Source organism: Streptomonospora wellingtoniae (genome assembly GCF_031845375.1).
Lineage (GTDB): Bacteria > Actinomycetota > Actinomycetes > Streptosporangiales > Streptosporangiaceae > Streptomonospora > Streptomonospora wellingtoniae.
In genome coordinates this window covers 56,974-111,231 of record NZ_JAVREK010000020.1, presented here as the reverse complement: position 1 = coordinate 111,231, position 54,258 = coordinate 56,974, and the positions used below count along the sequence as shown (strand labels likewise).

61 protein-coding genes, 1 tRNA gene and 1 pseudogene (1 of these 63 only partly in view) are annotated in these 54,258 nt (G+C 71.2%); 35 read left to right on the top strand and 28 right to left on the bottom strand.

The genetic code is table 11. The annotated features are described in order from the left end of the window. Window positions 1-86: 86 nt before the first annotated feature. The 3 genes from RM446_RS18115 to RM446_RS18105 all read left to right on the top strand — a co-directional run bounded on the left by RM446_RS18115 (window position 87) and on the right by RM446_RS18105 (window position 3,315). The gene (locus RM446_RS18115; protein ID WP_311546536.1) at window positions 87-1,337 is read left to right on the top strand and encodes a TadA family conjugal transfer-associated ATPase; all 1,251 of its coding nucleotides are present in this window, start codon (window positions 87-89) and stop codon (window positions 1,335-1,337) included. Between the two features lie 357 nt (window positions 1,338-1,694). Beyond that, window positions 1,695-2,552: a type II secretion system F family protein gene (locus tag RM446_RS18110; protein ID WP_311546522.1), complete on the top strand. Its 858-nt coding sequence runs from the start codon at window positions 1,695-1,697 to the stop codon at window positions 2,550-2,552. A 7-nt stretch (window positions 2,553-2,559) separates the two neighbouring features. Then, window positions 2,560-3,315, top strand: coding sequence for a type II secretion system F family protein (locus RM446_RS18105; protein WP_311546521.1), 756 nt, complete (start codon window positions 2,560-2,562; stop codon window positions 3,313-3,315). Window positions 3,316-3,489: 174 nt separating this feature from the next. Here RM446_RS18105 and RM446_RS18100 read toward each other — a convergent pair whose 3' ends face one another. The 4 genes from RM446_RS18100 to RM446_RS18085 form a co-directional block, all read right to left on the bottom strand. Next, complete coding sequence (locus RM446_RS18100) at window positions 3,490-3,900, bottom strand: Rv3654c family TadE-like protein (protein WP_311546520.1); 411 nt, start codon at window positions 3,898-3,900, stop codon at window positions 3,490-3,492. Window positions 3,901-3,977: 77 nt separating this feature from the next. Then, on the bottom strand, window positions 3,978-4,538 hold the full coding sequence (locus RM446_RS18095; protein WP_311546519.1) for a TadE family type IV pilus minor pilin: 561 nt from the start codon (window positions 4,536-4,538) through the stop codon (window positions 3,978-3,980). Continuing rightward, a complete protein-coding gene (locus tag RM446_RS18090) occupies window positions 4,516-4,743 on the bottom strand; it encodes a DUF4244 domain-containing protein (RefSeq protein WP_398695418.1) in 228 nt (75 codons plus the stop codon). Before RM446_RS18090 ends, RM446_RS18095 begins: the two co-directional genes overlap by 23 nt. A 446-nt stretch (window positions 4,744-5,189) precedes the next feature. Continuing rightward, on the bottom strand, window positions 5,190-7,550 hold the full coding sequence (locus tag RM446_RS18085) for a DEAD/DEAH box helicase (RefSeq protein WP_311546518.1): 2,361 nt from the start codon (window positions 7,548-7,550) through the stop codon (window positions 5,190-5,192). 300 nt (window positions 7,551-7,850) lie between these two features. Here RM446_RS18085 and RM446_RS18080 point away from each other — a divergent pair, with 300 nt between their 5' ends. Next, window positions 7,851-8,198, top strand: a complete 348-nt coding sequence (locus RM446_RS18080; RefSeq protein WP_311546517.1) for an STAS domain-containing protein — start codon at window positions 7,851-7,853, stop codon at window positions 8,196-8,198. A gap of 19 nt (window positions 8,199-8,217) precedes the next feature. Further along, window positions 8,218-8,766: an ATP-binding protein gene (locus tag RM446_RS18075; protein WP_311546516.1), complete on the top strand. Its 549-nt coding sequence runs from the start codon at window positions 8,218-8,220 to the stop codon at window positions 8,764-8,766. Window positions 8,767-9,153: 387 nt separating this feature from the next. Here RM446_RS18075 and RM446_RS18070 read toward each other — a convergent pair whose 3' ends face one another. From RM446_RS18070 to nth, 3 genes are all read right to left on the bottom strand, one after another. Continuing rightward, window positions 9,154-10,344, bottom strand: coding sequence for a MarP family serine protease (locus tag RM446_RS18070; RefSeq protein ID WP_311546534.1), 1,191 nt, complete (start codon window positions 10,342-10,344; stop codon window positions 9,154-9,156). 18 nt (window positions 10,345-10,362) lie between these two features. Further along, window positions 10,363-10,995 (bottom strand): NUDIX hydrolase, encoded by a 633-nt coding sequence (locus tag RM446_RS18065; RefSeq protein WP_311546533.1) that lies wholly within the window; start codon window positions 10,993-10,995, stop codon window positions 10,363-10,365. Window positions 10,996-11,172: 177 nt separating this feature from the next. Beyond that, window positions 11,173-11,847, bottom strand: coding sequence for an endonuclease III (gene nth / locus RM446_RS18060; protein ID WP_311546515.1), 675 nt, complete (start codon window positions 11,845-11,847; stop codon window positions 11,173-11,175). A gap of 370 nt (window positions 11,848-12,217) precedes the next feature. Here nth and RM446_RS18055 point away from each other — a divergent pair, with 370 nt between their 5' ends. After that, window positions 12,218-12,904 (top strand): Crp/Fnr family transcriptional regulator, encoded by a 687-nt coding sequence (locus RM446_RS18055; protein WP_311546514.1) that lies wholly within the window; start codon window positions 12,218-12,220, stop codon window positions 12,902-12,904. A 197-nt stretch (window positions 12,905-13,101) separates the two neighbouring features. On the opposite strand, the gene RM446_RS18050 is transcribed toward RM446_RS18055, so the two are convergent. The 4 genes from RM446_RS18050 to RM446_RS18035 all read right to left on the bottom strand — a co-directional run bounded on the left by RM446_RS18050 (window position 13,102) and on the right by RM446_RS18035 (window position 15,464). Next, window positions 13,102-13,908 (bottom strand): MBL fold metallo-hydrolase, encoded by an 807-nt coding sequence (locus tag RM446_RS18050; protein WP_311546513.1) that lies wholly within the window; start codon window positions 13,906-13,908, stop codon window positions 13,102-13,104. Between the two features lie 61 nt (window positions 13,909-13,969). Beyond that, window positions 13,970-14,773 carry an NUDIX hydrolase gene (locus RM446_RS18045; protein WP_311546512.1) on the bottom strand — a complete coding sequence of 268 codons (804 nt, stop codon included), beginning with the start codon at window positions 14,771-14,773 and terminating at the stop codon, window positions 13,970-13,972. A 56-nt stretch (window positions 14,774-14,829) separates the two neighbouring features. After that, a complete protein-coding gene (locus RM446_RS18040; protein ID WP_311546511.1) occupies window positions 14,830-15,291 on the bottom strand; it encodes a RidA family protein in 462 nt (153 codons plus the stop codon). Then, window positions 15,291-15,464 carry a DUF4177 domain-containing protein gene (locus RM446_RS18035; RefSeq protein WP_131096593.1) on the bottom strand — a complete coding sequence of 58 codons (174 nt, stop codon included), beginning with the start codon at window positions 15,462-15,464 and terminating at the stop codon, window positions 15,291-15,293. Before RM446_RS18035 ends, RM446_RS18040 begins: the two co-directional genes overlap by 1 nt. 123 nt (window positions 15,465-15,587) lie before the next feature. Between RM446_RS18035 and RM446_RS18030 the strand changes: the two genes are divergently transcribed. Then, the gene (locus RM446_RS18030) at window positions 15,588-16,607 is read left to right on the top strand and encodes an ArsA-related P-loop ATPase (protein WP_311546510.1); all 1,020 of its coding nucleotides are present in this window, start codon (window positions 15,588-15,590) and stop codon (window positions 16,605-16,607) included. Then, on the top strand, window positions 16,604-17,770 hold the full coding sequence (locus RM446_RS18025; RefSeq protein WP_311546509.1) for an ArsA family ATPase: 1,167 nt from the start codon (window positions 16,604-16,606) through the stop codon (window positions 17,768-17,770). Before RM446_RS18030 ends, RM446_RS18025 begins: the two co-directional genes overlap by 4 nt. Before the next feature lie 252 nt (window positions 17,771-18,022). Here RM446_RS18025 and RM446_RS18020 read toward each other — a convergent pair whose 3' ends face one another. After that, window positions 18,023-18,355 (bottom strand): WhiB family transcriptional regulator, encoded by a 333-nt coding sequence (locus tag RM446_RS18020; protein ID WP_311546532.1) that lies wholly within the window; start codon window positions 18,353-18,355, stop codon window positions 18,023-18,025. Between the two features lie 450 nt (window positions 18,356-18,805). Between RM446_RS18020 and RM446_RS18015 the strand changes: the two genes are divergently transcribed. Next, a complete protein-coding gene (locus RM446_RS18015; protein WP_311546531.1) occupies window positions 18,806-21,184 on the top strand; it encodes a penicillin-binding protein in 2,379 nt (792 codons plus the stop codon). A gap of 112 nt (window positions 21,185-21,296) precedes the next feature. Here RM446_RS18015 and RM446_RS18010 read toward each other — a convergent pair whose 3' ends face one another. Further along, a complete protein-coding gene (locus RM446_RS18010) occupies window positions 21,297-21,752 on the bottom strand; it encodes a GatB/YqeY domain-containing protein (protein WP_311546508.1) in 456 nt (151 codons plus the stop codon). A 289-nt stretch (window positions 21,753-22,041) separates the two neighbouring features. On the opposite strand from RM446_RS18010, the gene RM446_RS18005 reads away from it, so the two are divergent. Together RM446_RS18005 and RM446_RS18000 are read left to right on the top strand one after the other, a co-directional pair. After that, window positions 22,042-22,959 carry a metallophosphoesterase gene (locus tag RM446_RS18005; RefSeq protein ID WP_311546507.1) on the top strand — a complete coding sequence of 306 codons (918 nt, stop codon included), beginning with the start codon at window positions 22,042-22,044 and terminating at the stop codon, window positions 22,957-22,959. A 112-nt stretch (window positions 22,960-23,071) separates the two neighbouring features. Then, complete coding sequence (locus tag RM446_RS18000; protein ID WP_311546506.1) at window positions 23,072-23,794, top strand: helix-turn-helix domain-containing protein; 723 nt, start codon at window positions 23,072-23,074, stop codon at window positions 23,792-23,794. A gap of 84 nt (window positions 23,795-23,878) precedes the next feature. Here RM446_RS18000 and RM446_RS17995 read toward each other — a convergent pair whose 3' ends face one another. From RM446_RS17995 to RM446_RS17975, 5 genes are all read right to left on the bottom strand, one after another. Then, window positions 23,879-24,268, bottom strand: a complete 390-nt coding sequence (locus RM446_RS17995) for a VOC family protein (protein ID WP_311546505.1) — start codon at window positions 24,266-24,268, stop codon at window positions 23,879-23,881. Between the two features lie 56 nt (window positions 24,269-24,324). Continuing rightward, entirely contained in the window at window positions 24,325-24,972 is a 648-nt protein-coding gene (locus RM446_RS17990; protein ID WP_311546504.1) for a TetR/AcrR family transcriptional regulator, read from the bottom strand. After that, window positions 24,972-25,985, bottom strand: a complete 1,014-nt coding sequence (locus tag RM446_RS17985; RefSeq protein ID WP_311546503.1) for an NAD(P)H-binding protein — start codon at window positions 25,983-25,985, stop codon at window positions 24,972-24,974. The genes RM446_RS17990 and RM446_RS17985 overlap by 1 nt, the downstream gene beginning before the upstream one ends. Window positions 25,986-26,010: 25 nt before the next feature. After that, window positions 26,011-26,847, bottom strand: coding sequence for a class I SAM-dependent methyltransferase (locus tag RM446_RS17980; protein ID WP_311546502.1), 837 nt, complete (start codon window positions 26,845-26,847; stop codon window positions 26,011-26,013). 197 nt (window positions 26,848-27,044) lie between these two features. After that, complete coding sequence (locus RM446_RS17975) at window positions 27,045-27,557, bottom strand: DoxX family protein (protein WP_311546501.1); 513 nt, start codon at window positions 27,555-27,557, stop codon at window positions 27,045-27,047. Window positions 27,558-27,717: 160 nt separating this feature from the next. On the opposite strand from RM446_RS17975, the gene RM446_RS17970 reads away from it, so the two are divergent. Then, window positions 27,718-28,515, top strand: coding sequence for an SDR family NAD(P)-dependent oxidoreductase (locus RM446_RS17970; RefSeq protein WP_311546500.1), 798 nt, complete (start codon window positions 27,718-27,720; stop codon window positions 28,513-28,515). A gap of 173 nt (window positions 28,516-28,688) precedes the next feature. Further along, a complete protein-coding gene (locus RM446_RS17965) occupies window positions 28,689-29,285 on the top strand; it encodes an HD domain-containing protein (protein WP_311546499.1) in 597 nt (198 codons plus the stop codon). Window positions 29,286-29,397: 112 nt separating this feature from the next. Here the strand turns inward: RM446_RS17965 and RM446_RS17960 are convergent, their stop codons facing one another. The 3 genes and pseudogenes from RM446_RS17960 to RM446_RS17950 form a co-directional block, all read right to left on the bottom strand. Next, the gene (locus RM446_RS17960) at window positions 29,398-29,595 is read right to left on the bottom strand and encodes a hypothetical protein (protein ID WP_311546498.1); all 198 of its coding nucleotides are present in this window, start codon (window positions 29,593-29,595) and stop codon (window positions 29,398-29,400) included. 252 nt (window positions 29,596-29,847) lie between these two features. Further along, window positions 29,848-30,036: a hypothetical protein gene (locus tag RM446_RS17955; RefSeq protein WP_311546497.1), complete on the bottom strand. Its 189-nt coding sequence runs from the start codon at window positions 30,034-30,036 to the stop codon at window positions 29,848-29,850. A 34-nt stretch (window positions 30,037-30,070) separates the two neighbouring features. After that, window positions 30,071-30,834, bottom strand: a pseudogene (locus RM446_RS17950) (transposase family protein). Between the two features lie 518 nt (window positions 30,835-31,352). Between RM446_RS17950 and RM446_RS17945 the strand changes: the two are divergent. The 3 genes from RM446_RS17945 (at window position 31,353) to RM446_RS17935 (ending at window position 34,415) form a co-directional block, all read left to right on the top strand. Next, on the top strand, window positions 31,353-31,895 hold the full coding sequence (locus RM446_RS17945; RefSeq protein WP_311546496.1) for an SMI1/KNR4 family protein: 543 nt from the start codon (window positions 31,353-31,355) through the stop codon (window positions 31,893-31,895). 377 nt (window positions 31,896-32,272) lie between these two features. Continuing rightward, window positions 32,273-32,773, top strand: coding sequence for a tyrosine-type recombinase/integrase (locus tag RM446_RS17940; RefSeq protein ID WP_311546495.1), 501 nt, complete (start codon window positions 32,273-32,275; stop codon window positions 32,771-32,773). Between the two features lie 688 nt (window positions 32,774-33,461). After that, on the top strand, window positions 33,462-34,415 hold the full coding sequence (locus RM446_RS17935; protein ID WP_311546494.1) for an HNH endonuclease: 954 nt from the start codon (window positions 33,462-33,464) through the stop codon (window positions 34,413-34,415). Between the two features lie 35 nt (window positions 34,416-34,450). Here the strand turns inward: RM446_RS17935 and RM446_RS17930 are convergent, their stop codons facing one another. Then, entirely contained in the window at window positions 34,451-34,882 is a 432-nt protein-coding gene (locus RM446_RS17930) for an NUDIX hydrolase (protein ID WP_311546493.1), read from the bottom strand. Between the two features lie 3 nt (window positions 34,883-34,885). Further along, window positions 34,886-35,650: a GntR family transcriptional regulator gene (locus RM446_RS17925; RefSeq protein WP_311546492.1), complete on the bottom strand. Its 765-nt coding sequence runs from the start codon at window positions 35,648-35,650 to the stop codon at window positions 34,886-34,888. Window positions 35,651-35,862: 212 nt separating this feature from the next. On the opposite strand from RM446_RS17925, the gene RM446_RS17920 reads away from it, so the two are divergent. The 16 genes from RM446_RS17920 (at window position 35,863) to RM446_RS17845 (ending at window position 46,554) form a co-directional block, all read left to right on the top strand. After that, window positions 35,863-36,138, top strand: a complete 276-nt coding sequence (locus RM446_RS17920; protein WP_311546491.1) for a WhiB family transcriptional regulator — start codon at window positions 35,863-35,865, stop codon at window positions 36,136-36,138. 3 nt (window positions 36,139-36,141) lie between these two features. Next, the gene (locus tag RM446_RS17915) at window positions 36,142-36,582 is read left to right on the top strand and encodes a hypothetical protein (protein WP_311546490.1); all 441 of its coding nucleotides are present in this window, start codon (window positions 36,142-36,144) and stop codon (window positions 36,580-36,582) included. Beyond that, window positions 36,582-36,758, top strand: coding sequence for a hypothetical protein (locus tag RM446_RS17910; RefSeq protein WP_311546489.1), 177 nt, complete (start codon window positions 36,582-36,584; stop codon window positions 36,756-36,758). Before RM446_RS17915 ends, RM446_RS17910 begins: the two co-directional genes overlap by 1 nt. 81 nt (window positions 36,759-36,839) lie before the next feature. Beyond that, window positions 36,840-37,043 (top strand): hypothetical protein, encoded by a 204-nt coding sequence (locus RM446_RS17905; protein ID WP_311546488.1) that lies wholly within the window; start codon window positions 36,840-36,842, stop codon window positions 37,041-37,043. Continuing rightward, window positions 37,043-37,183: a hypothetical protein gene (locus tag RM446_RS17900; protein WP_311546487.1), complete on the top strand. Its 141-nt coding sequence runs from the start codon at window positions 37,043-37,045 to the stop codon at window positions 37,181-37,183. The genes RM446_RS17905 and RM446_RS17900 overlap by 1 nt, the downstream gene beginning before the upstream one ends. Then, window positions 37,180-38,424 (top strand): DUF2637 domain-containing protein, encoded by a 1,245-nt coding sequence (locus RM446_RS17895; protein WP_311546486.1) that lies wholly within the window; start codon window positions 37,180-37,182, stop codon window positions 38,422-38,424. Before RM446_RS17900 ends, RM446_RS17895 begins: the two co-directional genes overlap by 4 nt. Continuing rightward, window positions 38,424-40,661 carry an FtsK/SpoIIIE domain-containing protein gene (locus RM446_RS17890; protein ID WP_311546485.1) on the top strand — a complete coding sequence of 746 codons (2,238 nt, stop codon included), beginning with the start codon at window positions 38,424-38,426 and terminating at the stop codon, window positions 40,659-40,661. Before RM446_RS17895 ends, RM446_RS17890 begins: the two co-directional genes overlap by 1 nt. Before the next feature lie 140 nt (window positions 40,662-40,801). Continuing rightward, complete coding sequence (locus RM446_RS17885; RefSeq protein WP_311546484.1) at window positions 40,802-41,026, top strand: hypothetical protein; 225 nt, start codon at window positions 40,802-40,804, stop codon at window positions 41,024-41,026. Window positions 41,027-41,056: 30 nt separating this feature from the next. Then, window positions 41,057-41,266: a hypothetical protein gene (locus tag RM446_RS17880; RefSeq protein WP_311546483.1), complete on the top strand. Its 210-nt coding sequence runs from the start codon at window positions 41,057-41,059 to the stop codon at window positions 41,264-41,266. Continuing rightward, window positions 41,263-41,421 (top strand): hypothetical protein, encoded by a 159-nt coding sequence (locus RM446_RS17875; RefSeq protein WP_311546482.1) that lies wholly within the window; start codon window positions 41,263-41,265, stop codon window positions 41,419-41,421. The genes RM446_RS17880 and RM446_RS17875 overlap by 4 nt, the downstream gene beginning before the upstream one ends. Window positions 41,422-41,512: 91 nt before the next feature. Then, a complete protein-coding gene (locus RM446_RS17870; protein WP_311546481.1) occupies window positions 41,513-41,920 on the top strand; it encodes an RRQRL motif-containing zinc-binding protein in 408 nt (135 codons plus the stop codon). Next, window positions 41,917-42,600: a DNA cytosine methyltransferase gene (locus RM446_RS17865; protein WP_311546480.1), complete on the top strand. Its 684-nt coding sequence runs from the start codon at window positions 41,917-41,919 to the stop codon at window positions 42,598-42,600. Before RM446_RS17870 ends, RM446_RS17865 begins: the two co-directional genes overlap by 4 nt. Further along, on the top strand, window positions 42,597-43,496 hold the full coding sequence (locus tag RM446_RS17860; RefSeq protein ID WP_311546479.1) for a bifunctional DNA primase/polymerase: 900 nt from the start codon (window positions 42,597-42,599) through the stop codon (window positions 43,494-43,496). Before RM446_RS17865 ends, RM446_RS17860 begins: the two co-directional genes overlap by 4 nt. Continuing rightward, window positions 43,493-45,076 (top strand): YfjI family protein, encoded by a 1,584-nt coding sequence (locus RM446_RS17855; protein ID WP_311546478.1) that lies wholly within the window; start codon window positions 43,493-43,495, stop codon window positions 45,074-45,076. Before RM446_RS17860 ends, RM446_RS17855 begins: the two co-directional genes overlap by 4 nt. A gap of 47 nt (window positions 45,077-45,123) precedes the next feature. After that, window positions 45,124-45,324, top strand: coding sequence for a helix-turn-helix domain-containing protein (locus RM446_RS17850; protein WP_311546477.1), 201 nt, complete (start codon window positions 45,124-45,126; stop codon window positions 45,322-45,324). A gap of 66 nt (window positions 45,325-45,390) precedes the next feature. After that, window positions 45,391-46,554 carry a tyrosine-type recombinase/integrase gene (locus RM446_RS17845; RefSeq protein WP_311546476.1) on the top strand — a complete coding sequence of 388 codons (1,164 nt, stop codon included), beginning with the start codon at window positions 45,391-45,393 and terminating at the stop codon, window positions 46,552-46,554. Window positions 46,555-46,634: 80 nt separating this feature from the next. On the opposite strand, the gene RM446_RS17840 is transcribed toward RM446_RS17845, so the two are convergent. The 4 genes from RM446_RS17840 to RM446_RS17825 form a co-directional block, all read right to left on the bottom strand. Beyond that, window positions 46,635-46,711 (bottom strand) — tRNA-Pro (locus RM446_RS17840). A gap of 870 nt (window positions 46,712-47,581) precedes the next feature. Further along, complete coding sequence (locus RM446_RS17835; RefSeq protein WP_311546475.1) at window positions 47,582-50,623, bottom strand: AfsR/SARP family transcriptional regulator; 3,042 nt, start codon at window positions 50,621-50,623, stop codon at window positions 47,582-47,584. Between the two features lie 137 nt (window positions 50,624-50,760). Next, a complete protein-coding gene (locus RM446_RS17830) occupies window positions 50,761-50,934 on the bottom strand; it encodes a hypothetical protein (protein WP_311546474.1) in 174 nt (57 codons plus the stop codon). Between the two features lie 51 nt (window positions 50,935-50,985). Next, the gene (locus RM446_RS17825) at window positions 50,986-51,144 is read right to left on the bottom strand and encodes a hypothetical protein (RefSeq protein ID WP_311546473.1); all 159 of its coding nucleotides are present in this window, start codon (window positions 51,142-51,144) and stop codon (window positions 50,986-50,988) included. A 349-nt stretch (window positions 51,145-51,493) separates the two neighbouring features. On the opposite strand from RM446_RS17825, the gene RM446_RS17820 reads away from it, so the two are divergent. From RM446_RS17820 to RM446_RS17810, 3 genes are all read left to right on the top strand, one after another. Beyond that, the gene (locus tag RM446_RS17820) at window positions 51,494-52,225 is read left to right on the top strand and encodes a hypothetical protein (RefSeq protein WP_311546472.1); all 732 of its coding nucleotides are present in this window, start codon (window positions 51,494-51,496) and stop codon (window positions 52,223-52,225) included. Between the two features lie 7 nt (window positions 52,226-52,232). Further along, window positions 52,233-52,844 carry a DUF4352 domain-containing protein gene (locus tag RM446_RS17815; protein WP_311546471.1) on the top strand — a complete coding sequence of 204 codons (612 nt, stop codon included), beginning with the start codon at window positions 52,233-52,235 and terminating at the stop codon, window positions 52,842-52,844. A 780-nt stretch (window positions 52,845-53,624) separates the two neighbouring features. Next, window positions 53,625-54,161: a hypothetical protein gene (locus RM446_RS17810; protein WP_311546470.1), complete on the top strand. Its 537-nt coding sequence runs from the start codon at window positions 53,625-53,627 to the stop codon at window positions 54,159-54,161. 62 nt (window positions 54,162-54,223) lie between these two features. On the opposite strand, the gene RM446_RS17805 is transcribed toward RM446_RS17810, so the two are convergent. Then, on the bottom strand, window positions 54,224-54,258 hold the final stretch of the coding sequence (locus RM446_RS17805; protein ID WP_311546469.1) for a hypothetical protein. Its footprint extends 1,264 nt past the window's final position; the window shows 35 of its 1,299 coding nt (coding positions 1,265-1,299); the start codon falls outside the window, past its right edge; the stop codon is at window positions 54,224-54,226.

The window sequence follows — 54,258 nt, the reverse complement described above, 5'->3', positions numbered from 1 at the left end:
GCCGGCCCTGCGGCCCGCCCCGTCGCACGCGACCTCGTCGCCTGGACGAAAGGATCGCCCACGTGGAGAACGGGTACGCCGCGAACATGCGGACGGCCGAGCCGTCCCCTTCCGGCGCCGATCCCGACCTGCTCGCGGCTGTGCGCACACGGCTGGCGCGCGACGGAGGCGACCCGGCCCCCGCTCGCGTGGCGGCGGCCGTGCGTGCCGAGGGCTCCGTCCTCGGGGATGCCGAAGTGCTGGCACTCGTGCGGCTGCTGCGGGCCGACATCGCAGGTGCGGGCCCGCTCGACCCCCTGCTCAGCGACCCCCGCATCACCGACATCCTGGTCAACGGCCCTGCGGAGGTGTGGATCGACGACGGGTCGGGGCTGCGGCCCGCTCCCGGCATCCGATTCCCCGACGACGCCTCCCTGCGTCGCCTTGCACAGCGCCTCGCGGCCCAGGCCGGACGCCGCCTCGACGCCGCCGCCCCATGGGTCGACGCCCGGATGCCCAGCGGCGGTCGCCTGCATGCGGTACTTCCGCCGGTATCCCCCGATGGGGTCTGCCTCTCGCTGCGGCTGCCGCGCCGCTCCGTGTTCACGCTCGCGGAGCTGGTCTCATGCGGCACGGTCCCCGCGGCGGGTGCGCGGCTGCTGCGCTGCCTGGTCACCTCACGCTCGGCGTTCCTCATCTCGGGAGGCACCGGTACGGGCAAGACCACTCTCCTCTCGGCGCTACTGTCCCTCGCGAACCCGAAAGAGCGGGTACTGCTGGTCGAGGACTCCGCCGAACTCCGTCCCGACCACCCCCACGTGGTGCGGTTGCAGGCCCGCCCGCCCAACATCGAGGGCACCGGCGAAGTGGGCCTGCACGACCTGGTACGCCAAGCCCTGCGCATGCGCCCCGACCGCCTCGTCGTGGGGGAGGTTCGCGGCCCGGAGGCCGTAATCCTGCTGAACGCTTTGAACACCGGCCACGAAGGAGGCTGCGGCACCCTGCATGCCAACGCGGCGGCCGACGTCCCCGCTCGGATCGAGGCGCTCGCCTGCGCCGCTGGGCTCGGCAGGGAGGCCGTCCACAGCCAACTGGCCGCCACGCACGCGCTGGTCGTCTATCTGGCGCGCCGCCCGGAAGGCACGCGCCGCGTCGCCGAAGTGCGCGTGCTGCGCCGCGAACCCGCCGGAACCGTGCAGGCCTCCCCGGCGGTCTCCTTCTCCCCGGACGGCACGCTCACCGAACACACGGCACTGCCCGACCTCCTGACCCACATCGGCTCCGCCTGGCGCGACCCACCGGCCGCGGGAGCCGACGTCGGGGAGTCCTTCGCCGGCTCCCCGGGCAGCTCCCCGTAGCACGGCCGACCGTTCCACGGCGCCGCCCGTGCCGCACCGCGGTTCATCGCGCTCCCGAGGCCGCACTCCGATCCGCACCGCCCGCCCCCTCGCCCCCGGCAGAGCAACACGCGCAAGCCCGCCCCAGCCGACTGGACCGCACCCTTTGCCGCCGGCACCGGAGAGTCGACCGGCCGCACCGGCCACAGGGCGCAGAACCTGTCCGCACGCCGACGCCCGGCGCCGCTCCACGCTTTCCCGCCGGCCACCGATGCGGAGCCGAATCCACCCACAAAGGCGGGGAACCGTCGGCCGCTCCGGGATTCCATCGCCGAACTAGCCAACCTGGCCCACAATCAACCCACGTTCGGAGTCCACATGTCGACATGCACATCCGTCGCCTTGTCCGCACCGACGCACCTGAGCCTCCTCCCCGCCCTCCTCCCCGAGCCCGTACCGGCCGTTTCGCAGTGGCTGGCCGAGCGGGCGGGCCGGCTTCTCTTGTTCGGCGCCGCGGGACTGGTCGCGGTCCACCTCACACCCGCCACCGCGGTGGTCCGGTTGCGTGCCCTGAGGTCCCGTGAGGAGCGGCGCGGCGGCAGGAGGTGGGGCGGTACGCGCGCGCTCCCGATCGCGCAGCGCCTTCGCGCGCGGCTCCGGCTCGCCGCGGGGCGCGTGCAGAGCAGGCGGCGGCGAGCCGCCGTCGAACTGTGCCGAGTCCTGGCCGCCGAGCTGCGCGCGGGACGCGATCCGGGTGCGGCCGTGACCGCTGCGGTCAGCGAGCTCGACGCCGAGACCGAGCGCGAGCTCGCCCCGCTGACCGCGGCCGCGCGCAGCGGGCAGGACCCGGTGCCCGTGCTACTCGCCCTCGCCGAGGCCCGCGGCGCAGAAGGACTCGGTCAGCTCGCCGCTTGCTGGCGTGTGGCGACGAACACCGGCGCCGGGCTTGCGGACGTCGTGGACCGGCTGTCGGTGTCGCTGACCGCGGACGAGGCGCTGCGGCGCGAGGTCGGCGCCCAACTCGCCGGGCCGCGCGCCACCGCCGTGATGCTCAGCGCCCTACCCGTGCTGGGCCTCGGGATGGCGACTGCGTTGGGCGGATCGCCGCTGGCCTTCCTGTTCAGCACGCCCGTCGGCCTCGCGTGCCTGGCAGTCGGTCTCCTGCTGGATGCGGCCGGCCTGTTCTGGACGCACAGAATGGCGCGCCGAGTGCTCACCGAAACAGGGATGGCGTGAGTTCGCGATGGGGCTCGTCGAAGTCTCGGTGATAGCGCTGGGCACGGCCGCGGTGCTCCTGCTTCGCGGCGGGTCCGCACGCAGCCGGGCTCTGCGGCGGTTGAGGCGACTGCGCCCGCCCGATCCCCCGCGCCCCGCGCACGCCCACGGCGTACCGCTGCGCCTGCTGCTCCATTGGGGCGTGCCCTGCGCACCTGCGGCGACCCTGCTGTTGGCGGCGGGCCCACTGGCGGCGATTCTGGTCGGCGTGCCGATCGCGGCCGCCCTGCGCTGGCGGCTCGCACAAGGGGACCGGCACACCGTCTCGCGGGCCGACCGCGCCCGCGTGCTGGCCGGGCTTCCCGTTGCCGTCGACCTCCTGGTTTCCGGGCTGCGCGCCGGCGGCGCCCTGGAGGACGCGCTCGGCGCCGTCGCGATGTCCCTGCGCGGGCCGCTGGGGCGCTCGCTCGGTGAGGTCGCCGAGCAACTGCGGCTCGGTGCCGAGCCACGGGCCGCCTGGGCCGCGGCGGCCGATACCGAGGAGTTCGCCGCGATCGGGCGTGCGCTGGCGCGCGCGAGCGAGAGCGGTGCACCGGTGGCCGCCATCCTCGAACGCCATGCCGCCGAGATCCGCGACACAGCCCGCGTCCGCGCCCTCGCACGCACCCAACGCCTCGGTGTTCTCAGCGCGGCTCCGCTCGGCCTGTGCTTCCTGCCCGCCTTCGTCCTCATCGGCGTGGTGCCACTGGCCGCGAGCCTGATCTCGGGTCTGACCCTGCCGTGAACAGGACTCCGTCCGACGGTTCGGGCAGGCGAGGCCCGCACCGAGCGGATGAGGCCGAGCAGCAGGGGCCGAGACCTCCGCCCCCGCCGCCTCGTCGCGAGGACACCCGGCGGAAGCCCGAGCTGATCGCGCCTGTCAGCGGGTCCGGGGAAGGGCGGCCTCGACGTGCTCGGCTCAGGCGTCCGGGCCGTGCAGTCCCCAAGGCGAGCGGTGCGGGCCGGCTCGGGCGTGGGCGGTGACGGACCCGAGCCGCATCCGGGCGGGAACACGCGTGCTCACGTGCAGCGAAAGATCTGCTGCGAGTCGGCATCGCGTCAGTTCGGCACCGTTGGCCTCGGCGGTCGCGCGCGCAGCGGCGCAAGACGAGCGCTCCCCTTCGGACAACCGCTCCGCTCCCGCGAGCGCGGCAAGGTCGGCCGCCGTCGCCGCCCGGTGGCGATCGACCCGTACCCCTGCCACAAGCACGACCGCCGAGGCGGCGAACAGCACCACGCCGCACAGGGCGAGCACCCAGACGGTCGCCGACCCGGCGTCTGCGCCGCGCCGGGCCGCGTGCGCAAGGGCAGGGACTCCGCCACAGGGCACGTGTGGCCGCGCCGTCTCTCCCGCCGCTCGACGGGGGGCGACCGGCCGCCCCCGGAAGGCGGCCCCGGGCCCTGATATCACGGACCCGCTCGACATTCCGCCGGGCAGGGGCCGGGCGCCGCTGCCGCTCCGCCGGACTCGGCGGCCTCGGACTCCTCGGGTTCGCCTGCACCCTGCCCGTCCAGTGCTTCCTGGCCGCTCCCCCGCCCTTCCACCGCTGCCTCGCCGTGCCCCGGCACCATCGGGCCCTCCAGACCTCCCAGGGACTCCAGCTCTTTCGAGGGCTCCAGGGACTCCAGCGGCGTGGCGGCGACGCCCTCGACCTCTATCGGCAGGTCTGCCAGCGGACCGATCGGAACCGGAGCCGTGACGGTCACCCGCGCCATGCCGCCGCCGGTCGCGAGCTCGACCCGCGCCGAGTCGGGGGCGATGCGGTCGACCGCTGCGCGGACGGCGTGTCCGGTCTCGCCGCGAGCCAATGCGCGCGCGCCGGTGCGTGCGGAGTCGACGCAGGCCACGTGGACCGCCCCCGCCTGGACCGCCGCCAGTGCTACACCGAGCATGAGCACGAGGCTGGGCAGCGCGGCCGCGGTCTCGGCGGTGACGCCGCCCCGCTCATCCGTCGATCTGCAGCGCATCGGTGACGATCCGGGTGACGGCGGCGCGGACTTCGTCGCTTGTGAGGATCGCGAACAGGACAGCCGCGAATGCGCAGGCCGTCACGGTCCCGAGCGCGTACTCGGCAGTCGACATGCCGCGGTCGCCGCGCATCGCGGCGCGTGGCCGGGCGCCGAGGACGGCGCCGCTGCCGCGGATCGCCGCCGCTGCAGCGGCAAGGCTCACGAACTCCGCGGTCCGGCGCCGGCCGCCCCGCACACGCCGCGCACGCTGTACGCACCGCACCCGGCCGAATGCGGTCGATGGCCGTCGATGCGACACACGCGGTGTTGGAAGGAGAAAGGGGACAACGGACACGGCTGCCTCCAAGCGGTGGACACACCGTGAGTCGGTTCGATCACACGGTCTGTATCCACCATCGCCCGGCAGGCCGGCGGCCGAAAGCCGGATTCCCAGGCTGTGGACGATGCACACCGCCGGAATCCGCGCCGGACGCCGCCTCTGCTGGACCCTCCTATCCCGCCGGGCCGCCAGACCCGCCGCGCTCGACGAACCTCACCGCCTGCCACGCCGGAGACCACCGCCCCTGGCCACCGGCTTCGGGGGCCGCGGCGGGGCATGGCCCTGCGCTTCTCGCGGCGCCCCGCTACGCCGAACCGCGCCGCGCGCCGCTACGCCCCGCCGTCGAGGACGGCGTCGATCAGGCGCAGAGCGCCCGACTTGCTGAGGGGGTCGTTTCCGTTGCCGCACTTGGGCGACTGGATACACGAAGGGCAGCCTTCGGCGCACTCGCAGCCGGCGATGGCCTGGCGGGTCGCGGTCAGCCATTCGCGGGCCGCCGCGTAGCCGCGTTCGGCGAACCCGGCGCCGCCCTCGTGACCGTCGTAGACGAAGACCGTCAGGCAGCCGGTGTCGGCGTGCAGCGCGGTCGAGACACCGCCGATGTCCCAGCGGTCGCAGGTGGCGAACAGCGGAAGCAGGCCGATCGCGGCGTGCTCGGCGGCGTGAGCGGCTCCGCGCACGTCCACGTCGGCCTTGCGCAGCCGGTCGGTCGCCTCGGGCGCGAGGGTCCACCACACCGCACGCGAGTTCAGCCGCCGCTCGGGCAGGTCCAAGGGCTGCTCGCCGAGGACCGCACCGGTGCGGACGTCGCGCTTGAGGTAGGAGACCACTTGGCGGGTGACCTCGACCTCGCCGAACCGCACGGCCGACTCCGGTCCCCAGTCCCGGCCGCGCAGCGTGCGCAGCACCTCGACCTCGGTGGTGTCGCGCGCCCAGGTGCTGTGGTCGGGGGCCTCGCTGTGCACGAGAGCCACCGACTCCTCCAGGTCGAGCGCGTCGACCACGTAGGTCAGCCCTTGGTGCAGGTAGACCGCGCCGTCGTGGACGGTGCCGTGCGCGGCGGCCTCGTCGACGGTGCCCAGCAGCTGGCCGCTGGAGGAGTCGACGATCTGCACCGGGGGTCCGCCCGACCCGCGCAGGTCGGCCAGTGCGGAGGCGCGGTCGCGCCGGGTCCAGAACCAGCCGCGCGGACGGCGGCGCAGCAGGCCCTGCTCGACCAGGCCGTCGAGCACGCCGGCGGCTTCGGAGCCGAACAGGTCGAGGTCGTCGCGGGTCAGCGGGATCTCCGACGCGGCCGCGCACAGGTGCGGGCCCAGGACGTAGGGGTTGTCGGGATCGAGCACCGCGGCTTCGACCGGCCGCCCGAAGACGGCTTCGGGATGGTGCACCAGATAGGTGTCCAGCGGGTCGTCGCGGGCGATGAAAACCGCCAGCGCGTCGCCTCCGGTACGGCCCGCGCGCCCGGCCTGCTGCCACAGCGACGCCAGGGTGCCCGGCCATCCGGTGATGACCACGGCGTCCAGGCCGGTGATGTCGACGCCGAGCTCGAGCGCGTTGGTCGTCGCCAGCCCGAGCAGCTCGCCGCTGCGCAGCGCGTCTTCCAGGCTCCGCCGGTCGTCGGCGAGGTACCCGGCGCGGTAGGCGGCGACGCGCTCCGACAGCCTGCCGCCGGGCGGCCCGCCCGCCCCGCCCGTGCCAGTGCGAACCGTGCCCTCCACGTCCGCCGGCTTCTCCACGTCCGCCGGTGCCGCCCCGCCCCCGTCGGCGCTCCGCCCACGCAGGCGCGCCGCGGAGCGGGACTCGCGCTCGCGCAGGATGCGCTGCGCGGTCAGCGCCACCACCTCCGACGCCTGGCGGGACCGGACGAAGGCGAGCGTGCGCACGCCCTCCTCGGCGAGATCGGCCAGGACGTGGGCGGCCTCGGCCGGCGCCGTGCGACGCACGGGTGCGCCGTTCTCGCCCTTCTCGTCGGTCAGCTCCGGCTCGATCAGCGCGAAGCGCAGCTCCGGGCGCGGGGAGGCGTCCTCGGTGACGGCGCGCACCGGCAGGCCGATCAGCCGGGAGGCGCTCTCCTCGGGGGTGCCCGTGGTGGCCGAGGCGAGAATGAAGACGGGCTCGCTGCGGTAGCGGGCGCAGATCCGCCGCAGCCGCCGCACGATCTGGGCGACGTGCGAGCCGAACACGCCCCGGTAGCGGTGTGCCTCGTCGATCACGACGTAGCGCAGCCGCCGCAGGAACGGCGACCATGCGGCGTGGTTGCCCAGGACCGCGTGGTGCAGCATGTCGGGGTTGGTCAGCACGTAGTTGGCGTTCGCGCGGATCCAGGCGCGCTCCTCGCGCGGGGTGTCGCCGTCGTAGGCGGCCGGGCGCAGGTAAGAGAGGCCGAGACCGGCCACCGCGCGCCGCTGGTCGGCGGCCAGCGCCTTGGCCGGGGAGATGTAGAGCACCGTTCCGCCCTGCTCGGCGGCTTCGGCGCAGGGCAGCAGGAAGGAGAGCGATTTCCCCGACGCGGTGCCGGTGGCTATGATCACATTGCTACCGGAGCGCGCGAGATCCGCGGCGGCCGCCTGGTGGGACCACGGAGCCGTGATCCCCTGATCAGCGAGCCGCTCACGTACAGAGGACGGTGTCCAGTCTGGCCAGTGTTCGCTTACCCCGCGGCCATGCGGCAGCAGCTCCACATGTGTCACCTGCGAATTCCGGGTATGGTCACGCCACAACCGGTGATGCGCGGGCTCCCCTGGGGAAGCGTCCCCGCGTGCGCGGGGAGCGGATCCGGTCAACCCGACCCCTCCTCGGCAGGCAGCACGTGTGATGGCACTGATCGACCCCCGTTTCAGTGTGGCATCCGCGGGAAGGGTTCCGCGCTGTCGCGGTTTCTTGTGCATAACAGGCAGATGCGAAGGGCAAGCGTGGTTGAATGCCGCACTGTGGGGTAACGCCCGGCAGAGATCACTCGCGGCTTTTCGCGGTTCGGCGCTGGAGGACTAGTGGACTTGAAGCTTGATCACCACACGCAGGACGACACGGAGATCGTCGTCGTCGAGGGTGAGATCGACGTCTATACCGCGCCCCGGCTGCGTGAGCTGCTGATCGATCTCGTCAACAAGGGCAACTTCCACCTCGTGGTGAACATGGAGAAGGTGGAGTTCCTCGACTCGACGGGTCTCGGCGTGCTCGTTGGCGGCCTGAAGCGGGTGCGGGCGCACGACGGCACACTCGACCTGGTGTGCACACAGGAGCGCATCCTGAAGATCTTCCGGATCACCGGACTGACCAAGGTCTTCGGCATCTACGACTCCGTCCAGGAAGCCATCGACAAGCGCCAGTCCAAGTAGCTGCGTTACGAGCGATCCCATGGCACTCGTCCAGCTCACGATCAGCGCGCTGCCCGCCCATGTGCGCACGGCCCGGCTCATGGCCACGGCCGTGGCCAGGCGGGCAGGCATCGCCGAGTCCGCCCTCGACGAGATTCGGCTGGCGGTCGGCGAGGCGTGCTCCCGTGCCGTCGAGGCGCACCGCGTCCACTGCCCCGGGCGTCCGATCCAGCTCGATCTGATCGACAGGGCCGACACCACCCGGGAAGCCGATGCGTCTTCCGGCAAACCCGCCGAACGCGCGTCCCACAACGGCAAGGCGGCACAGCGCTTCGAGGTCGTGGTGTTCGACTGCGCTCCGGCCAAGGAGCCGGCGACGGCATTCGAAGACCCCGCCGCCGAGCTCGACATCGCTGACGGCGCCCCGTCCGACGGGGTTTCGGGGCTCTCACCCGATGTCGGCCTCGCCGTGATCCTCGGACTCGCCGACGAGGTCAGCATCGAACCGCACGAGGACGGCACCGTCGTCCGGATGAGCTGGCCCCTGGGCAAATCCGACCCCGACGCCGACTCCGAACTCGTCGGCTGAGGCGCTTCAGCGCCGTTCCCGCCCCGCGTCGGCCCGGCCTCCGCGGGGCGGCGGCGCGACCCGCGGGACACGCGCCCGCGCGTGGCCCCCGCGACCGCGCCGACCCGTGGCCCGTGTCGGTCGGCGGTCGTCGCCCGGCGGCACCGTGGCCCGGCCGCGCGTCGGCCCTCCCCGGCCCTCAGCGGCCATACGACGCCCGCAGGTCGGCGCCGCGTGCCCACGGCCGTCGAGCGCGGACCAGCCGCGCCGTGGTCGATCCTGACCGCGTAAACGTTCACCCCGTGCTCGACCGGCCCCCGAACGCCCGCTCGATCGGGCTGCGAGCCGCGTTGGGCGGGAAGCCGTCGAGGCCGATCCTCGGCCCGCCGGCGCTTCCGCCCGCGGTCGTCAGTCGCACTCCTGGGTCGAGACCTCCCCGGACGCGGAGGCGCCCTGCTGGGCGTTGGCCGCGACCTCGTGGGCTGTGAGTACGTAGCCCGTCTCGTCCTCGTTGGTCGCCGCGGCGAAGACGACCCCGTACACGTCGCCGTCGGGGGAGATCAGCGGGCCGCCGGAGTTGCCCGGGCGGACTTCGGCGCGGATCTGGTAGATCTCCCGGCTCACCTGCTGGGAGTGGTAGAAGTCGGGCCCCTGCGCGGTCTGCTCGGCGCGGATGCGCGCGGGCACCGCGGTAAAGCCGTTGTTGCGCGGGAAGCCCGCGACCACGGCGTCGTCGCCCTTGGCCGCCTCCTGGTCGAAGTCCAGCGGCTCCAGGTCGAGGCCGTCCACGTCGAGGACGGCGATGTCCTGCTGCGGATCGTAGAGCACCACCGTGGCGGTCAACTGCTGGCCGGAACGGGTGACCACCCGCAGATCCTGGGTGACGCCGGCGACCACGTGCGCGTTGGTCATGATGTGCCCGTCCGAGTAGACGAACCCGGTCCCCTCGACGCGCCGCTGGCAGCTGGGCGCGGTGCCCAGCACCTTGACCACGCTCTGGCTGGCGTCGCGCAGCCCCGGGGTGTCGAGGACGTCGGGGTCGGGCGGCTGCACCTCGGCCGGCTCGCCGGTCCCCAGGCCGCTGAACACCTGGGGGAACGCGCTCTGGTCGACGATCCGGCGGAATTTGGAGAACCACGTCTGGGTCACCTCGGGCATGGCCCGGTCGACCGCGTGCAGCACCCGCGACTGCTGAACCTGAGTGTTGAGTACGGGGATCGCGGAGTTGGCGACGGCGCTGCCGACCAGCCAGGCCACCAGCAGCACCGACAGCGCGCTGACCAGGGCACCGCCCATCGCGTCGAGGACCCGCGCGGACTCCCAGGTGACGCGGTTGCGCACCACGGCGCCCAGATAGGAGGCGGCGAACTGGCCCATGGCCGCGCACAGGAACACCACGGCGACCGCGAGCAGAGCCTGGCGCCCGGCGTCGGCCACCACCTGCTGGATGAGCGCCGGCGCGCCAAGGGCGGCCAGCACCCCTCCGCCGATGAAACCGGCGAAGCTCATGACCCCGACGATGAACCCCTGCCGGTATCCCGACGCCGCGAAGAGGAGCACCAGGACCACCAGGGCGGCGTCGAGGACGATGCCGTCCATCATCACCTCGCGCTCTTCTCAGCTCTTGCGGCGGCCGGCCGGCGGCGATGCCGCGCGACCGTCCTCGTCGGGTCCGCCGGGCAGGGGGACGGGTTCCGCCTCCGCGCCGTCCAGCCAGGGCCGCTCCCAGCCTCCCAGAACGAGCAGCCGGTTCAGAATCGCGGCGGTGAATCCCCAGACCAGCATGCCGCGGACGCGGAACGCGGGCCCGGTGGTTCCGTTGGGGTGGCGCACACGCACCCGGTTGGCCGGATCTGCGAGCTCGTCGACGGGCACCCGCACCACCCCGGCGACCTCACCGGAGTCCGCGGGGTGCACGTCGGAGGGTTCGCGCCACCACGCCAGCACGGGCACCACGCGAAAGCCGCTGTGACGGATGAACAGTTCGGGCAGCCTTCCCAGCAGTTCGATACCGACCGGGTCGACTCCCGTCTCCTCCACGGCTTCGCGGACTGCGCAGTCCTCGGGCCCTTCGTCATCGGGCTCGAAGGAGCCGCCGGGGAAGGCGGGCTGGCCGGAGTGGCGCCGCAGCCCGTTGTTGCGCTGGATCAGGAGCACGTCGGGGCCGTGCTCGCCCTCGCCGAACAGGATGAGCACGGCGGACCTGCGCCCACCGGACTCGGGCGGGCGCATCGTCGCGGGCACGGCCATGCGCCCGCCCGCGCGGGCGAGGGAGGCGAGCCAGTCGGGGGTGCTGACCTCGGGCGCGCCACCGCGCGCCTCGCCGGCCTCCGCGTCGTGGCCGTCCTGGCGCCGCTCGCCGTATTCCCGTGCGGTCATGCTGTGCGCGTCTCCTCCCGGCCGTTGCCTCCGCCTGATGCGAACCGCCTAGGAGAACGGGCCATTCCGCACCAGCGCCGCCGCGGTGTCCTCATCGGTGGGTCCCTCGCCGAACGAGGGGCACCAGCGGGCGAGTTCACAGGCACCGCAAGCGGGGCGCCGCGAGTGGCAGACGCGGCGGCCGTGCCAGATCAGGCGATGCGAAAGCAGGGTCCAGTCTTTGGGCGGGAACAGGCCGCCGATCGCGTGCTCGACCTTGACGGGATCGGTCTCCTCCGTCCAGCGGAAGCGGCGCACCAGGCGGCCGAAATGTGTGTCGACGGTGAGCCCCGGTACGCCGAAGGCGTTGCCCAGCACCACGTTGGCGGTCTTGCGCCCGACGCCGGGCAGCCGCACCAGGTCGTCCAGGTCGCCGGGGACATCGCCGCCGTACTCGTCGCATAGCTTCCGGCCCAGGCCAAGGATGCTGTTGGTCTTGGAGCGGTAGAAGCCGGTGGAGCGGATCAGCCCCTCCAGCTCCTCGCGGTCGGCGGAGGCGTAGTCGGCCGCCGAAGGGTAGCGGGCGAAGAGCTTCGGGGTCACCTGGTTGACGCGCTTGTCGGTGCACTGCGCCGACAGGATGGTCGCTACCAGCAGCTCCAGCGGAGAGGTGAAATCAAGCTCACAGTGCGCATCGGGATACAACCGGGCCAATTCCCGGTTGACCCGTCGGGCGCGTCTCACGAGTGCGAGACGCGACTCACCCGTGGGTGTCCGCGCCGCGCCGTCGTCAGGTGCGGCGTCGGACGGGGTGGTCTGAGCAGGGGTGGCAGGATCTCCGAGCACGCCCCAAAGACTACGTATCCCGCGGCGGCGTCCGCGCCCGGGCGGCCGCGGCGGGGGCCGCGCCCCCGAGAGCGGCGTGCCATGTCGGCAATGTCGGAGTTCGGCGGGCCGGACCCTTCGGGAACGGGATTGCAACTAGGATCGGATGCGCTGACGTCGGCCGTGGCGGTCGGCTTGTCACCCGGGCGACAAGCCGAGGCAACGAAGTGGTTTCCCACCGGGGTGCGATATACGTCACACTGTTGACGGTCAGGCTTGCAAGGAGGAAGTGGTGGACGAGACCAACGAGGTGCTGCGCAAGGCCCCTCTTTTCGAGGCACTCGACGAGGAGGGTGCCGCCGCGCTTCGCGCCTCGGTGAGCGAGGTCCGGTTGGGCCGCGGCCAGACGCTCTTCTCCGAGGGCGACGAGGGCGACCGCCTCTACGTGATCCTCAGCGGCAAGGTCAAGCTGACCCGCGCCGCTGTCGACGGCCGCGAGAACCTGTTGAGTGTCCTGGGCCCGAGCGAGATGTTCGGCGAGCTGTCCCTGTTCGACCCCCGCCCGCGCACCGCCAGCGCCATCGCCGTCACCGACGCCGTGCTGGCGGGTCTGGGCCACGACGACCTGCGCCCGTTCATCGCCCAGCAGCCCCAGGTCAGCCTGCAGCTGCTCAAGGCGCTCGCCAGCCGGCTGCGCCGGACCAACGACGTCATGAGCGACCTCGTCTTCACCGACGTGCCGGGGCGTGTCGCCGGGCAGCTGCTCGACCTCGCCGACCGCTTCGGCAAGGAGGGCGAGGACGGCCTGCACGTGCACCACGACCTGACCCAGGAGGAGCTCGCCCAGCTCGTCGGCGCCTCCCGCGAGACCGTCAACAAGGCACTGGCGGAATTCGCGCTGCGCGGGTGGCTGCGCATAGAGGCCAAGGCCGTCGTGCTGCTCGACGTCGAGCGGATGCGTCGGCGCGCGCGCTGACACCGCGCTCGCACCGGCGCGCGCGCTGACACCGCGCTCGGACCCCCCGCAGACCGAGGAGGCGGCCGGCAGCGCGGACGCCCGCGGCGCCGCCGCAACGACCACCGGGCCCGGCCATGTGCCGGGCCCGTCGGCTGCGCGGCGACCGGTTCCGGGGGCGGCGGCGCGCCGCCGCCGTCGCTCCCGCCGGAGCCCCCTCAGGCCTCGCCGAGCTCGCCGGGGATGTCGCCGCGCTTGGCCAGGTACCGCAGCTGCGCCCGCACCGAGGAGCGCGCGGCCGGGACCACCGCCTCCTCGATGCCCGCGTAGACCCGCGCGACGATCTCGTCGGCCGTGCTGTCGCCCGCGGCGACGGCCGCAGCGACCTGGGACAACCGGGCCTCGCGGTGGTCGATGTACTCGGTGAGCCGGTCCAGCGGCTCGGTGCAGATGGGCCCGTGGCCGGGCAGCAGCGCCCGCACGCCGGTGGAGACCGCCAGGTTCCGCAGCCGGTACAGGGAGTCCATATAGGCGGCGAGGCCGTCGTCGGCGAGCATCGTGGTCCCGCTGCCCAGCACCGTGTCGCCGGTGAGCACCACGTCGTCGGCGGGCAGGTGGAAGCAGACCGAGTCGGAGGTGTGGCCGGGCGCGGCCACTACGCGCAGCTCCAGCCCGTCGACCTCGACCACCTCGCCGTCGGGGAGGTCGTCGCCGCCGATCCGCATTCCCGGTTCGACCGCGTGCACCGGCGCGCCCGTCAGCTCGGCGAAGTAGCGCGCGCCCTCGCTGTGGTCGGGGTGGTGGTGGGTCAGCAGCGTCGCGGCGACCTGGGCGCCCTGCTCCTGCACCGTGCGGGCCACCCGTTCCAGGTGGCGCTCGTCGTGGGGGCCGGGATCGATCACGATGACGCCCCGCGCGCCCGGCTCGCGCAGGACCCAGGTGTTGGTGCCTTCGAGCGTCATCGGGCCGGGATTCGGGCATAGGACGCAGTTGGCGCGCAGTGTTCCGGAACCGTCGATCCTCATCGCACCTCAGTCTCTCTCGCCGGGCGGCGCCGGCAGGGGTGGGGGGTTCGCAGTAGAGGGCTCAGCGCCGGGGGTAGGGCACGCCATCGGGCACGACGAAACGCAGCTCGCCGCCGATCTCGCGCATGGCGGGCTCGATGGGGACGATCTCGCGCCGGGCCGCGAGTGCGGCCGCCGGCGACCCGTACTCGGCCAGCTCGGCGCAGGTGGTCACGGTCGGCGGCAGCATCTCCAGTTCACCGCGCTGCCAGGCGGCCACGGCGTCAGCAGGGCGCATCCACGCGACGCGGTCGGCCTCGCCGCCCACGTCGCGGGTGTGCTGGCCCGCGGGCAGGGCGGCGGCGAAGAACCGGGTGTCGAAGCGCCGCGCCTCCCGCCGCGGGGTGATCCAGCGCGACCAGGCGCGCAGCAGGTCGCTGCGCAGCATCAGGCCGCGGTCCGCCAGGAATCCGGTGAACGACAGCGTGCGCCCGACCAGCGCGGTGCGGTCGGCCTCCCAGTCCGCGCCGCGCGTGTCGGCGACCACGCCGCCCGCGGGCGGGCCGGCCAGCAGCACGCCCGACTCCTCGAAGGTCTCGCGCACGGCGGCGCAGACCAGGGCGCGCGCCATCGGCTCAGCTACTCCCAGCCGCCCGGCCCACTCGGCCGGCGGCGGACCCGCCCACCGGATGCCGGGCTCGGTGTCGCGCTCGTCCACCCCGCCACCGGGGAACACGTGCATGCCGGGAGCGAACCGCATGGTGGCCGCACGCCGCAGCAGGTAGACCTCCGGTCCGCCGGCGGCGCTCTCGCGCAGCAGCATCACCGTGGCGGACGGACGCGCTTCGGCGCCCGCCTCCCCGCAGCGGTCGTGCTCCCGTGTCATGGCCGTCGTCCTCCCGTCGTCGTGGCGAACGAGCGCCACCGCGTCCGGCGCGGTCCTCAGCCGGCCTCGACGATCATCTCCACCTCGACGGGCACGTCCAGCGGCAGCACCGCAACGCCGACCGCGCTGCGGGCGTGCGTGCCGGCCTCGCCGAAGACCTCTCCGAGCAGTTCGCTGGCGCCGTTGACGACCTGCGGCTGCCCGGTGAAGGACGGGTCGCTGGCCACGAACCCGACCACCTTGACGATCCGGCGCACCCGCGACAGCTCGCCGACCTCGGCCTTGACGGCGGCGATCGCGTTCAGCGCGCACACCGCCGCCAGCTCCTTGGCCCGCTCCGGGGACACCTCGGCGCCGACCTTCCCGGTGCCGGCCGGCTTGCCGCCTACCAGCGGCACCTGTCCGGACACGTAGACGTGGTCGCCGGTGCGCACCGCCGGCTGGTAGGCGGCCACGGGCGGCACCACGTCGGGCAGGGTGAGCCCCAGCCCGGTCAGACGCTCTTCGGGGGTGGCCATCACTCCTTCTCCCGCTTCATGTAGGCCACCATCTGCTGGTTGCGGGGATCCCCGTCGACCGACGGGCCGGGGATGACTGAGACCAGGTCCCAGCCGTCCTCCCCCCAGTTGTCCAGGATCTGCTTCGTCGCGTGCGACAACAGCGGCACTGTCGCGTACTCCCACTTCGTCATAGCCGCCACCTTACTTTCCGGACCCGCCGATCAGGCCGCCGCCCGACGGTCCCGCGGCGCTCCGCGCACACGCCGCCGGGCGCGCACGCGACCCGCGCCCACCGGGAACATAGAATCCGAGGAGTGAGTGCACGCGATCGCGACGGGGACGCCGTCCGGCTCCATGTCGTCACCGGCAAGGGAGGCACCGGCAAGACCACCGTGGCCGCCTCTCTCGCGCTGGCCCTGGCCGCCGGCGGACGCACGGTACTGCTGGTCGAGGTCGAGGGGCGCCAAGGGATCGCGCGGCTCTTCGGCACCCGCCCCCTGCCTTACGAGGAGCGTGCGATCGCCGCTGCGCCTGAGGGCGGCCGGGTGTGCGCGCTGGCGGTCGACGCCGAATCGGCCCTGCTGGAGTACCTGGAGATGTTCTACGGCATGCGGCGGGCCGGGCAGGTGCTGACCCGCTTCGGCGCGGTCGACTTCGCCACCACGATCGCCCCGGGCATGCGCGACGTGCTGCTGACGGGCAAGGCCACCGAGGCGGTCCGGCGCCGCGAAGGCGACCGGCGGCGCGGCGGCCGCGACGCCGGCGGCAGGAGCCACGTCTACGACGCGGTGGTCGTGGACGCGCCGCCCACCGGCAGGATCGCCCAGTTCCTCAACGTCAACGCCGAGGTCGCGGGCCTGGCCCGGGTGGGGCCGATCCGCAACCACGCCGACAAGGTCATGGCCACCCTCCGTTCGACCCGCACGGCCGTGCACTTCGTGACCGTGCTGGAGGAGATGCCGGCGCAGGAGACCCTCGACGGCATCGGCGAGATCCGCGCGGCCGGGCTGAACGTGGGCTCGCTGATCATCAACATGGTGCGGCCGCCGTTCTTCGCGGAGCCGGTGCTGCGGGAGGTCGCCGGAGGCTCCTTCGACACCGGGGCGCTGGTGCGCGGCGTCAAGGCGGCGGGGCTGGAGGACGCCGAGGAGACCGCGCGCACCCTCGCCCAGGAAGTGGCCGAGCATGCACAGCGGGTGGCCGGCGAGTCCGGGATCCGCGCGCGCCTGGACGGCCTCGACCGGCCCCGTCTGGAGCTCCCGCTGCTGAGCCGCGGAGTGGGTCCCGAGGAGCTGGACGACCTGGCCGAGCGCCTCCGGGAGCAGGGAGTATGAGCGAACAGGAGCCCGGCGGCCGGGCGCGCGGCACGGCCGCGCCGGACTTCGACGTCGACGCTCTGCTGTCGGACGGCGACACCCGGATCGTGGTGTGCTGCGGCTCCGGCGGTGTCGGCAAGACCACGACCGCCGCGGCGCTGGGCGTGCGCGCGGCCGAGTTGGGTCGCCACGCGGTGGTCATCACCGTCGACCCCGCCCGGCGGCTCGCGCAGTCGATGGGGCTGCGAGAACTGGATAACTCGCCGCGCCCGGTCGAGCTGTCCGCAACGCTCGGCGCGGAGGGTCCCGGGTCGCTGCACGCGATGATGCTCGACATGAAGCGCACGTTCGACGAGATCGTCGAGGCCCACGCCGACCCCGAGCGCGCGCGCCAGATCCTGGCCAATCCCTTCTACCAGTCGCTGTCCTCCAGCTTCTCCGGCACGCAGGAGTACATGGCGATGGAGAAGCTGGGGCAGCTGCGCCAGTCGGGCGACTGGGACCTGATCGTCGTCGACACCCCGCCGAGCCGGTCGGCGCTGGACTTCCTGGACGCACCCGAGCGGCTGGGCCGCTTCCTCGACAGCAGGCTCATCCGCATCCTGGGGGCTCCGCCGGCGACCGGCGCGTTCAAGGTGCTGGGCGCCGGGGTGGGCATGGTGACGGGCGTGATCGCCAAGATCGTGGGCGCCCAGGTCCTCAAGGACGTGCAGAGCTTCGTCTCGGCGTTCGACGCTGTCTTCGGCGGGTTCCAGGAGCGCGCGGACCGCACTTACCGGCTGCTGCAGGCGCGCGGAACCGGGTTCGTGGTCGTCGCGGCGCCCGAGGACGACGCGCTGCGGGAGGCGGAGTTCTTCATCGAGCGGCTGCGCGAGGACCGCATGCCCCTGGCCGGAATCGTTCTCAACCGGGTGCACCGCACCGCGGTCCGCGGCCTGCCCGAGCAGACCGCCGCGACTGCCGCTGCGGAGCTTGAAATCGCCGGCGAGCACGATCTGGCCGCGGCGGCGCTGCGCCTGCACGCCGAGCGCGCGCGGGTGCAGCACCGCGAGCAGTGGCTGATGGGGCGGCTGGCGGCCGCCCACCCGGGCGTTCCTTCGGCGGAGGTGCCGGCCCGTCCCGAGGATGTGCACGACCTCGCCGGGCTGGCCGGGATCGGCCGCGCGCTGGGGCGCGGCTGAGATCTCGGCCACCGGCGCCGATCCGCCCGTTAGGGACCCCACCGCAGCGGGCAGCGGGACGAGCGCCGCCGCATCGCCGCACCGCCGCACCGTCGGGGGCGCGGCGGCGCTCGAACCGAGCAGGACCCGGTGCAGGCCGTGCGCGACGGGCAGGAGCCAACCGGCCGTCCAGTGCTCGGCCTTTGTGAAACCGCGGAAGGGGGCGGGCGGCCCGATGCCGGATTCGCGCGGCAGCGTACGCCTGCCGTCCCGCTACCCCGCCCGGACTCCGGGCTCGCCGTGGCCGGCGCCGTCATCGGCGGCGCCGCCCTGCTCGCGGTACCGGCGGCGTGCGTCGAGCAGCAGCTTCGCCCACGATGCGACGTCGGGCCTGCGGCGCAGCAGCGCCCGCCGCTCGCGTTCGGTCATCCCTCCCCAGACGCCGAACTCGATCCGGTTGTCCAGTGCGTCGGCCAAGCACTCGGTGCGCACGGGGCACCCCCGGCAGATGAGCTTGGCCCGGTTCTGCGCGGCTCCCTGCACGAAGAGCGCGTCGGGGTCGGTCTCGCGGCACAGGCCGTGTGCGGCCCAGCCCGGCATCCACATGTCTCCCACTCCCAAGTCCAGCATGTGCGGTCGTCGAAAGAGCCGGCGGGCGCGGTCGCCGACTCCGGTCGCAATGAGGGCGGGGGACACATGGAAGACCCGCGGCGGCCGCTTCCCAGGGCGCAGGCAGCCTGGTAGCGGAGAGCGACGAGTCAGAAGCTCTGCGTGTCCCCCTGATTGCTGCGGAAGAACCTATGATTCGCGCACGTGGTCCGCCAGGCCCCAGCAGGCTCATATCGGATCTAACCCAGGTGGGTCATTGCGTTCGGGCGCTCCATCAGATCCACCGCGCGGGCGGCTGGCGACCACCGGTTCCGACTGCTCGGTATGGCATCCACAATGGAGAACGGCCTCGGTGCCGCCGGTGCGCCGAAACGTCCGAAACTACGGACATCGACGGCGGCGCCCGTCGCGGTTCGCACGTAGTCTTAGGGGGTGGGTCAGGGGACAATGCTGCAGAAAATCGGTCAACTGGTCGGCGTCGGAGTTGTCGCCGGGGTACTCGTAGCGGCACTCGCGCTGCCCGCTGTCGGCGGGCTCGGTATCACCGCACGCAACGTCGCCACCGGGTTCCTGAACATGCCGGGTGACTTGGAGACCCCTCCTCCTCCCGAGCGCTCGGTCATCTACGACCGCGACGGCGAGGTCATCGCCGAGATCTACGACCAGAACCGCGAAGTGGTCGGCTTCAAGGACATGGCCCCGGTCATGCGCGAGGCGATCGTGGCGATGGAGGACTCCAAGTTCTACGAGCACGGCGGCATCGACATCGCCGGCACGTTCCGCGCCGCCGTCCGCACCATCAGCGGCAACGTCGAGGGCGGCTCCTCCATCACCCAGCAGTACGTGAAGAACGTCCTCGTCGAGAGCGCCGACAGCCAGGCCGAGCAGGAGGAGGCCCGCGAGACCACGCTGGGCCGCAAGGTCCGCGAGCTGCGCTACGCCATCGCGCTGGAACAGCGGATGTCCAAGAACGAGATCCTCGAGGGCTACCTCAACATCGCCTACTTCGGCGACGGGGCCTACGGCGCCGAGTCCGCCGCGCAGCACTTCTTCGGTGTCAGCGCCTCCGAGCTGAACCTCACCCAGGCCGCCACGCTCGCCGGAACGGTGCGCTACCCCTACCTGTACAACCCCCGCCTCAACCCCGATGCCGCCGAGAACCGGCGCAATGTCGTGCTGGACCGCATGGCCGACACCGGGCGGATCTCCGAGGCGAAGGCCGAGGAGGCCAAGGCCGCCGACCTCGGGCTGGACATCACCAGTCCCAGTAACGGCTGCATGCCCAGTGAGCAGCCGTTCTTCTGCGACTACGTGGTCCAGCAGATCGAGCAGAACAAGCGTTACGGCGAAACCGAGACCGAGCGCGCCCGCTGGCTGCGCACGGCCGGACTGCAGATCCACACCACGCTGGACATGGACATGCAGGACGCGGCGCAGAAGGCCGTCGACGAGTGGGTGCCGCGCAAGAACAAGTCGCGCAAGGTCGCGGCCGAGATCCTGATGGCCCCGGGCAGCGGGGCGATCCGGGCGATGGCCCAGAGCCGCAACTACGGACCCGACGAATCCAACCTCGGCGAGACGTCGATCAACTTCGCCGTCGACGCCAACGACGGCGGAAGTACGGGGTTCCAGGCGGGGTCGACGTTCAAGCCCTTCACCCTCGCCGCGGCTCTCAAGGCCGGCAAGGAGTTCAGCACCTCCTACAGCACCGGCAACACCACGACCATCACCGGCCAGCGCAACTGCAGCGGCGGGCGCCTGGCTCCGTGGACACTCAGCAACGCGGGCGACACCAAGGGCGGCAGCACCAACAACATGGTCAGCGGCACCAAGGGCTCGGTGAACACCTACTTCGCCAGCCTTCAGGCGGACGTGGGGCTGTGCAACGTCATCCGGATGGCCGAGACGCTCGGCGTCCACCGGGCCGACGGCACCTCCTTCGACAACGCGCGGACCCAGGCCAACAACTCCTTCACCCTGGGCAGCGAGGAGGTCTCCCCGCTGACCATGGCCGCCGCCTACGCCACGTTCGCCTCGCGCGGTACGTACTGCAAGCCGCAGGCGATCGACAAGATCGTCGACGAGCACGCGGGCAAGACCATCGACGTCAAGTCCGAGTGCGAGCGGGTCATCAGCAAGGACGTCGCCGACGGCGTCGGCTATCTGCTGCAGCAGACCTTCAAGGGCGGCACCACCACCGGGCTGGACATCGGCCGGCCCGCGGCGGCGAAGACCGGAACGACCGACGGTTCGGCCAGCGCCTGGTTCGCCGGTTTCACGCCCAACCTCGCCGGCACGGTGTTCGTCGGCGACCCGCGCGGACCGCAGAACTACCCGCTGCGCGGCGTCACCATCGGCGGCAGGTACTACTCCCAGGTCTACGGCGCCACGATCCCGGGTCCGATCTGGCAGCAGACCATGCAGGAGGCGACCCAGGAGCTGCCCGTCGAGGACTTCGCGTCTCCGCCGTCGCAGTTCGGCAGCACCTCCGAGCCCCAGCACGAGCCGGAGGACGAAGAGGACGGCCAGAACGCCGATGAGGCCGCCAACACCGGCGGCGTCCCCGACGTGCTGGGGTTGTCGGCCGACGCGGCCCTCGGCGAACTGGAGGCGGCCGGGTTCGAGCCCAACCTGTCGTCCACAAAGGTGCGGTCCGACCAGCCGGCGGACTCCGTCGGTGCGGTCAACCCCGAGCCCGGAACCGGACTGCCCGAGGGCGCGACGGTCAACGTGTTCCTGAGCAGCGGCGGTGGCGGCGAGGACGCCGGAGGCGGCGGTTGGGCCGGCTGGGGCCAGGGCGCGCCGGGCCGCGGGCAGGACGACTAGCCGGCGGCGGCGCGGCCGCTGACGACGCCGCGGGGGTGGGGGGGGTGGCGGGCGACACGTTCGCCCGCCACCCCCGCTCGTCTGCGCAGCCGCCCGCCGATGCGGTGCGGCACTAGGCGGTGAGCTGGCGCTTGACCTCGGCGGCGACGCGGCCGCCCTCGGCACGGCCGGCCACCCGCGGAGTCACCTGCTTCATGACCTGGCCCATGGCCTTGGGGCCCTCGGCGCCGGTCTCGGCGATCACGGCGGCGACCAGGTCGCGCAGCTCGTCGTCGGCGAGTTGCCGGGGCAGGTAGTCGGCGAGCACGTCATTCTCGGCCCGCTCGGCCGCAGCCTGGTCGGTGCGGCCGCCCTCCTCGAACGCGTCGGCGGCCTCGCGGCGCTTCTTGGCCTCACGGGTGATGACGCGGACGACGTCCTCATCGCGGAGCTCGCGCGCCGCCTGGCCGGAGACCTCCTCGGTGGAGATCGCGGTGAGCACGCTGCGCAGTGTGCGGGTGCGGACGTCGTCGCGCGCCTTCATCGCGGCGGTGAGGTCGGTCTGGAGGCGGTCCTTGAGTTCGGCCATGGCGCGATCATACGGCCGCGGTCTGCGGGGCTGCGAGCGTTTTGCGCGGGGCCCGGCGCCAGGGGCCGTTGGGCAACCGGGCGGCCACGCGGTTGGAGTCGGGCTTCCCCGTTGATCTTGTAGCTATCGTCACTGAAAATCGTTTTCCTTCACGATAGCTACAAGATCGACGGGTTTGGGCCCCGCGGCAGATGCCGCGGATGCCGCAGATGCGGGCCCGGCGGCCCGCTCGGCGGGCGCATTCGGTCGCAATGTCTGACACCATCGGAAGTCGGGAGGTGCCGTGACGGTGACGACGATTCGGAAGGCGCTGCGGACGGCCGGACGGGCGGCCGCGGTCACGGGCGCGTTCGGGGTGGCCGGGGTCGTCTACGCCTCGGTGATCGAACGCAACTGGTTCCGGCTGCGCCACTACGAGCTTCCCCTCCTCGACCCGGGCAGCTCCCGGCTACGCGTACTGCACATCTCCGACACGCACCTGACACCCGGTCGGCGCATGCTGCTGGACTGGCTGCGCGGTCTGGAGGCCTACGAACCCGACTTCGTGGTCAACACCGGCGACTCCATCGCTCACCCGGACGCCATAGGGCCGTTCATCTCGGCGCTGGGTCCGCTGTTGGATCGGCCGGGCGCGTTCGTGTTCGGGTCCAACGACCTGTACTCGCCGCAGATCAAGAACCCCGCCCGCTACCTGTGGCGCAGCAGCGGCGCGGACTACGCCAAGCGCAAGATCCCCGACCTGCCCTGGCGCGAGCTGGGCGAGGCGATGAGCGAGCGCGGCTGGCTGGACCTGAACAACCGCAAGGACACGCTCAAGGCCGACGGGCGCGACGTCGCCGTGGCCGGGGTCTCCGACTCCCACATCGGACTCGACCGCTACGACGATGTCGCGGGAACCGCCGACGCCGAGGCCGACCTGCGGGTAGGCGTCCTGCACTCGCCCGAGCCGGCCAACCTCAACCGCTTCGCCGCCGACGGCTACCAACTGCTCCTCGCCGGACACACCCACGGCGGGCAGCTGTGCCTGCCCTTCTACGGCACTCTGGTCACCAACTGCGGCATCGACCGCCGCCGCGCCTGGGGACTGCACCGCTACGCTGGAACCTGGCTGCACGTCTCCGGCGGCCTGGGCACCTCGCCCACGGCCCCCGCGCGTTTCTGCTGTCGGCCCGAGGCGACGCTGCTCGATCTGGTCGCCCGGCAGTAGGCGCACCCGCGGCAGTCGGTCCCGTGCTCGGGACGGCGGGCGGCCGCCTCCGCGCACACGGATCCCCGGGACGCCCCTGACCTCCTCCGGTGCGCGGTAGGAGAATGGGGGCATGTACCGCGAGCGCGAGTCGGCGACCGGAGGGGTCGTGTGGACCGGGGCGGGCGAGGCCGACGGCCTGCACCGGGTGATGCCGGACGGATGCATGGACCTGGTCTGGGACGGCGGCGGACTGCTGGCCGCCGGGCCCGACACCGCCGCGTACTTCGCCGACTGGGGGCCGGGCGCCGTCTACGTCGGCCTGCGGCTGCCGCCGGGCACCGGTCCGGCGGCGCTGGGCGTCCCGGCACACGAGCTGCGGGACCGGCGGGTGCCGCTGGAGGACCTGTGGTCCACGGACGAGGCGCGCAGGCTCGGAGAGAAGGTGGCATTGGCGGCGGACCCGGGCGCGCCCTTGGAGCGGGCGGCCGCCCGGCGGATCGCCGCCAGCGGCGGAACCGATCCCGTGATGCGGGAGGTCGCCGCGCTGCTGGGCGCCGGCGCGTCGGTCGCCCGCGCCGCCGAGACGACGGGGCTGAGCCCGCGTCACCTGCACCGCAGGAGCCTTGCCGCCTTCGGCTACGGCCCCAGGACACTGGGGCGCATCCTCAGGTTCGAGCGCGCCCTCGCGGCGGCGCGGACGGGTACGCCCTTCGCCGAGGTCGCTGCGGCCGCCGGCTACGCCGACCAGGCGCACCTCGCCCGCGAGGCCAGGGAGCTGGCCGGAGACCCGCTGAGCGTGCTCACCGGACGGGCGGGCCGGGCCGGCGGTGCGGGCCGCCCCGTCTCCCGGTAGGCGTCCTTCTGCCCTCCGGGCCCCCTCGGTGCACCGACCGGCATGTCACCCGGCCGCCCGTCCCCGGATCCGCGGGAAGCCGGTTCACTCCAGTGGCGCGAAGAGGTCCACCCAGTGCCCGTCCGGGTCGCAGACGACGGCGTAACGCTGTCCCCACACTGCGTCCCAAGGGCTGCGGAGCCCGGTGTACCCGGCCCCGGTGAGGTCCGCGTAGAGGCCGTCCACGCCTTCGGGGCCGTCGCAGGCGAAGGCGAGCGCCATCCCGCCGCCGGAGGCCGGCTCCCAGTCGGGTACGAAGGACCGCACCGTCTCGACGGTGTCCCACAGGACGCGCAGGCCGCCCGGAAGCTGGACTTCCACATGCGGCATGCTCTCGGCCCCGTCGGGGATGTCCATTCCGATACGGCGGTAGAACGCCAGAGACGCGCCCATGTCGGCGGTGACGATTCCGACCGCGCTGAATGCTGCTGTCATGCGGACGACGCTAGACGAGGCGGCGGCCGCGGTCTTGAAGGTTTCGGTCACGCGCGTCAGCGGGGGCGGATTCCGTCCAGCACCGTAGCCACGATGTCGTCGACCAGCCCGGCAGGAACCTCGGCGGAGCGGCGCGCACCGACCGCCGGGCGGACAGCGGGCAGCGGAGGAAAGACGAGTTCGTGACAGGTGCCCACGAGCATCGTCGCGACGGCCTCGGGACGGGCGCCGGCCTCGACGCGCCCCAGCCGCTGCTCGGCACGCAGGTAGTCGGCCAGCGCGTTGTGCAGGCCCCTGCCGCCGGCCATGGGGTTGGGCAGGTCGGCGAAGCGCTCCAGCACCTTGGGGCGGGCGAACAATCCGTCGAAGGCCGGCAGGACTGCCGTGTGCACCGCGATTCCGCGGCGCAGGTACGCGCGCAGATTCTCCTCGACGGTGCCCGTCCCGGCGACGGGGACCTCCTCGGCCTCGCGCTCGACGCTGAGGACGTGCGCGTACAGCGCGTGGGCGAGGAGTTCCTCCTTGTCGGCGAAGTGGTTGTAGAGGACGCCGGCGGCGACTCCGGCCTGGCGGGCGATGTCGCGCACGGTGATGCCCGCGGCGCCGCGCTCGGCGACCAGGCGCTCGGCGGTGGCCAGCAGGTGCTCGCGCAGGGTGGGCTCGCCCTCCTGGTCGCGAAGCGCGGCGGCTGTTCGGGGTGACATCACTGGGCATCGTAGTGCGGGCCCGGCGGGACCACCTCCTCGGGGAGCCCGAGTACGAAGCCGTGCGCCGCGAGCTCGGTGAGGAACCCGACCGGGTCGACGGCCTGCTCGATGTGGTGCACCCCCGGCGCCAGGCCGGGCAGCCGACCGGCCGCCAGCGCGGCGGCCACTCCGCTCGCCCGGCTCTGCGACCGCCCGCTGAACCAGGCCGTGACCTGCCCCCGGGCGGCGGTCGCCGCGAATCCGTCGCCGCCCGCGTGCACCCGGAGCAGTGCCCGGCGCGCCGCGGCGCGAACGCGCGGACGGCGCAGCAACCGGGCGGCGAAGGGCCGCCGCGCGGCTCCCAGCAGCGGGGTCAGCGCGCGCGTGTCCAGGCACAGGCCGGTCTCGGCCGCCGGTGCGCCGAGAGTCTCGGGCAGCGTGTACTGGTCGCTGAACGGGAAGCGGTAGGCGGTGCGCAAGCCGTAGGGCGGCGGGAAGCGTATCCGCGTGGGAGCGCCGGCCTGCTCCATGCTGTCGAGGATCCAGTCGAGGGCCCCGGCGCCGTGGCGCTCTCCCGCGCCCACCAGCACGCCGATGCGGATCGGCCCTCCGCCCCCGGCGTCGGTGACGCTTCGCGCGAGCAGGTTGGTCACGCCGGGAGCGAGGCCGACGCTGAGCACGGCGGTCGCGCCGCGTTCGCGCGCGAGCCCGTCGAGGGCGGCGACAGCGCGCAGCCGCGGCGCGGACGCCGAGACGTCCAGGTACCCGATGCCGCGCCCCAGGCACGCGCGGGCGACGCGATCCCCGTCCTGCTCTGTGCACATGACCACGGCATCGGTGCCGTCGAGCGCACAGGCGAGCCCGTCGTCGCGGCCGATGTCCGCCCGCAGCGCGCGGACGCCGGGGACGGTGCCCAGCTTGGCCGCGGCGCGGCCGACAGCGACCACCTCGCCCGGGTGGAGGCGCAGGAGCGCCGCGCAGACCTCGCGGCCGACCGCGCCGGAACCGCCGATCACGGTGATCCGTTCCATGGTTGCGTCCCTTTCCGAGGCCGTGTCAAGGGCGCGTTGCCGTGACCAGCCAGGCGGTGCCCCGCAGTCGAACCGCGCCCGATCGAGCGAAGGGGCGCATGGCCGCCTCGGCGGATGCGCGTACTCGGTCGGCGGCGGGATCGCCCGTGCCGACGAGGTGCTGCACAGGCCCCCACCCGCACAGGAACGCGGCCGCGTCCGCGGGGTCGGCGCCCCAGACCTGTTCGGCGTCGACCGGCGCGACGCGCGCACCGCTGAATCCGGCAGCCGCGAGCACCTCGCGGACCCCGTCGGGGTCGGCGAGCGAGGCGGCCCTGCTGACGGGGCCGTCCGCCGCGCCGAGCGGCAGGTGCGGTGCCATCGCGCGGAAGACGTCGGCGAGGTCGTTGCCGGCCGGGTCCCTCAGCGCGAGGAACGCCAGGCGCCCCCCGGGGCGCAGGGCGCGGGCGATATTGGCGAATGCGGCCGCGGGGTCGGCGAAGAACATCACGCCGAAGCGGCTGACGGCGGTGTCGAAGGCCGCCGTCGGGAACGGATGCAGCTGCGCGTCGCCCTGCTCGAACGTGACGTTGGCGAGGCCCTCGTCGGCGGCGAGCCCGCGGGCGCGGGCGAGCATGGGCGCGGACAGGTCGACGCCCAGGGCGTCGCCGCGGTGGGCGGCGCGGGCGGTGCGCCGGGTGATCCCGCCGTTTCCGCAGCCGATGTCGAGCACGCGGTCGTCGGGCCCGATGGCCGCCGCGTGCAGCAGGTGGACGTCGAACCCCCTGTTCACCGCCTCGTAGCGCTCGTGGTGGTCCGCCCAGTGCCGGCCTTCGTAGCCGTTCCAGGCGCGGAGCTGATCGGTGTCGGCGGCCTCGTGCATTGCGGAGCTCCTACGTGCGCTTTTAAAATGAACCCATGTTCATGAACGTTCGTTCATAATGAGCCCGCAGTGGAGCGACTGTCAAGCCCGGGGCCGAGCGGGCGGCTTCAGCGCATGAGAAGGGCCCCGCGCCGTGAGCGGCCGGTCGTCGAGGCCGCCCCGGCGGCAACGGGGCCGGTGTGAAGGAAGGTGCCGGATCAGATCCCGCCGGTCGGCGGCTTGGGCGCGGCGTCGCGCGCCCTGCGGCCGGCGGCCTTGCCAGCCCGCGACGCCGCCTTGCGCGCGTCGCGGGCCGCGTGCCGGACGTCGTGGACCACCTTGGGCGGTCGGCGCCGCGGCTCGGTCGCGGTCAGCACCAGGGCGCCGAGCAGCCCGATGTCCTTGACCGCGGAGTCGCGCCCGGCGGAGTCCCAGACGTTGCCCTGCGCGGCCGCGACCAGCGACGGGACGGCCTGGGCCGCGAGCACGAGGCTGGCCGTGCGCGTCCCCCTTCCGAGCAGCAGCATGGTTCCCGCGCCGACGCCGGCCACGGCCTGGGCGCGCACCACGAGCGCCGGGTTGTCCGGGATCCACGGGCAGGAGGCGTGTACCCGGCTCACCGCCGGTGCGAGCGCCTCGGCCCGCGGGTGCGGATCACGCAGCGTCTCCACCGAGTCGACGATGAACGGGGCTGCGAGCAGGCGTTGAAGCTGTTTGCGTAGGACTCCCATGCTGTCCCGTATACCCGGGAGCGCCCCGGGAACCCCATGAACGAACCGGGCGACTCATATCCGGGCAGGCGCCGGAGCGCGCAGCGGGAGCGCCCGAGGACCGAGTTCGACGTCGGATTCCCGCCAGCACAGGCCGAGTCGCGCGGCCAGGATTTCACGTATGGATCTCAACCTGAAGGACAAGGTCGTCGTCGTCACCGGAGCGAGCAAGGGCATCGGGCTCGCCATCACCCGGGAGCTCGCCGCCCAGGGCGCGCGGGTCGTCGCCGGCAGCCGCACCACCACCCCCGAGCTCGCCGAACTGCGCGAGTCGGCCGGTGTGGCCGTCGTCAGCGCCGACCTCGCCGCGGCCGAGGGGCCCAAGCGCCTCGTCGGAGCGGCGGTGGACCTGCACGGCGGCATCGACGTGCTGGTCAACAACGTCGGCGCGAGCGAGCCCGCCAACGGCATCGCAGGAACGGGCGACGACGCCTGGCAGCGCATCTTCGACGTGAACCTGTTCTCGGTCGTGCGCGCGACGCGCGCGGCCGTTCCCGCGATGACCGGTCGCGAAGGGGCCGCGATCGTCAACATCAGCTCGGTCAACGGCCGCCAGCCGGCGCCGATGATCATGCACTACAGCGCCGCGAAAGCCGCGCTCACCAACCTCGGCCGGTCCCTGGCCGAGGAGCTGGCGCCCAGCGGGATCCGGGTGAACACCGTCTCGCCCGGACCGGTGCGCACACCTCTGTGGACGAACGAGGGGGACGGCTTCGCCAACGTCTTCGCCGAGCAGGCGGGCACCACGGTGGACGACGTGATGGACCGGCTGCTGCCGGAGAGCATGGCCGTCTCGCTGGGGCGGGTGGGCGAGCCGCGGGAGGTCGCGGATCTCACCCTGTTTCTGGCGTCGCCGCGCGCGGCGGGCATCACCGGAGCCGACTACCGCATCGACGGCGGCCTGACGAAGACCGTCTGAGGCGCATCGCCTCCGCGGGCCGGGCCGCCCTGTCGTACGGCCCGGCCCGCGAAGGCGATGGCGGAGTGACAGGGGCGCGCAGCGGGCGGGCGCTCGGCGGCTGCGCGTACCGCGACCGCCGGAAGGCCCGGCCACCGGCCGACCTGGTCACGGCGGTCGCTAGGGTCGAGGGCATGCGTGTACCCAGCGACCGAGAGATCCGCGATCTGCACGCGGAGCACGCCCCGACGCGCGAGGCGTTCGACCTCGTGCACACGCACTGCGCGATCGTCGCGGGCATTGCCGAGCAGCTGCTGTCCCGCCGCCCCGAGGCGGCCGATCCCGATGTCGTGCGCGCCGGCAGCCTGCTGCACGACATCGGCGTCTACCGCCTCTACGACCACGGTGGAAAGCTCGACCACGAGCGCTATGTGCGCCACGGGGTCCTCGGCCGCGACCTGCTCGCCGAACAGGGCTACCCCGACGCCTTGGGCCGGTTCTGCTCCTGCCACACGGGGATGGGCATTACCCGGGAGGACATCAGAGCCCAAGGCCTCCCCGTCCCGCCCGGCGACTACGTCGCCGAGTCGGCCGAGGAGGAGCTCGTCATGTTCGCCGACAAGTTCCACTCCAAGGCCGGCCCCCCGGTGCTCGTCTCACCCGCCACCGCCGCCGCCCGGCTGAGCAGGTTCGGCGCAGAGAAGGAGCTGCGCTTCAAGGCGCTGCTGGCCAAGTACGGCGAGCCCGACCTGCGCCCGTTCCACGAAGCCCACGGGCACGAGGTGGTCTAGCCGCTCGGGCGCGGCCCCGCTACACGGCCGACTCCGGCTGATGTCCGCCGCACTGCCCCGTCCCGGCCCGGACGTCCCGATCAACAGCCCGGACATCCCGGCACTCGGGGCCTCATCGCTTCTTCCTCACGCCGATCGCGATGACGACGACGCCGAAGACCAGGAAGATCAAGGCGCCCCAGATGAACACGGACACCTCGCCGAGTTCAAACCCCCTACTGCTCAGCTCGACAGCGCTGAAGGCCGTCCGACCGCTCGCGAACAAGGCGACTAGACCAATCGCGATATAGAGCCAGCGCGGAATCTCCACAGTCGATCGCCTCTCTCGCAGCGGGACCACCGGCGGTTGCCGTCGGCGCTGCCCGAGTCCTCGCGAACGACAGTGCTCGCACGGATGCCCCCCCGAAAGTATGCATCAGGGGCTATGAAGAGCACACCGCAGGTCCGCCCGCCACGGCCCGCGGCCTGCGGCCCGGGGCCCGGGGCAGCGCGTTTCCCGTTCCGCCGTTGATCTTGTAGCTATCGTGAAGGAAAGCGATTTCCCCTCACGATAGCTACAAGATCAACGAGGCTTCGGCGTGCGCTGCGCGCGCAGCGAGCGCGATCCGCACAGCAGCGCGCACAGCGCGATGGCCGGAACGGTGCCGATCTCATAGCGCAGACCGCACCTATCGCGCGCATCGTCCACGGCGGTGAGCCGTTGGGCTAGGCCGCCGACGGTGGGCTGGGGCGTGGCAGACTGGTGGGGCAACGGAGTTCCTGTGGATCCGGAGAGTGAGCGCTTTTCATCGTGTTTCGCGTAGTTGAAGGACCAGCACCGCGCGGGCGATCTCGGTGGCGCGGTGCGGGCAGCACCGCAGGCGGCGCAGGATCCGCCAGCTCTTGAGCTGGGCCATCGCGCGTTCGCCCGGGCTGCGCAGGCGGGCGTGGGTGCGGTTGGCCTCCTTCTTCCACTCGGGCTTGTTGCGCCCCTTGAACGGGTGAGCACCGCCGGCGAATAGCCCGCATACCCCTTGTCGCCCAGCCCGAGCAGGCCGGCGGCCGCGATCCGCTTCCCGATGCGCCACACCCGTGCGGCGCGGGTGTCGTGCACGGCGCCCGGCAGCGCACCGGAGACCCACACGGGATCACCGTTCGGTGTGGCGACGACCTGGGCGTTCATCCCGTGGTGGCGGTGCTTTCCCGAGTAGAAGGGGCGATCGGCCGCCAGCCGGTCGCAGGCGATGAGCGTGCCGTCGAGAATCACGTGGCCCCAGCCCTCTCTGCTGACGCGGCGCAGCCCCTGTTCCAGGCTCGGGGCCTGGTCGGCCAGGAGGCGGGTGGTCTCGGTGACGTAGCGCCAGGCGGTGGTGGTGCCCACGTCGAATCCGGCCCCGATCTCGGCGAAGGGTTCGCCTTTGTGCAGGTGAACGAGGACAAGAAGGGCCTGCTGGGCCGGATCGAGGCGGCGCCATGGTGACCCGATGGCGCGGCGGTGGTCGCGGATGGTGCGTGCGGCCAGGTTGAGCGTTCGGCGTGACAACGGCAGCGCAGCGGGATAGAACAGCATGTGGAGCCTCTGGTGATAGCGGTGATCGTGGTTGACCACCCGTCTACCAGGGGCTTCTTTCTGCTCTCAGGCCATCGCTGGAGTCGGTACACGCCTGTGACCTGGTCTCTCAGGATGAAAATGACTCAGTGATGTCCCCGCGCTTCTACAGGAGCTCCGTTGTTGTATGTCGGCCGATCACCGCGATCGTCATGCTTGTGTGACCTGCGTGAAGCCGTGACCAGATCACCAACCCCCGAATGCGCTAATCGCTGGAGGTGCCGTTATAGAATTCCACTTCTATCCTCACTCTCTTGAGTCGGCAAATACTCAAAAGGACAAAGTTATCAGCTACACGAGCAAGATAAAGAAGGCGCGAAATAGAGGAAATGGCAACGGGGTCGAAGGAGTGCAGAGTGCCTGGTTCTGGTAGCAGTTCTGAAAATACTAGTTCAAGCGTAAGCGGGCTAGTTGCACGCTTGGTTGAGTTGGTGCAAGGTCGGGTCGGAGGTGCCACGGTATTCAACAATGGCTGCTCGGTGAGTGAGCTTGAGCGCATCAAGCATGCTTTCGGTACGCTCTTTCCGAGGGACTATCAAGAATTCCTCAAGCGTGTTAATGGCCAACCAGAATGCGGAGAGGTAAAATTCCCGCCGGACCAGCTCACCTTTCTGTCGGTCGAAGAAATTGCCTCGCTGTGGGAAGAGCAGCTAAGGTTCCGCGACGACGGGCTTTTCCATGACTTCGTAGGTAACGGGAAAGTGCGCAGTGTGCTTTTCCATCCAGGCCGGATCCCAATTGCGCAGTATCAAGATGGTGGGGCCTGTCTGTGGATCGATACCATCCCTGGGCCAAATGGCCTAGTAGGGCAAATTGTCTTCAACTTCACCGAGGTTGACCTCGCGGTTGTCGAAGACAATTTCACCGCGCTTCTCGGTCGGTATGTGCACTTCTTGGAGAGTGGAGTGGCCTCCGTGCTGCGGGTGCCTCACGAGTATGGCGAAGGGTTTTGGTTCGAGTCTGGTGGTCGTTACATGGACTTCTCTGTCTACGAAGAAGCTAAGACTATCGACTCCGTCTGACGTCGATGGCAAGTGGCTCGTAGTGAATTCGTAGGTAGTAGCCTTTGCGTTTGGCACGCGCCGAGCTGGCCGCCGTCCGCTCCGCCGAGGAGACCGAGGAGTCCGGGGGTGGTCGGTGATGCTGCGCAGCTCCAAGGCGGGCGCCGACCAGGTCCAGCCCACGGCGCCGGTACCCGCCCAGACCATCCGGTTCACCACGCCCGTGGTCGAGACGCCGGGCGTCCTCCTCCTGACCGGCTGGCTCTGGCGCATCCTGCGGGCCCTGGTCCTGCTGCCTCTCCAGTTCCCCGTCTCGGTCGCCGCTGTAGTCGTCTCGGTAGGCGCCTACCTCGCCTTCGGCTGGCTCGGACCGGGCGCTTCACGCGGGGACGGCGCAGGTGTGGGCGATCGATCGCAAGCGTATGGAACTGTCTTTCGAGCGTGCTCTGTTCGCCCGGTATGCGGATGCGGCCGACGAGGCTGTTGAGCTCCTGGAGGCGGCGGTTGCGGCAATGCAGGAACGCGCCGAGCGCCACGCCGGACGCCAACGCGTCCACGTCTCCTCGGTGCGTGATCCGTTCGCGGTGGTGGTGCTGGACGAGGTGGATTGGCGAATGCGCGACTTCAACAACGCGCGCAAGGACGCGGGGCTCGACGGCATCGGGCTGACGCCGCACAAGCTGCGGCACACGGCCGCGTCCCTGGCGATCGCCGCCGGCGCGGACGTGAAGGTGGTTCAGCAGATGCTCGGCCACACGACGGCGACCATGACCCTCGATACCTACGGCCACCTGTTCCCGGACCGGCTCGACGAGGTGGCCGACGCCGTGGACGCCGGACGGATGAAGGCTGCTGCAGCGCGAGCGGAGCACGGGGGCGCCGCTGCGCGTGTGCAGTGAATGTGCATCAGCGCTCGCGCGGCCTGATTCTCCGCACATGCGAAACGGGTGCCCACCTGGGTGGACACCCGTTCACCTGTCGGGGTGGCGGGATTTGAACCCACGACCTCTTCGTCCCGAACATAGGATCATCGGATCTATATCTTCCTGGCATGCTGAGTGCCTGCCAACGCCTTTTCCATGGGCGTCTACTGGCGCCCCCCGGAGTCCACAACACTTGGCTTCCTGATTGGCTTCCTCAGACGGCCACTGACGGGCGGCTTCCCGTCCCCAACCCATTCCCCGCGACACGTCCCACTAAGGCCCTGTCGACCATCTCAGCGCCTCGTTGTTGATCACTCGCATCACATGCCAACATGAGGGAAGCTACCCTACCCCTGAAAAGCCCCGTTCCCGCAACGCAGAACTTGCAGAACCAGCAAAAGTCCCGACTCACCCCGCCAGAGCGCTAGCTCCGTCCACCGCAGAACGTCGGAAAACCTCTACTGGCGTCTGCATAACCTTGGATCCAGCAGGCCACTACTGAGGTTGCGCGGTGGCACTCTTCGGTTCTGCTGAGGTTCCGCGGCCAACCGATAAGCACGTCACAGCTGGTCAACCGAGAACCGCAGGTTGTGCAAGTTATGCGACGCCCCCGTGCGGACGCCGGCAGGAAAGCGCAACGAACAACCAAGACAAGGCATAATCCGTGTCAAACTCACTGAAACGCGATTTCATCGAATTACGACACTTTGACACATACAATATAGCGGCGATTGCGGATGGTGTTGTCAGCAACCAATTCGTCTACCTCAGGAACCTCGAAGAGATATTCGGCGACCAAGGCATACTAGGGTTTGTCAAGCCCTTCAAAAAAAGAAGCGCCCTTCATTTGTTCCTTGAAGAAATTATTCTTCGAATTTTTGACGAGGACTTTACAGGAGAAATCAACCTCGGCACCAGCGCCACCCAAGTAGGAGTACTTCCAATCGAGATCGCCTTTGAAAAGCATGGAATCGACTACGAGACCTTTGATCAGTTCAGAGAGAGGACGGGCCTACCACCTCTTTCCGGAGACTACGTCCGTGCCCTAATGAGGATCCAGGCGAGCACCGCCTCTGACGATGATCATAGATTTGCGGATCTCCCTAATGAGTACAGCGATTATTGGGAAGAGCTCACGATAACTTCCGCTTTAGATAGACTGCTTCAACAAATGGCGGAAGAGGTGTTTTTCATCCTCTTCATCAATCGTGAATTCCTTGAGAATTTCAACCGAATGATGGCCGTTTACGTAAGCGACGTAGACTTCCCTGAACTTCCGTCTCATGGAGACCGATATCTACTTTGCCACTTCAGGAATGAAGGGGGACGTCTACGCCGGAAGCCAATCCCGAGCTGGGTTAGACGGGCCGTTGAGTTCCGCGACAGAGGTCTTTGCACATATTGCCAAAAAGATCTGAGTTCACTAAGGAGCCCATTAAATATGTCCAACTTTGATCATATTGTTCCGTTGAGCCTGGGCGGATTGAACGACGTATCGAACATCCAACTACTTTGCCAGGCCTGCAACCTGGAGAAGAGTGACAGGCCAGCACGAACCGGAAAGTACTATCAAAGATGGTTCCCAAGAGAACATGACGACGAATCATCTTGGCAATGAGGTCGTGAACTGCTGGCTCACACGCGTATTGATTCCTATGAAATAAGGGTCGTTCCGTCGTGCACGCGAACGAACGGACCGCCCTCGGCAAAAGCATCGGTGATGCGCACGGCGCGCGCTTCCGGCGCTGCCTTGATAGCTTCAGCGACGGGCAACCATGAGAGCGCGGTTGCCTCCTCGGTGGTCTGCTCGGATCCGCCGATCGGTTCGCATAGGAACGCCAGCGAGACCACCGCTAGTTGCATGTTCTTGTAGACACCCACTAGGCGGAGCGGGCGCACTTTGACGCCGGTCTCCTCCAGCACCTCACGTACGACACCCTGTTCCGGAGTCTCATGCCGCTCTAGGACTCCGCCGGGCGGGACCCAGCGTCCATCATCGGCGCGCTTGATCACCAGGACTCTGCCGTCCTGACGCACCACGACACCGGTCACGCTGACGCTGTGCTGCGGGGTCTCGTCATTCATGTGCTAACCCTCCTGGCGCCAGCTGTACGAAAGCCGCCACTGAAGCGCGGCGAGCACGTTGAGGCACGTCTCAACGGGCCGGTCTTCAGCGTCGAAGGCGGTACGGAGCACCGCGAACACCGGCTGCCCATGGGCGATGTTGAGGAACTGCGCTTCCTCGTCTTCAGCCCCGCGGACCTCGATGTCTTCGGTGAAGCGCACCGGGCCGAATCCGCGTTCCGCTATCCGGGCGTACATGCCGCTCGGACCGGTGTCCGGCATGGCGATGTCTACGCTGCCGGCGACCGTCATGGGGATATAGCTGGTGGCAAGCTGCACCGGCTTGTCTTCCGCGAACATGTGGCGCTTGCGGATCAAGGTCTCATCCGACTCGCCGAGGCGAAGAACTTCCGCGATGTCCGCCGGCGGAACGACCGCCTCACACTGGACAAGCTTGGTGGTCGGCTTCACGCCGGCCTTGCCGAGTTCGTCCGCGTACGTGCTGCCGCTCGGTTCGCTCCGGTAGTCCTTGTCGATGCGGCGCACCCGCTTGACGGTGGGCAGCTCCAGCACGACCGAGCCCCGCCCGTGCTCGGTACGAATCCAGCCTTCCGCCTGCAGCATCGCCATGGCGCGACTGATCGAGCTTTGGTTGAGGTCGTATCGACGGGCAAGCTCCGGTTGGCTGGGCAGCGTCTCGCCAGGCGGGTAGACGCCGCGCCGGATCTCCTCACGCAGCAGCTCAGCGACTTGCTTGTAGCGGGCGCGGGGGGCTTCCAGGCCGCTCATGGCCTCACCTTCCGACATATGTGAACTCTCCTCTACGGTAGCCGCTCTGAAGGCGCCACCCCGGTGACGTGCCAGGACACGACACCACAGAGAACATATGACATAAGTCTTGACGCTTATGCAATAAGTTCCGTACCGTCAGTCCTGTAGCCGCCAACCGGTTGCTCCGCTCCATAGCCGCCGGCGGAGCGACCCGACGCCAGGAGTTCTCTATGAAGCTCACCCTCGCGGACATCGAGCGAGAGCTGCTCGCCCAACCGCGGGCGTGCGGGGAACAGCCGGACCTGTTCTTCGAGCCCGACGCGCCGGAGTCCAAGGCCGCCCGCACGATGCGAGAGCAGTCCGCCGCGATGCTCTGCGGCGATTGCCCGGTGCGCCGGCTGTGCCTCGCCTACGCCGTCCGACTCCGCCCCGAGTACGGCATCTGGTCCGGTCACACCGCCGAGGAGATCGCCGCCGTCTCCGAGATTCACGGGGAGGTGGCCTAAGCCATGTGGCAGTTCACCCGCACTCGCCCGATCACCGAGCCCGACCACTTGAGCGACGCCGTCGCCGAGGTGCGCACCGAGCTGGGGCGCGCCGACTCCAAAGCGTCGATGCTGCTGGCCCTGGCCGGTGCAGGCGTGGCCGTGGTCGCCTCCACCGACCTGATCACCGGCACCGAGCCCGCCACCTGGATCGTGCGCGGCGGGCTGGCGCTCCTGGTCGGTGCGGTGGTGGTGCTGCTGTCGACGGTGCGCCCCAAGCTGGCCGGCGCCCCGTTCATGCGCGCCAACGCCGCGGGCTGGCGCCCGGAGACCCCCGAGGAACGGATGGCCAACCTCGCTTCAGTGGCCGCGGCCAAGTTCCGCCACATCCGCCTGGCCGTCGACCTGACCGCCGCCGGTGTGATCGCCATCGGCGCCGGCGTCGCGCTGGCGGGGGTGGCCTGATGGACGCGCTCGCCTACATCGCCGCCGGGGTGCTGCTCACCCTCGCCGCCGCCCACCTGCTGCGCACGGCGCGGCGCCGCTGGCGCCGCCTCCGTTCGCGCCTTCGCCGACAGATGGTGACGCGCACCGTGGCGCGAACTCGCCGCCCCGCCGCATCGGCGCGCAAGCGCCGCTGAGCCCTGATGTTCACGCGGCCCCGGCGCATAGCCGCCAAGCACACCGCCGGGACCGCACCCCTCGTGGAAGGAGCCTCTTCAATGTCGCACACCACCAAGGACCTGGTGGCCGGTGGCGGCCTGTGGCCGCTGCTGGCGCTGCTGGGGCTGGTCCTGGCCGTAGCGCTGCTGCGCACCGTCTCGCTCCCGCTGGCCATCGCGTCGCTGGCGCTGGACACCCTCGCCGACCTCGCCGCCGCCCACCTCACCCACCCGATTGGCACCACCGCGGGGAGGGCCGCCTGATGGGACTGGTTCTCACGATCCTCGCCACGGTCATCACCGTCGCTGTTCTGGCTATGGCCGTCCACCTGATCCGCGCCACCCGCCGGGAAGAGCGCGCCGCGCTGGCGCGCGCCCGCCAGCGGCGGGAGGTGCGCCGATGAACGCCGCACCGAACCGGCTCAGCGGCGGACAGCGCGCCGCGGTGGTGCTGGCGGTGGCCGGCATGGTCGCCGTGGGCGCCTATGGGCTGGTGATCAGCTACGTCACCGTCAAGGAACTCGCCCTTGACCTGGCGATGCCGCTACCCGCCGTATTCCCGCTGGGTATCGAGGGCGGCTTGGTCGCCGTGCTGGCCATGGACTTGGTGCTCACGTGGGTGGGTCGCCCGATCGGTTGGCTGCGCCAGATTGCCCGCCTGTTCTCCGGCGCGGCCATCGGCATCAACGTGGCCGCGGGCTGGGAGCACGGGGTGTTGGCGATGGTCATGCACGCGCTGGCCCCGATCATTTTGATCACCGGGGTTGAGGCTCTGCGCACTCACCTGTTGCGCCTGGTGGCCGAAGGCGACCCGCACCGGCGCGAGCCGATCCCGCGGGCGCGCTGGCTGCTGGCGCCGCGCTCCACACTGGCGCTGTGGCGCCGGATGGTGCTCTGGCAGGTACCGCGCTACTCCGAAGCGCTCGATGCCGACCTGGACCGCCGCGAGATCGTGCACGCACTTGCGCGTGAGTTCGGACGCGGCTGGGCCAAGGACATCCCCGCCGATGTCGCCTACCGGCTGAAGGCGGGGGTGCGGCTGGGTGAGGCGATCGAGCGAGCGCGCACCATCCTCGCCGAACGCCACCCCACCGAAGCCGACGCCGCCGCGCTCGGTTGGCTCGACCCCGACGCCACCCTGCGTGTGGCGCTGGCGCCCACCGGTGAAGGCCAGACCGCCGCGGCAGTAGCGCCCGGTGAAGCCACTGACCCGGCTGCGCTGTCCGCCGCCGGTGAGGCTTACCGGTCTGCACCGGCCTGGCCGATCGAGCCGCCGGCGGGCGCGCGGGAGCTGCCCGTGGTCGGCCGGTGCATGGCCGCCCACCACCGCGCCCCGAAGCCGCGGCGATCGAAGGCCACCCAGCCGAAACAGCGCCGCGCCGATGCGGGCCGCAGCGTCGCCGCGACCGCCCGTACGGCGTCGCCGGTGCGGCGCACCACCGAGGAGCGCGCCCGCGAACTGGATCGGCTGATCGGCGCCGGTGACCTCACCGAGGACGCCTCGATCAACCGCATCCGTCAAGCGCTGCGCACCTCACCGGAGAACGCCGTCAAGGCGCGCGACTGGCGCCACGCGAACCTCACCGGTGAATCCACCTCCGCCCCCGATCCCCTCTCCACTGCTGTCGAGCAGGAGGCCGCGTGATGGACGAGACCACCCCCACCCCGAACCCGACGTCCGACAACGCGCCCGAGGCCGGCGCCCGCGTGGTCGACCTCGACACCCGCCGCGCCGAACGCGCCGAGGACACCCAGCCCGCGGACAACTCCGCCACTGACGTGTCGAGTGGTGAGGCGACCGGGGCCGACGCGAGCGGACCCGATGATGGCGTGCTTTCGGGCACGGTGCTGCGCGTCGACCCGCCATCCGCCGAGGGCGGCAACTGGCTGGCCGAACTGGCCGAGCGCGACCGCACGCGGCGCCCGATCGTGCCCGAGTGGGCGAAGTCGCGCGCCGAGGCCGAGGCGACGCTGAAGTGGCTGGCCGCCTTCTACGCTCGCGTGTGGGCCTACCAGGCCACCCGCTCGCCCAAGTACGTGCTCAAGCTGACCGGGCGCGCCCCGCGCGGGCTGGCTCGCACCCTGTCGACCTTCACCCGCTGGGTCTTCGACTGGGAAGGCGAGCCCGCACGCGTCACCGCCGTGCAGCGCAACGACCCCGAGACCTACCTCAAGCTCTCGCGCCAGCGCGACGCCCGCGTGCGTGCCCGCCTGATCATCGCCGTGCTCGCACTCGTGACACTGCTGGTGGCGGGCATTCTCGTTGCCACCGCGCCCACCTGGGCGCAATGGGCCACCCTGGCCGGACTCATCTGCCTACTGGGCTGGCTGGGCGCGCCGGCCGACCGGCCGCTCATCGATCGCGCGGTACTGCCCACCCAGGTGCAACGGCTGGACTCCGACATCGTCACCCGTGCGCTGGGCGCGCTGGGCATCGCCGAGATCAACAAGGCGCGCAAGGGCGGGGCCGATGGCATCACCTTCCCCGCACCGATCACGCGCGACGGTCCGGGCTGGCGCGCCGAGGTCGACCTTCCGCACGGCGTGACCGTGACCGACGTGGTGGACCGGCGCGACCGGTTGGCATCCGGGTTGCGGCGCCCGCTGGGCTGTGTGTGGCCCGAGCCCGTCAACGAAGAGCACCCCGGGCGGCTGGTGATCTGGGTGGGCGATCGCGAGATGAGCAAGGCCAAGCAACCCGCGTGGCCGCTCGCCAAGACGGGCGCCGCGGACCTGTTCAAGCCCATCCCCTTCGGCCACGATCAGCGCGGACGGCTGATCAGCCTGCTGCTGATGTTCGACAACGTGCTGATCGGCGCCATGCCCCGGCAGGGCAAGACGTTCGCTCTGCGGGTATTGGTGCTGGCCGCCGCCTTGGACGTGCTCGCCGAGCTGCGCGTCTTCGAGCTGAAGGGCACCGGAGACCTGTCGATCGCCCAACCCGTCGCCCACCGCTACGGCTCGGGCGCCGATGACGACACGATCGCCGCGTGTGTGACCAACCTGCGTGAGCTGCACAAGGAGTTGGAGCGCCGCGCCAAGACGATCGCGTCGCTGCCCAAGGACATGTGCCCGGAGAACAAGGTCACCCCGGAGCTGGCCGCTAAGAAGTCCCTTGGCCTGCACCCGTTGGTGCTGGCCGTCGATGAGTGCCAGGAACTGTTCTCCCACGACACCTACGGCGAAGAGGCCGGCAAGCTCGCCGAGGCGATCATCAAGCGCGGTCCGGCGATGGGGATCATCCTGATCCTGGCCACCCAGCGGCCCGACGCCAAGTCCCTTCCCACCGGGGTGAGCGCCAACGTCGGTATCCGGCTGTGCCTGCGCGTGATGGGCCAGCTCGAAAACGACATGGTGCTGGGCACGTCGGCCTACAAGAACGGCATCCGCGCTACCACCTTCACCGCCAAGGACAAGGGGATCGGTTACCTGCTCGGTGCCGCCGACGATCCCCAGATCGTGCGATCGGCCTACATCGACGCGCCCACCGCCGAGGCGATCGCCGAACGCGCCCGTGCCGCCCGCCAGGCCGCGGGACGGCTCACGGGGCAGGCGATCGGCCAGGCGCCCGAGGAGGCGCCGGCGGGGCCGGACCTGCTCGATGACCTGCTGGCCGTGATCCCTGCTGGGGAGGCCAAGGCGTGGTCGCACGTCGTGGTCGACCGGTTGGCCGAACTGCGCCCCGAGACCTACGGCGCTTGGGCCGAGCAGGAGAACGACGCGAAGGCGTCGGCTCTGTCGGCCGCGCTCAAGCCCCACGGCATCCGCACCGTCCAGGTGGCGCGCCGCGTGGACGGCCGCACCGTCAATAACCGCGGCGTCGACCGGTCTGAAGTCGCCACCGCGGTTACCGAACGCGACCGAACCCGTTCCGCCGGATAGGCCGCCAGGATCGCTAGCGCTAGCACCTCGACCCGCTAGCGCTAGCACCCCGGCTAGCACCCCGAATCGCTTTTGAACAGGACGTTAGTGCGCTAGCGCCACCAGAGCACACACGCCCGCAACCACCCGAAAAGGCCGCCATGGCACCCCTCGCGCTCCTGCTAGCACTGTCCCTGATCGTCGTCACCCTCGGTTACGCGGGGATGTGTGCGGCGTCCCCGTTCGGCCCGTGCCGCCGGTGCGTTGGCGCCCGCCCGACCTCGCGGCGGCTGTGCCACCGGTGCCACGGCACCGGGCTGCAGTCCCGTATGGGCTGGCGGCTCGTGACCTACCTGCAGCGCCTCAACCGCGACAGCACCCGCTGAGACCACACACCAAGCGAAGGAGCCGCCGCCATGCCCGAGGATTCGCGCTTCACGTTCGGCCTGATCGCCGACGTCACCACCGTGCTGGAGAGCCACGGCTACCACCGTCCCGACGATGCCAGCGGGAACCGCGCTCTCGGTTCCGCCGTGGCAACGCTGGCTCGGCTGTGCGCCGACTACGAAGGCCGCGACGTCACCGATAACACCGCCGACCACTACGGAGAGGAGCCCACCGCATGAAGGCCAAGCGCTACCTGAGCTGGGTCGTCCTGGCCCTGCTCGTCTACTGGATCGTTGCCCACCCAACCGAAGCCGCTGCCAGCGCGCGCGGACTGGCCGCCGGCCTGGCGGGCGCCGCCGAGGCGATCGCCACCTTCGTCAACGCCCTGGGCTGACCGCCACCCGACCGAACGCACGAAAGCGGCCCCGATGCATAGCCGCCAAGCAACCACCGGGGCCGCACTCCGGAAAGGAGCGTCTTCCATCATGCCGCAGTACCTCGACCCCTACGGGCAGCGCTACGGCCTGCAGACCTACCCCTGGGGAGTCGCCTGGATCGTCGATGACGACCTGGCGACCAAGAAGCAGCTCGCCGCCATGGGCTTGCGACCGGCCGGACAGGAACCGGCCGCACAGCTCATGTGGCGCTCGCGCCGCGCCAAGGCGGGACACCCGCGCACCGCGCTGCTCTACCGCATCAGCCAGGCCAAGCCCAAGCGCGAGATCACCGCCGCCATGACGGCATCGCTGCAGCGGGCCATGCGTGCGCGCCGCACCTGCCCCACCTGTGGCCTGGTGTTCGTCTACTGCCTGCCCACCTCGCTCGGGGAGTGCCCCAACTGCGCCGAGGGCACCACGCCCGAGTCCTGGGAGCTGGAAGGAGCGGCCGCATGAGCACCGACCGACCGCGCCTGTTGGACCTCTACTGCTGCGCCGGCGGCGCCACCAGTGGCTACCAAGATGTCGGATTCCACGTAACCGGGGTCGACATCGACCCTCAACCCAACTATGTGGGCGACGCATTCCACCAGGGCGATGCCATCGCCTTCGTCGCCGAACACGGCCACACCTTCGACCTGATCCACGCATCCCCGCCGTGCCAGGCCGGATGCACGCTGACAGCCGGCACCAACCACGGCCGGAACTACCCCCAGCTCATCCCGGCCACCCGCGCGGCGTTGCAGGCCACTAAGCGGCCCTGGGTGATGGAGAACCCGCCCGGACGCGCACCGATACGGCGTGATCTGTTGCTGTGCGGCGAGATGTTCGGCCTTGCCGTCCTCCGCCACCGCGTATTCGAGCTGGGCGGGCTGAGCCTGCCCCAACCGGCCCACCCGGCCCACCGCGGCCGGGTAGCCGGGATGCGGCACGGCCGCTGGTACAGCGGCCCCTACTTCGCCGTCTACGGCCAAGGCGGCGGCAAGGGCTCGGTTGCCGATTGGCAGCACGCCATGGGCATCGACTGGACCCCGGTCCGTCGAGAGCTGGCCGAAGCCATCCCACCCGCCTACACCCGTCACATCGGCGCGGCCCTGGCGGGGCTGCTCATCGGGAAGGAGGCCACCGCCGCATGAGCACCACCGACGTACTGCCGTTCGTGCTCGCCGCCGCCCGCCGGGGCTGGCATGTGTTCCCCCTGGCCTACGGCACCAAGCGGCCCGACCGCCGGTTCCGGGACTGGGAGCGCCACGCCACCAACGAGGCCGACCGCATCCGCGCGTTCTGGGGCCGCGGCCGATTCAACTACGGCATCGCCACCGGACCGTCTCGGCTGGTGGTGGTCGACCTGGACACTCCCAAGCCGGGTAGTGAGCCGCCACCGGAGTGGCAGCGGCCCGGCATCACCGAGGGCGCCGACGTGTTCGCCGCCCTCGCCGAGGAGCACCAAGCGGAACTGCCGCTGGACACCTTCAGTGTGCGCACCCGCCGCGGCGGGCTGCACCTGTACTACGCACGCCCCGAGGGTTCGGCGTACCGCAACACCACCGGAAAGCTGGGCTGGCTCATCGACACGCGCGCCCGCGGCGGCTACGTGGTCGGCCCCGGCTCCCACGTCGCCGACGAGGACGGCGCTGGCACCTACGCCGTGGAGAACCCCGCGCCCGTAGGGCCGCTGCCCGACTGGATCGCACGGCGGCTTCCCGCTCTCGAACCGGTCCGCATCACCTCGGGCCAGGTAAACGCCATGCTGGCCAACCATCCGCATGCCGCGGGCTACGCGGCCGCGGCCTTGCGCGGGGAAGTCGACCGGGTACTGGCCACCCGCCGCGGCCACCGCAACCACACGCTCAACGCTGCCGCTTTCGCCCTCGGGCAACTCGTAGGCGGGGGGCTGCTGCCCAAGCACCTCGCCGAAGACGCGTTGACCGCCGCCGGGCGGCAAGCCGGTTTGGGCGCCAACGAGAGCGAAGCGACCGTGCGCAGCGGGATTCAAGCCGGGCTGCGCGAACCCCGCGGGGGTGCGGCGTGAGCAGCGCCGAGGACATCCTCAACGGCCTGAACGCTGATGGGGTGCTGGCCGACCTGCACGGCCAGCACCCCACCACCCAGCCCGAGCCTGCCCAGTGGGAGGCGCCCGTCCCGCTGGGCACCACGCGGCGCTTGCCCGCCTTCCCCACCGAGGAGCTGCCCGACTGGGTCGCCGCCATGGTGGCCGGCATCGCCGAGGAAACCCAGACACCCGCGGACCTGGCGGGCTGCATCAGCCTGGCGGCGCTGTCCACCGCCGCCGGCGGGCGCGCTCTGGTCCAGGTGCGCGGCACCTACACCGAGCCCGTCAACCTGTTCACCGTGGTCGCCATGCCCCCGGCATCGCGCAAGTCCGCGGTCTTCCGCGCGATGTGCGCGCCCCTGCTGCAGGCGGAAAAGGACCTGGCCGAACGCATCCGCCCGCAGATCACCGAGGCCAAGCTCGCTCGTGAACTCGCCGCCAGCGCCGCGGAGAAGGCCAAGCAGCAGGCCGCGGCCAGCAACGGCGCGCCGGACAAGCTCGCCGAGGCCAGCGACGCGGCGGTGGCCATCGACCAGATCAAGGTTCCCGTAGAACCTCAACTGGTGGCCGACGACGTGACCCCGGAGACCGCCGCGAGCATCCTCACCGAACAGGGCGGACGCCTGGCCGTGCTCAGCGCGGAAGGCGGGATCTTCCAGATCCTGGCCGGGCGCTACTCGGGCACTCCCAACTTCGACCTGTTCCTGAAAGGCCATGCCGGCGACATGTTGCGCGTGGACCGCAAGGGCCGCGCCGCCGAACACGTCGACTCCGCCATATTGACGCTCGGGCTTGCGGTGCAGCCCGAGGTCATCACCGAGATCGCCACAGGTCCGGGCTTTCGCGGTAAGGGCCTCTTGGGCCGGTTCCTCTACGCGCTGCCCGAGAGCAACGTGGGCCGCCGCAAGGTCGACCCCGACCCCTGCCCCGATGACGTGGTGCGCTCGTACGGCGAGCGGCTGCAGCGCATGGTGAACGCGCTGTTCGACTGGCAAGACGACCCGATCCGCCTGCAGCTCTCGCCTGAGGCCGACCAGCAGCGCATCGACTACGCCGCGGCGATCGAACCGCGCCTACACGCCCAGACCGGCGACCTGGGCCACGTAGCCGACTGGGCGGGCAAGTCCGTGGGCGCCATCGTGCGTATGGCCGGTCTGATCCACCTGGCCGCCAACCCGGTCGACGGCTACCGCCAGCCGATCAGCGGGGAAACGATGGCCGCCGCGGTGCGGCTGGGCGAGTACTTCACCGCGCACGCCCTGGCCGCCTTCGACCACATGGGCGCCGACCCCGAGGCCGAAAAGGCGCAGCTCGTCAAAGACTGGCTGTCGCGGAAGAAACCAACCCGCTTCACGGTGCGGGAAGCATTCAACGGGCTACCCCGCGGAACCTTCCGCAAAGTCGCCGACCTCCAACCCGCTCTGGAACTCCTCGAATCCCACGGATGGATTCGAGCGGAACCCCGACCCGTACCCAGCGCGAAAGGGGGACGCCCACCTTCGCCAGCCTATGAAGTACACCCCGAACTGCTCGGAGCACACAGCGGCCCCGGTGCATAGCCGCCAAGCAACCACCGAGGCCGCCCTAGGAAAGGAGCCCTCACACCATGGCATCGGACGCCACCAAGGCTCTCTACAAGGTCACCGAAGCAGCGGAAGTCCTCTCCCTGAGCCGCGCCGAACTCTATGAGCAGATGGCCGCGGGCCGCCTGCGGTTCGTCAAGGTGGGCCGTGCCCGCCGCGTGCCCGCCGGCGCCATAGCCGACTTCGTGGCGCTGCTTGAGCAGGAATCGCAAGTAGCCGCCTAGCGACCCGCGCGGCAGCGCTCCGGCGCTGCCGCGCCCGTTCACAGCCCCCGCACAAGGGAAGATCCGATGTCTGACGAGAAGAAGAAGCGCGCTGCGCACGGTGACGACTCAATTTACTGGGTCGAGTCCAAGAACCGCTATGTCGGCGCCATCTCCATGGGATTCACCCCAGCCGGAAAGCGCCGTAGGTACACCAGGATGGGGAGGACCAAGACCGAGGTCCGGACCAAGCTCCGAGAGCTGCGCCAAGAGTTGGAAACGGGGGTCCGCGCGCCGACGAACTACACCGTTGGCGATGCCGTAGAGGACTTCCTCAAGCGCGGACTGAAGAAGCGATCGGCGAACACGGTGGCCAAGTGCCGTCACCTTGCGGACAAGCACATCTATCCGGCCTTGGGCAAGGCCAAGCTGAAGGACCTTACCGCCGACGACGTTGACGATTGGCTTGAGGACAAGGCCGATGAACTCGCCACACGGACGCTCCGCGAGCTACACGCTGTGCTTCGCCGCGCCATCGCCTTCGCCCAACGCCGGGACAAGGTGCTCCGCAACGTCGCCGAACTGGTGACCACGCCAGACGGGAAGGAGGGCCGACCGAGCAAGGCGCTGACGCTGGCACAGGCCACGGCAGTCCTCGCCGCCGCGCGGGGCACCCAGCTTCACGCCTATGTGGTGCTCTCGCTGCTCATCGGCGTACGGACCGAAGAAGCCCGCGCACTGGAGTGGCGCCACGTCCACCTTGAGCCGCCGGCAGGAGCGCCGCCGCACGTCGAGGTCTGGCGATCCGTCCGCGAAGGCGGCGACACCAAAACCAGGAAGAGCCGCCGCACGCTGGCGCTGCCGCCCCAGGTCGTCACGGCGCTCAAGGAGCACAAGGCCAGGCAGGACGACCAGCGCGCCGCGGCCGGCGCGCACTGGCAGGAACACGACCTGGTGTTCTGCAGTCACGTCGGCACCGAGCTGGACGCCGCCAACGTCCGCCGCGGCTTCCGGGCGATCGTGAAGCGAGCCAAGATCGGCGGTACGTGGACGCCGCGCGAGCTGCGGCACAGCTTCGTATCCCTGATGTCGGAGAAAGGCGTGCCGCTGGAGGCCATCGCCCGACTCGTCGGGCACAGCACCACCAGCACGACGGAACTCGTCTACCGCAAGGAACTGCGCCCGGTCATCACCGAGGGGGCCGAGGCCATGGGGGAGCTGTTCAACCAAGGCCAGAACGACCCCGATTGACCGCGGCCACGGAAGCCGAATGGCTTCCAGTTTGGCTTCCTCACGCGAAAAGGCCGGTCCGTGTGGACCGGCCTTTTCCCTGGTCGGGGTGGCGGGATTTGAACCCACGACCTCTTCGTCCCGAACGAAGCGCGCTACCAAGCTGCGCTACACCCCGTTTGCGCCGAGGAACAGTCTAGCGGACGTGCGGGCGTGGTCGCACACGTTCGGGGACGGCGGCGAGGCCGGGTGGACGGGTGGGGGTGGTGGGGCGAGGTGCCGGGATGCGGGGATTGGCAAACCTCTCTAGAGGAAACGGCCGGGAGCGGCCCTCGGGGTTGCCGGGCGGGGGCGCGCGACGCACCTTGGGAGCATGGGAGCCGAGAGCCGTGTACCCGTTCCCGATCCCCCGTCCGCCGTCCCGATCCCGTGGTGGGTCCGCCTGTCGCGGTGGCTCAACGGGTCCCGGGTGTGCTCGGTGGGCGACTGCATCGAGCTCACAGAGCCGACAGAACGCCATTGCACCACGCACATCCGCACCTTCCGCTCACGACTCGGAGAGCACCGATGCGCCGCGCCCCGCTGCGTGCGGGCGCGCGCGACCGGCGACCACCTGTGCCCGCAGCACCGTGAGGAGGCGCCGACCGCTCTCGGCTCCGCCGCGGTGCGGGGCGGGCGGTGGAACGCCGCCGGCCCCGGTCCGCCCCAGGGCGGGCCGTAGGACGACGGCCGTTCCACGGGCGAGCAGGATGCCTCCCCTTCCTCTGCGGACAGGGCCTTGGCCTCCTCTCCGGCAGCGGGGAGGAGGGGAGGCGTCCGCTCGGGTACACGCAGCACCGGTCCATGGGGGCGATCCCCGGCGAACGAGGCGACGGGTGCACCCCCCGCGGCGGTTCGAGTCCTGCGAGCCGGTGTCATGAAAGGCCCGGGCCTCCGGCGGCCCGCCCACCGCGTTCGCTTCCGAACGCTCACCTGCTGTTTCCCGTGAAACCACCCAAAGTGACGACCGGCGTAGTCCGGCGCACGTCCGGGGGCGGGCGGCGCGCCTTCAGACGAGCTTCTGCAGCTCCGCCTGGGCCTCTTGTGTCTCCGGAGCGCCCAGGTCGGCGAAGAGCTTGGCGGCGCTCGCCAGATAGGTCACCCGATCGTCGTGCGGGACGGCCTCGGGCAGGAGGCCGAGCCGCAGCAGAGCGCGTCCTTCGACGTGGCGCTCGCCCCTGGTGCGGGCCAGCTCCAGCGCCCGCTCCTGGATCCGCTGGGCTTCGGCCGCGTCACCGTACTCGGCGTAGGCGCACCCCAGCTCAGACAGGATCTCGGAGTCCGCGCTGTGCTGTCCGACCTCCTCTCCCAGCTGCAGGGCGGCCTTGTGCGACTCGATCGCCGCCTCGATGTCGCCGCTGCGGCGCTGGGCCACCGCCATGCCGTTGCGGATGTAGAACTCGTCACGCTGGGACCCGATGAGCTGCGCGAGCTTCAGCGCCTCGGACAGGTAGGAGAAGGCCTGGTCCAGCTTGCCCAGTTGGGAGTTGACCTCTCCCAGCACGCGCAGGACCTGGGCGGAGGTCTCGTACTGCCCCTCTTCGCTCTTGATCTTCAGTGCCGACTCGCAGAGCTCAAGGGCCTTCTCGTAGTCGCCCAGAACCTGGTACATCGCGCCCAGGTTGGCCCGCTGTACGCCCTCAAGGGAGCGGTCGCCGGCGGCGACCGCATACTCGAACACCTTCCAGATGCAGGAGAGGGCCTCGTGGAAGCGCCCCATCCGGTCGTAGACCATGCTCAGGCTGGAGTAGACCCGCGCCTTGCCGCGCTCGTCGTCGATGGTCTCCAGCAGCTCGCGCGCCTCGTTCAGCAGGTTCAGCGAGTGGCTGAACCGGCCCGCCAGGCAGTGGGCGATGCCAAGGCCGATGAGGGTGGCGGCGCTGCCGCGCACGTTGCCGTTGGCCCGGCTGGCGGCGAGCGCCTTCTCCTGGGTCGACATCATCAGCTCGGTCTGGCCGTGGTTCGCGTAGTGCCGCCACAGCGAGTCGGCGAGCTGCCACGCCTGCTCGTCCAGCCCTGCGCCCGCGTAGAAGTCCACAGCCGAGGCGAGGTTGTCCTGGTGGCGCTCGAACCACGCGGTGGCCTGGGCGTGGTCGGCCAGCGTGGTCTCGTACCTGGAGGAGCTGCTCCGGTCGATCTCGTAGTGGTGGCCGCGCGGCCCCATCATGTCGGCCGCGCGATTGGCCATGTCGAGGTAGTGGTCGGCGAGGCGGCGCCGAGCCTCCTCGGCCTCGGCAGGGGAGAGATCGGTGGCCGCCTTCTCGCGGGCGTAGGAGCCGAGCAGGTCGTGGAACCGGTAGAGGTCGACGCTGGGCTCTTCGAACAGGCAGACGCTCACCAGCTCCTGGAGCAGGTCGTCGGCCTCGGGAGGGTCGCAGTCGAGCAGGGCGGCCGCGCCGTGGAGGTCGACGGTGCCGCCGATCATCACGCCCAGGATGAGGAACGCGCGGCGCTGCTCTTCGTTGAGACTCTGGTAGGACAGCTCGAAGACGGCTTCGACGCTGTGGCCCTCGATCCGCAGCTCGCGGAACATCCGGTGGTGCTCGGTAAGCCGCTGCTTGACGTGCTCGAAGGTCCAGCGCGGTCGGCTGAGCATGCGGCCCGCCACGATGCGCAGCGCGAGCGGGAGCCCGCCGCACAGCCGCACGACCTCGCGCGCGGTCGGCTCCTCCTGGTCGACGCGGTCCTGCCCCAGAACGGCCGAGAACAGGCGCAGCGACGACTCCTCGGTGAGCATGCCCAGGGAGATGTACTGCGCCCCGCTCAGCCCGGGCAGGTCCTGGCGCGAGGTGACGAGGGTGAAGGACCCCGGTGCGGCCGCCAGCAACGGGCTGATCTGCGCGAAGTTGGCGACGTTGTCCAGCACGATCAGCACCCGCCGACCTGTCAGGCTCGCGCGCCACAGCGCGGCGCGCTCCTCGACGGACTCCGGGATCGCGTCCGGCTGCACGCCGATCGCGCGCAGGAGGCTGCCCAGCGCCGCGGCGGGGATGACGGGTTCGTGCTCGACCGTGTAGCCGTAGAGGTCGATGAACAGCAGGCCGTCGGGGAACCGGTCGGCCAGCCGGTGCGCGCCGTGCACGGCCAGAGTCGTCTTACCCGCTCCGCCCAGGCCGGTCACGACAGCGATCTCGGCCCGGTTCTCGTCGCGCATCCCGAGCGCGAGCAGGCGGTCCACGTCGTTCTCGCGCCCGGTGAAGTCGGGGATGTCGCGCGGGAGGTCGTTGCGCGAGACGAAGTCGCGCGGCCGCTGCGCCCGTAGCGGCGTCTGCTCAACCGGGGCCGCCCCGCCCGAGGAGTCGACGGCGCCGATGAGCCGCCCGACGTTGGACTCGGTGTCGCGCAGGATCTGCCCGTGCAGCTCCATGACCTCGGGACTCGGGTCGACGCCGAGCTCCTCGGCCAGGTACTCCCGGCACTCCTGGAAAACCGCGAGCGCGGAGGCGCGCTGCCCGCTGCGGTACAGCGCAGCGATCAGGAAGTACTGGAGGCGCTCCCGCATCGGGTCCTCGCGCACCAGCGGCGTGACCCGGGTGACGATCTCGGTGTAGCGGTGCAGGGCGAACGCGCACTGCGCCCACGAGGTCCAGGCGCTCCAGTTCTCTTCGAGCAGCGGCCGGGCGACGGCGTTCCACAGGTGCTCGGAGCCGGTGCCGGAGAAGGGCTGGCCGCGCCAGCACGCGAGCGCGTCGTCCCAGAGGACGGCCTCCTCGGCGGGGTCGCCCGCGGCCTTGGCGCGTTCGACGAGTGCGCGGAACCGGTGCAGGTCGACCCGGTCCGCCTCGACCGCCGCCATGTAGCCGCCGGCGGTCGTCTGGATGACGTCGGGAAAGGAGCGGCGCAGGTGCGAGATCTGCACCTGGATCACGGAGCGGGCGGTCCGGGGCGGGTCGTCGTCCCACAGGTACTCGATCAGGCGGTCGACGGTGACTTCCTTGCCCCGCTCCATGAGAAGCGTGCCCAGTACGCAGCGCTGTCGCGGACCGCCGACGGAGAGCGACTCTCCGTCGTTCGACCACGCTGATATGGGGCCGAGCACGCCAAAATTCACGAACAGCACTCTAGCAAGGCGGTTCGCGCGGCACCGGGGGAAGCAACAGCGCTGTGGACGCCGTGCTCCCCTCCCCGAAGCACGGCGTCCACAGCGGCACGCGGGACCGCATCAGCGGCCCCCGGGACTCGTCGCCCCTACTTGTCGGACTCCTTCTCGGGAGTCTCCGCCTCCTTCTCGGAAGGGGCGCTCTCGGGGGCCGTCTGGTCCTCCTGCTCGGGGTCGGGCTCGGAGAACGGCTCGATCCTGGCGGCGATGGAAGCGAACTCCGCGTCGATCGACGCGGCGGGGGCGACCGCTGCTTGGCTCATCGGTGATCCTCGGTTTCTGCAGAGTGGTGCACGGATGCGGACCGAAGGGGGCTAGGGCCAGTCAACCATCGGTGCGTCGTCGTCGACCGGCTGGTCTTCGTCCTCCTCGAACGTCTCGTAGTCCGGTTCGGAGAAGGGATCGACCCTGGCGATGATGGCCGCGAACTCCGCCTCGACGCTGCGGGCGCCGACGAGCAGGGGCGAAGTCATGGAGACTCCTTCGGTCGCATGGAACGTCAAGGAGAAGGCCTGCCCCCGCGATCGAGGTTTCGGCCCGAAGCACTCCGGGGCCCGGTCGGCTTCCAACCGCCGACGACCCCGTGCCCAACGCGGCCGGCGCCCGCAGGCCGTCCTCCTGCGGGTGCCGGTCCGGCTGAACGTGGTTCCAGCCTAGGAACAGGGTCTTGCGGACCGCTTTCAGTTCACTTTCGGCTGACGGCAGCCCCTCTCGGCGGGCCGCGCGCGCTACCCGGGCGTTCGGTTCCCGACACTCGGGAATCTGTCCTCATCAGGCCGCGAAAGGGCACGAAGGGGGTGGTTCCCTCTACACTTCCTGCTCGTGGCACACCACGCTCCAGACACCGACGAAGAATCGAGCGGCCTCCTTCCCCAGAGCACGCTCTGGAGGGTGGTCATCCTGCTGATGGCCGCCGCCGTCCTGGCGGCGGCGACCCTTCTGCTCTGGGCGACCGGCGGCCTGGCCCGGGCGGACGCCGGCCGCGGCGTCGAGCCGGGTACCGAGGTGCGCACCAAGATGTACACCCTGACCCCGCAGAAAGCGGAGTTCGTCAAGGACGACGCCGGCCTCACCGCGCTCCAGGTACGCGCCGAACTCACCTCGAACGACACCAAGCCCCTTCAGGTCAGCCAACTGGGCCGCGTGATCGAGGTGGCGTTCCCCTCCGGCGCGATCGACGCGTCCGCGCTCAGCCTGGCCTACGTCCGCCACCCTGAGGGCCTGGTGTTCGAGGTCCAGCCCGGTATGCGCGAGAAGGTCGTCATGACGTGGTCGCTGCGCAAGGCCGAGGCGGACGACAAGCAGGACGAGCAGGAGCAGTCCGACAACCCTCTGGCCGGCCTGGAAGGCGAGTCGGGCGACTCCGAGCCCTTCGACCTCGACGAGCTGATGAAGACCCCCGAGGACGTGGCGCCGCTCGCCGAGAAGGAGGACGAGGTGACCCTGACCTTCAGCGAGACCGAGTTCTCGCCGGGCTTCACCGACCAGTCCAAGTCCTGGAAGGCCACCGACGACGTCGCGGCCGAGGTCACCATCCCGCTCGGGAAGGGGTGAGACGCGCGTGGCCTCCTCTTTCGTCCGCAGCGCGTTCGCGACCTTCGCCACCCTGACGCTGCTCGCCCTGATCGTGGCGGCCCAGTCGCTGGTGCCCGACGAGACGCTGGCGACCGAGCCCATCGCCTACTCGGGCGACATCGGCGAGCCCGTCGACGCCGACCAGTTTTCCGTCACCGTGCAGAAGGTCCGGTTCGCCGAGACCGTGGCCGACAAGGACGGCTTCGGCTCCTCCGGGCCGATCGAGGCGCACGGCGTGTGGCTGGTGGCCACCGTCCGGATCACCTCGGCCTCGGCTCCGCTGATCAACGTCGACGCCGAACTCGTGATGGACGACGGCTACGTCTACTCCGCCAACGGGTGGCTGAGCAACAGCCTCTCCGGCGGCCTCAGCACCACGCTGGAGGCGGGGATCCCCGTCACCGGCATGCTGGTGTTCGAGGTGCCCGAGGACCGGATCTCCGCACCCGTCCTCCAGGTGAACGCCCGCGAGTCGGTCGACGACCGCCTCAGCGCCCGCGCCGACATCGACCTGGGGCTGAGCGGAGCAGAGCTCGACCAGCGCCTCTCCCGGCCGGACGAGCGTATCGACGTTCCCGCACCCGCCAAGACGTCGTAGGAAGCGCCGCCAATGCACCCTGACGACCCCCGCCGCGGCGAGCGGCCCCACGACCATCGGCCGCGCGCCGAGAAGCAGTCCTCCGGCGACCGGCAGCCGCCGACGCCCCCCGAGGGGCAGCGGCATCCCTCCGGCGGGCAGCGTCCGTCCCCGGAGCACCCGCCCTCGGCCCCCGGCCCGGAGGGCCGCCCCGCGCCTCCGCCCCCGGGGAACCGGCCGCCTGCCGGCCCGCCCGGACAGCAGGGCGGCCGCCCTGCCCCGGCGCCTCCGCCCCCCGGCGCCAACGGTCCCCACCCGGGGCCGTCGGGCCCCGGCCCGCGGCCCGGCGGCCCCGTTCCCCATGGGGGACCGGGGCCTCAGGCTCCCCGGGGACCGCAGGGACCGCCGCCGGGACAGCAGCCGGGCCCGCCGCCCTGGCAGGGGCCGCAGCCCGGCCCGCACCCGTCCCAGGGCCGCCCGGGCCCGCCACCGCCGCCGCCCGGCGCTCCGCAGGTCGGCCCCCCGCCGCCCGGCGGTCCCCAGGGCGGCCGACCGGTCGGTCCGCCCGGCCCCCAGGGGCAGCAGGTGCCGCAGGGTCCGCCCGGCCCGTACGGTCCGCAAGGCCCCTATGGGCCTCCCCCGCCTCCGGGCACGCCCGCCTTCGCGCCGCCGCCCGGCGGGTACCCTCCGCAGGCGCAGCCGCCGCACCCCGCGCTGCCTGTAACGCAGGGGAGCCCACGCGCGCGGCGGGCGCTCCCGTTCTGGAGGCGCGCCCACCTGCCGTCAATCGCCGTATTGGCGGTGGCGCTGCCGACCGCTCTCGGCGTGCCCTGGTGGATGGAGCGCGAGGCGATGCTCGACCAGGGCGCGATATCGCCGGAGCCGATCGCGGTCGCGGGCACCGAGGACCCCGCGGAGCTGGTGGGCAGCCGCTGGGAGCTGCGCGGCACGCTCGTCGGCGAACTGGAGGGATCTGCGCCGCCGCCCGACGGCACCCGCCTCGTCGACGCCGTGTTCAAGCTGACCCCCGGCGAGGGCAAGGCGCGCAAGCGCCTCACGGACTGCGACTTCCGCGCGGTCGACGACCAGGGCCGCTGGTGGCAGCCGACTTCCAGCTACTCCATGCGGCCCAGCCTGGAGGGCACGGTCTCGGTCCTCTACGGATGCACCGGCGAGGACGGCGAGCCGCTGCCCGCCGGCGAGGAGGCCGGCGTGGTGGTCAGCTTCCTCGTGCCCGACGACGCCGTCGACTCACTCGTCTTCGAGGTCGCCGTGCCCACCGCCGGCGGCGGTGCGGACCCCGCCCCCCAGGCGATGCGCTTCGAGCAGGAAGAGTAAGCGCGGCCCCCGGCGGCCGCCGGGGGCCGCGCGGGCCCGACCGGGTGCGCAGGCGACGGCGCTCAGGCGTGCACGCGCCCCGCCGCGCGGGCGCGGC

Coding starts and splice junctions, on each gene's coding strand:
- RM446_RS18115 (WP_311546536.1), top strand. CDS start 87: ATGCGGACGGCCGAGCCGTCCCCTTCCGGCGCCGATCCCGACCTGCTC.
- RM446_RS18110 (WP_311546522.1), top strand. CDS start 1,695: ATGTCGACATGCACATCCGTCGCCTTGTCCGCACCGACGCACCTGAGC.
- RM446_RS18105 (WP_311546521.1), top strand. CDS start 2,560: ATGGGGCTCGTCGAAGTCTCGGTGATAGCGCTGGGCACGGCCGCGGTG.
- RM446_RS18095 (WP_311546519.1), bottom strand. CDS start 4,538: ATGCGCTGCAGATCGACGGATGAGCGGGGCGGCGTCACCGCCGAGACC.
- RM446_RS18075 (WP_311546516.1), top strand. CDS start 8,218: ATGGCACTCGTCCAGCTCACGATCAGCGCGCTGCCCGCCCATGTGCGC.
- RM446_RS18070 (WP_311546534.1), bottom strand. CDS start 10,344: ATGGACGGCATCGTCCTCGACGCCGCCCTGGTGGTCCTGGTGCTCCTC.
- RM446_RS18065 (WP_311546533.1), bottom strand. CDS start 10,995: ATGGCCGTGCCCGCGACGATGCGCCCGCCCGAGTCCGGTGGGCGCAGG.
- RM446_RS18050 (WP_311546513.1), bottom strand. CDS start 13,908: ATGAGGATCGACGGTTCCGGAACACTGCGCGCCAACTGCGTCCTATGC.
- RM446_RS18045 (WP_311546512.1), bottom strand. CDS start 14,773: ATGACACGGGAGCACGACCGCTGCGGGGAGGCGGGCGCCGAAGCGCGT.
- RM446_RS18040 (WP_311546511.1), bottom strand. CDS start 15,291: ATGGCCACCCCCGAAGAGCGTCTGACCGGGCTGGGGCTCACCCTGCCC.
- RM446_RS18035 (WP_131096593.1), bottom strand. CDS start 15,464: ATGACGAAGTGGGAGTACGCGACAGTGCCGCTGTTGTCGCACGCGACG.
- RM446_RS18025 (WP_311546509.1), top strand. CDS start 16,604: ATGAGCGAACAGGAGCCCGGCGGCCGGGCGCGCGGCACGGCCGCGCCG.
- RM446_RS18020 (WP_311546532.1), bottom strand. CDS start 18,355: ATGTGGATGCCGGGCTGGGCCGCACACGGCCTGTGCCGCGAGACCGAC.
- RM446_RS18015 (WP_311546531.1), top strand. CDS start 18,806: ATGCTGCAGAAAATCGGTCAACTGGTCGGCGTCGGAGTTGTCGCCGGG.
- RM446_RS18010 (WP_311546508.1), bottom strand. CDS start 21,752: ATGGCCGAACTCAAGGACCGCCTCCAGACCGACCTCACCGCCGCGATG.
- RM446_RS18000 (WP_311546506.1), top strand. CDS start 23,072: ATGTACCGCGAGCGCGAGTCGGCGACCGGAGGGGTCGTGTGGACCGGG.
- RM446_RS17995 (WP_311546505.1), bottom strand. CDS start 24,268: ATGACAGCAGCATTCAGCGCGGTCGGAATCGTCACCGCCGACATGGGC.
- RM446_RS17990 (WP_311546504.1), bottom strand. CDS start 24,972: ATGTCACCCCGAACAGCCGCCGCGCTTCGCGACCAGGAGGGCGAGCCC.
- RM446_RS17985 (WP_311546503.1), bottom strand. CDS start 25,985: ATGGAACGGATCACCGTGATCGGCGGTTCCGGCGCGGTCGGCCGCGAG.
- RM446_RS17980 (WP_311546502.1), bottom strand. CDS start 26,847: ATGCACGAGGCCGCCGACACCGATCAGCTCCGCGCCTGGAACGGCTAC.
- RM446_RS17975 (WP_311546501.1), bottom strand. CDS start 27,557: ATGGGAGTCCTACGCAAACAGCTTCAACGCCTGCTCGCAGCCCCGTTC.
- RM446_RS17970 (WP_311546500.1), top strand. CDS start 27,718: ATGGATCTCAACCTGAAGGACAAGGTCGTCGTCGTCACCGGAGCGAGC.
- RM446_RS17965 (WP_311546499.1), top strand. CDS start 28,689: ATGCGTGTACCCAGCGACCGAGAGATCCGCGATCTGCACGCGGAGCAC.
- RM446_RS17930 (WP_311546493.1), bottom strand. CDS start 34,882: ATGAATGACGAGACCCCGCAGCACAGCGTCAGCGTGACCGGTGTCGTG.
- RM446_RS17925 (WP_311546492.1), bottom strand. CDS start 35,650: ATGAGCGGCCTGGAAGCCCCCCGCGCCCGCTACAAGCAAGTCGCTGAG.
- RM446_RS17920 (WP_311546491.1), top strand. CDS start 35,863: ATGAAGCTCACCCTCGCGGACATCGAGCGAGAGCTGCTCGCCCAACCG.
- RM446_RS17915 (WP_311546490.1), top strand. CDS start 36,142: ATGTGGCAGTTCACCCGCACTCGCCCGATCACCGAGCCCGACCACTTG.
- RM446_RS17910 (WP_311546489.1), top strand. CDS start 36,582: ATGGACGCGCTCGCCTACATCGCCGCCGGGGTGCTGCTCACCCTCGCC.
- RM446_RS17905 (WP_311546488.1), top strand. CDS start 36,840: ATGTCGCACACCACCAAGGACCTGGTGGCCGGTGGCGGCCTGTGGCCG.
- RM446_RS17900 (WP_311546487.1), top strand. CDS start 37,043: ATGGGACTGGTTCTCACGATCCTCGCCACGGTCATCACCGTCGCTGTT.
- RM446_RS17895 (WP_311546486.1), top strand. CDS start 37,180: ATGAACGCCGCACCGAACCGGCTCAGCGGCGGACAGCGCGCCGCGGTG.
- RM446_RS17890 (WP_311546485.1), top strand. CDS start 38,424: ATGGACGAGACCACCCCCACCCCGAACCCGACGTCCGACAACGCGCCC.
- RM446_RS17885 (WP_311546484.1), top strand. CDS start 40,802: ATGGCACCCCTCGCGCTCCTGCTAGCACTGTCCCTGATCGTCGTCACC.
- RM446_RS17880 (WP_311546483.1), top strand. CDS start 41,057: ATGCCCGAGGATTCGCGCTTCACGTTCGGCCTGATCGCCGACGTCACC.
- RM446_RS17875 (WP_311546482.1), top strand. CDS start 41,263: ATGAAGGCCAAGCGCTACCTGAGCTGGGTCGTCCTGGCCCTGCTCGTC.
- RM446_RS17870 (WP_311546481.1), top strand. CDS start 41,513: ATGCCGCAGTACCTCGACCCCTACGGGCAGCGCTACGGCCTGCAGACC.
- RM446_RS17865 (WP_311546480.1), top strand. CDS start 41,917: ATGAGCACCGACCGACCGCGCCTGTTGGACCTCTACTGCTGCGCCGGC.
- RM446_RS17860 (WP_311546479.1), top strand. CDS start 42,597: ATGAGCACCACCGACGTACTGCCGTTCGTGCTCGCCGCCGCCCGCCGG.
- RM446_RS17850 (WP_311546477.1), top strand. CDS start 45,124: ATGGCATCGGACGCCACCAAGGCTCTCTACAAGGTCACCGAAGCAGCG.
- RM446_RS17845 (WP_311546476.1), top strand. CDS start 45,391: ATGTCTGACGAGAAGAAGAAGCGCGCTGCGCACGGTGACGACTCAATT.
- RM446_RS17830 (WP_311546474.1), bottom strand. CDS start 50,934: ATGAGCCAAGCAGCGGTCGCCCCCGCCGCGTCGATCGACGCGGAGTTC.
- RM446_RS17825 (WP_311546473.1), bottom strand. CDS start 51,144: ATGACTTCGCCCCTGCTCGTCGGCGCCCGCAGCGTCGAGGCGGAGTTC.